Genomic DNA, 57,671 nt, shown 5'->3' with positions numbered 1-57,671 from the left:
CGCGGAGACGCTGGACGAGGTTCGCGCCAAGGTGGCCGCCGCGCTGGAGAAGTACCCGTCCGGCGTGCTGGTGGAGGAGTACATCTCCGGCCGCGACCTCGCCGTGCCGTTCCTGGAGTCGGTGGACAATGACTACGACGGCGTGCTCTCCCCGGTGGAGTACGTCATCGACCCGGCCGTCACGCAGGGCCGCAAGTACGCCATCTACGACTACGCGCTGAAGACGTCGCGGGAGGGCATGGTCAGCGTGCGCGCCCCGGCGCAGATTCCGCCTCGCACGGCGGAGGACGTCCGGCGGATGGCGCAGAAGGTGTACCGGGCGCTCGATTGCCGCGACCTGGGCCGCATCGACGTGCGCCTCAGTGACGCGGGCGTGCCGTACTTCCTGGAGATCAACGCGCTCCCCAGTCTGGAGCCGGGCGCGGGCATCTACGCGGCGGCGGAGCTGGACGGCCTGCACCTGGATGGGGTCATCAACTCCATCATCACCAGCGCGGCGAAGCGGTACAAAATCAAGGACTCGTCGCGTCGCCAGGGCAAGCCGGCGCGCAAGAGCGGTCCACTGCGCGTGGGCTTCAGCTTCAACGTGAAGCGCGTGAAGCCCACGGCCACGGCGGAGGCGGTGGAGGACAGCGAGGCCGAGTACGACTCGCCGAACACGCTCCAGGCCATCCGCGAGGCGATTGCGTCGTGGGGCCACGAGGTCATCGACCTGGAGGCCACGGCCGAGCTTCCCTCGGTGCTGTCGAGCACGCCGCTGGACGTGGTGTTCAACATCGCGGAGGGCTTCAAGGGCCGCAACCGAGAGAGCCAGGTCCCGGCGCTGCTGGAGCTGCTGGACATCCCGTACACGGGCTCGGACCCGGCCACGCTCTCCATCGCCCTGGACAAGGGCCTGGCGAAGAAGATTGTCCGGCAGGCAGGCATCCTCACGCCCAACTTCCAGCTCATGGCGACGGGCAAGGAGCGCCTCAACAAGGAGTTCACCAGCTTCCCGCTCATCGTGAAGCCGGTGGCGGAGGGCAGCTCCAAGGGCGTCGTCACCAAGAGCGTCTGCCACAGCGAGGCGGAGCTGCGCGAGGTGGTGCGCGAGATTGCCGGCAAGTACCAGCAGCCCGCGCTCATCGAGGAGTACATCCGCGGCCGTGAGTTCACCGTGGGCCTGCTGGGCGAGCGGCGTCCCCGCGTCCTGCCGCCCATGGAGATCGTCTTCCTGGACCGGGAGGAGAAGAACCCCGTCTACAGCTTCCAGCACAAGCTGGATTGGACGGACCGCATCCGCTACGACGCGCCAGCGAAGCTGGAGCCCGCGCTGCTGGAGCGGCTGCGCACGGCGGCGCGCAACTCGTTCATGGCGCTGGGATGCCGCGACGTCGCGCGCATCGACTTCCGCATGGATGACAAGGGGCGCATCTACTTCATCGAGTGCAACCCGCTGCCGGGCCTGACGCCGGGCTGGAGCGACCTGGTGCTCATCGCCCAGGGCGCTGGCATGGACTACCGGGGGCTCATCGGCGAAATCATGGCCCCCGCCATCCGCCGCTACAAGGAGCGCGAGGCGCGCCGCGCCGCCAGCGAGCACCCTGCTTCGGTGTTGCGCAAGAGCGTGCCCCTGGAGGAGGGGACTCCCGCCGCCGCGCACCCCGTCGCCGCGACGGCCCCCGCACCGGCGACCCCAGCGCCGGAGCCGGTTCCGCGCGTGGACGCGAAGGCCTGAGCCCCACGCGACGCCCTGGCCGCCCCGTCCCGTGCCTCCTCTTCGAGGGGGCGGGCGGGGCCGGCTGGAGTGGTTGACTGTGGGGAGTCGTCGGTTAGTGTCCCCCCTCTATGGTGCACATCCCCGAGGAGACTGGGCCGCGCGTCCGGGCCCGTGAGCTGGGCCTGCCGCTGGGGCGCTTCAAGCCCGGCAAGTTCAACGCCATCACCGACGTGGAGGGGGTGCTCGTCGGGCACAGCACGTTGATACGTGGCGAGGGCCCGCTTCGTCCCGGGCACGGTCCGGTGCGCACGGGGGTCACCGCCATCCTCCCCAACGAGGGGAACATCTTCATGGAGCGCATGACGGGGGGCGGCTTCGTGCTCAACGGCGCGGGCGAGGTCGCCGGCATGACGCAGCTCATGGAGTGGGGCCTCATCGAGACGCCCATCCTCCTCACCAACACCATGGCGGTGGGCGCGGTGTCGGACGGCGTGGCGCGTTACCTGGTGGACCGCTACCCCGGCATCGGTGACGAGCACGATGTCATCATCCCCGTGGTGGGGGAGTGTGACGATTCCTGGCTCAACGACATTTCCGGGCGCCACGTGCGCGAGGAGCATGTCTTCGAGGCCATCAACAACGCCTCCACCGGCCCCGTGGCCGAGGGGAACGTGGGTGGCGGCACCGGCATGGTGACGTGCGACTTCAAGGGCGGCATCGGCACGTCGTCCCGCAAGCTGCCGGAGGTGCTGGGCGGCTACACGCTGGGTGTGCTGGTGATGTCCAACTTCGGGAAGATGCACAACCTGCGGGTGGGCGGCCTTCCCGTGGGCGAGGTGCTGGCGGAGAAGTTCAAGGGCACGCCCAAGCGCGGCCAGACGTACGGCTCCATTATCGCGGTGGTGGCCACGGACGCGCCGCTGCTGAGCCATCAAATCAACCGCCTCTGCAAGCGCGTGGCGCTGGGCATTGGCCGCGTGGGCAGCTACGCGGCGCACGGCTCAGGGGAGATTGTCGTCGGCTTCTCCACGGCGAACATCATCCCCCGGCGCACCCAGAAGATGGTCTACAAGCTGAAGCTCCTCCTGGATCAGCGCCTGGACCCCCTCTATGAGGCGGTCATGGAGGCCACCGAGGAGGCCATCCTCAACGCCATGTGCATGGCCACGTCCATGACGGGCGCCAACGGCAACCACTGCCCGGCGCTCCCCCTGGACGAGGTCCGGCGCTTCCTGGACGCCTACAAGCCGATTTTCGCGTCCGTGAAGAAGCGCCCCCAGCAGTCGAGCGCCCCGGCGGCCAAGGAGCGGCCCAGCAACGAGGACCGGGAGGGGGACGTGAAGGTGTCCACCGCCCGGCCGACCCAGGTCCGGAGCGCCGAGGGAATCCCGTTTCCGACCCGTCCGGCACCGGACGACACCGGCGAGCCGGGGGGGCCCGAGGGTTCCTCTTCCGGGAGCCCGCCGGGTTCTGATAGTTAAGCCCCTCTTTTCACGTCTCCGTACGGAGCACAGGAGTCAAAGATGGCCCGCAGCAAGAGCAAGCACCGTCGCGTGCAGATGAAGATCAAGCAGGCCTGGAAGAAGCGGGCCAAGAAGAACAAGGCCGAGGCCAAGGCCGCCGCGGAGTCGAAGAAGAAGTAGTCGTTTCGACCGTGCTCGTGCGGCCCGTGGCTCAGTCCCGGGTCGCCGAGAACGGACTGCTGACGTTGCAGCGCTGTCCCCCCGTGTCGGACGCGCGCACGTAGCTGCCCGTGAGGACGCCGTTGATGGACGCCGTCCCGCCATCCGCCAGCGGCGCCAGGTAGCTGCCGGTGAGCGTCAGGGTGTCCGTCCGGTTCGCCGAGGGCACTCCCGTTCCCGTCATCAGGAAGGTCCCCTGGGAGGTGATGGTGCCCCGGACGGGGACGCCCGCCAGCCGGCTGGTGAGGTTTTCGCCCGAGCGGGTGATGTCCAGGACTTCACCCGTGGGAACCTCCACCCCCAGGAGCGCGCACTCTGGAGGCACGCCCGCGCTCGTGTCGAATTGCAGCCGGTAGCGGCCTTCGACCGCGGGGCAGTCCGTGCAGCGGGGCGCTTCTCCGCCACAGCCTCCGGTGGTGAGCAGGAGCAACCCGGCGAAGAAGGGGGCGAAACGTCCAGAAGTCATGACTTGGTTCTCCTTGAGACGGAAGCCGGACTTCCCGGTGGGACGGCCGGTTCCTACGTTGGGCAAGGGCGGCGTTCGGTGGCTGACTCGAGGCGGTGGTCCAATTTTGTATTCGCCGGGCTCTTTGCCCTGGCGCTGATTCTCTTCTCCAGGATTCTGCTGCCGTTCCTGATGCCGGTGTTGCTGGGCGGCTTCCTGGTGGTGCTGTTCATGCCGGTGCAGGACTCCCTGTGCCAGAAGCTGGGGGGCCGCAAGTCTCTCAGCGCCGGGGTGTCCACCGTCACCGTGTTCGTCCTCATCCTGGCGCCGCTGGCGCTGGTTGGGTGGATGGTGGCGCGGGAAGTGTTTCAGCTCGTGGGCCAGGCGCAGGTCCTGTTGGAGCAGCAACACCTGCGTCACCCGTTCCTCGCCAGCCTGCCGCTGGGCCTGGAGCGCTATCTCCGGCTGGACGTGGACAGCGCGGAGACGGAGCGGGCGCTCCTGGCCGCGATGACGGGCGGCGCGTCGTTGCTGCGCGACGTGGCGGCGGCGGGCACGGACCTGGTCATCAACCTGTTCCTGATGTCCGTGGCCATGTACTACTTCTTCCTCGACGGGCGCCGGCTGGTGGCCGAGGTCATGCGGCTCATCCCGCTGGACAGGCGCTACTTCGAGGCCTTCGCGCGCGAGTTCACCGACGTCGCCTACGCCATCATCTATGGCAACACCGTCACCGCGCTCATCCAGGGCGCCGTGGGCTTCGTCGGGCTGCTCATCGCGGGGGTGCCGCATGCCGGCGTGTGGGGCGCGGCCATGGTGCTGGTGGCGCTGGTGCCCGTGGGCGGCACGGCCCTGGTGTGGGGGCCCATTGGCGTGGTGCTCATCGCCGCCAACCAGGTGAGTGAGGGCGTGTTCCTCCTGGCCTGGGGCGCCTTCCTGGTGGGCAGCATCGACAACGTCATCCGGCCCCGGCTGTGTGGTTCGCGCATGGCGCTGCACCCGCTGCTCGTCTTCCTGTCCATGTTCGGCGGGTTGGCCGTGTTCGGGATGATGGGCTTGCTGGTGGGGCCGCTCATCGCCTCCATCTTCATGGCCATGGTCCGCATCTACCGCCGGGACTTCCTGGGCATCGGCCGCGCCGAGCACCTGTCGGCCCATGACGAGAACACGTCGGAGCCTCCCGTGTCCGAGCCCGCCTCCTCCCGCATGGCTCCCGCGGCGCCGGCGATGGGACCCGCCGCGACGCTCAACGCCTGAGCGGCGGGAGAACCGCCGAGCCTGGACTTCCCCGACGGGGTGGGTGAACCTCCCTGGGGAATGACGACCGCCCGACACTCGATGGTTCGCTGGGGGCTGTGGTGTGCCCTGGCGGTGGCACTGGCCTCGCCGCAGGCCCTGGCCGCCGCCGCGGAGCGGAAGGACTCGGGACCGGCGAAGCCGAGCGTCGTGGTGCGGGAGGTGGAGGGAGATGCGCGGCGGCGGCAGGCCCCATTCCTGGAGGTGGCGCTGGATTCGGGCTCTGGCGGCACGGTGGGAGACGCGCCGGCGCGCCCGCCCCTGGCGCGGCTGACGTTGGGGGGCACGACGACGTGGCGCAACGCCTGCGCGCGGCCCGGCGTGAAGTCCTGTGGCGAATATGACCGGCTCCCGGCGAACGAGCGCCTGGGGGACACGGTGAGCTATGCGTCGTCGGTGCCGTACCTGGGCATCGCCGCCGATCTGGAGTTGCTGCCGCTGGCGAACAGCGAATCCCTGCTGCGCGGCCTGGGCCTGTCGCTGGGTTACCGGCGTGGCTATTCCTCCACCAACGTGACGCTGGAGAGTGACGCCGGCCGGTCGACCACGCGCGAGGCGGTGGCCACCGACTCGGTGCTCACCGCGCAGGCGCTGTACCGCTACTTCTTCGGCATGGGGGAGGCGAACGCGTTGCTGGGCCATGCGGGGCTGCGCGCGGGCCTTCTCACCCGCGCCTTCGACGTGGACGCGTCCTCCAACAGCCCGCTCACCGGGACGCACCGCTTGTTCCCCGCCGTGGGGTTGGAGGTGTCGGTGCTGCTGCTGCGCTGGGTCCGGCTGGAGGGCGCGGGTCAGTTCTTCCTGAGCCCGAAGCCGGGAAAGGGCCTGGGTGCCGGCAGCGCGGCGTTGGACGCGGAGGTCAGCGACTACGGCACGTCGGTGTCCAGCTTCGGCTGGGAGGCGGAGCTGGGCGTCGGGGGCGACATCTGGGGGCCCTTCGGTTACTCGGTCCGCTTCCGTCTGTCCCGCTTCCAGGACACGTTCTCCGGCGCCGGCACGAAGCTGGGCTGGGATGAGGGCGGCGTGGCGGCGGAGACGTACTCCAGCCTGCACTGGGGCATCACCGCGTCCTACTGAGGCGCGTTGCCGGCTCCCACTCCGGCGCGGCGGAGGCGTAGGGTGCGGACATGTCCGAGCACGTGTCCCCCCAGGAGCTGCGCAGGAAGTGGAAGCTGGCGAACGCGGAGCCGCTGGAGGGCGGTCACCGGCTCGAGGCGTACCGCGCGCTGGCGCAGAGCTGTCCCGCGTTCGTTCCCAACCTCCTGTCGTTGAGCCGCACGTTGCTGGTTGGCCGGCACGAAGCGGCGGACCCGGAGGCCGCGGTGTCCGAGGCCGAGCAGGTGCTCCGCTCCGCGTCAGACGTCTCCGCGGGGGCCCCCGAGCCCCTGCTGGCGCTGGGACACTTCCTCGTCTCGGTGCGACAGGCGCCGGATGAGGCGGAGCGCGCCTTCTCCTCCGCGGCCAGCGCCGCGATGGCCTTGCTGGAGGAAGCGTGGGCGGGGTGGATTCACGCGCTGGGCGCGCAGGGACAACTGGAGGCGGCGCTGGAGGTGGAGGAACGGGCGCGGAGCCTCTTTCCCAGCTCCAAGGCGATTTCTCAGGCGGTGGCGTTCGCGCGAGCGCAGCCGGGGACGCGCTGACGCGGGTCCCACCACGTCAGGGCATCCGCTCCAGCGAACTCCGGCCGCCGGTTCGCACGGCCTGACGGTGCTGGGCAATCCGGTTGCGGGCCCACTCCGGGGCCAGCTCCAGCTCCTCCGGGAAGAAGAGGTCTTCGCCCAGCCCTTCGACGAGCACCTGGATGAGCGGGTCATCGGGGTACTGCGTGGCCGGGTCGTCGAACACCAGCCCCACGACGATTCCCGTCTGGCCCAGGAACCGCTGGCTGATGGTGCCATCCTCGGAGTGCGGCACGACCTTCACCTTCGCGCCAATGCGCACCGGTGCGCCGTCCACGTCATGGCAGATGATGAGTGAGGGGTCCTGGATCATGGCGCGTAGGAACGGGGCTTGAGCGACTTCGAGATGACCACCAGCACGACGGTGATGACGACCCATGCGAGCAGGTGGTGGGAGAGGACGTGCCGCCAGTCCTGCTCACAGGCGAGCTCTCCGAGCAGCGCGCCCGTCGAGCCCACCGACAGGCCCGCCACCACGGCGCGCAGCGGCTGGAAGAAGGTCCCGCGCAGCGCGAACAACGCCACCACCAGCGGCACCACGCCAATGGCCAGGTGACTGACGGTGCAGACCCAGCCCGGGAGCGATGGGGGACTGTGCGGCGTGCCCCGCGCGAGCACCAGGGCCGCCGCGCTGACCACCGCCAGCCCCACGCCCAGCCGGCGCATCCAGTGTCCCTTGGGAGACAGCGCGCCCCAGGCGCACACCGCGCTGGTTCCCACCAGCATCGCCAGCAGGGGCGCGCGTGCCAGGAGCAGGGAGCCGGTGACCGCGCCCACCGCGAGCATCACCCCGGCCGCCAGCAGGCCCAGTCCCGCCGACGCCGCCATCAACCCGACGGCCTGCGTGCGCCAGCGCCGCACAGGACGACGAAGCGCCAGTTCACCCCGGGCCGCGGCGAGCACGCGCTCCAGCGCGGCGCTGTCCTTCGCGGGCGTCTGGGTGAGCAACGAGTCCAGGTCCATCGGTGGCTTCATCGCGCCACCTCCAGCTCCAGCTCGCCCAGCAGCTCGCGCAGCTTTTCGTAGCCCCGGTGCGCCCGCAGCCGCGCGGCGCCAGGGCTGATGCCCCGCAGCGCGCCAATCTCCTCGAAGGACCAGCCCTCCACTTTGCTGAGCACCACGGCTTCACGGTGGTCCGGGTGGAGTTGTTGCAAGGCGTCCAGCAGGTGCCTGCGCAGCGACGGGTCGCTGTCATCCGGCGCCGGGGATGCGGGCGTCGCGGTGTCCTCCTGGGATGCATAGGCGTCGACGTGCCGCTGATGCCTCAGCGCGTCGCGCGCGGCGTTCGCGGCAATGGTCATCAGCCAGGGGGTGAAGCGGGTGCCGGGCTCGTAGCGGCCCCGCGAGCGGATGACGGACAAGAAGGTGGCCTGGAGCAAATCTTCCGCGAGCGCGCCATTGCGCACCATCCGGGCCAGGAAGCCTTGGACCCGCGGCGCGTGCCGCGCGAAGAGGTCCTCGAAGGCGTCCTGTGCTCCGTCGCGAAACCGTTCCATGAGTGCTTCGTCCGTTTGGCTCCGCATCACCCGACTCCTCTACGGGCCACCTGCGAAAGTGTTTCCGGCGGTCGTGATTCTCGAGGTTCGGTGGGGAAAGCTCTGGAAAGTCACGGGGTTGCGAACGGCGGCAACATCCTGTCCTGCCCCGGAGGGCGAGGCCGTTAGTGTTGGGCGCGGAGGCACCTCGGACGCGTGGACCATTGGAGCATCGAAGGCATGGGGGCGGGGTTGGTGGCAAGCCTGCTGGCGGGCACGGCGACGGGACTGGGCGCGCTGCCGGTGCTCGTCACCTCGGAGCTCAGCCGGAAGGCGCAGGACCGGATGTTGGGCTTCAGCGCGGGCGTGATGCTGGCGGCTACGTCCTTCTCACTGGTCATCCCCTCGATGGAATTGGTGAGAGGGCAGGGCCATGACGGGCCTTCGGCGGCCCTGCGCGTGGCGGCGGGTGTGTTGCTGGGTGGGCTGTTCCTGCGCGTGTGGCACGACCTGATGCCGCACGAACACGTGCTCAAGGGCCACGAGGGCCATGGCGGCGCGAAGTGGAACAGCGCGCTGCTGTTCGTGCTGGCCATGACGCTGCACAACTTCCCGGAAGGGCTGGCGGTGGGGGTGTCCTTCGCCGCGCCGCAGCCGGAGCTGGGTTTGTCGGTGGCGCTGGGCATCGGCGCGCAGAACATTCCCGAAGGCCTGGTGGTGGCGCTGGCGCTGCGGGCCACGGGGGCGTCCGCGTCGCGCGCCGCGTTCCTGGCGCTGCTCACCGGCCTGGTGGAACCGGTCGGAGCGCTGTTCGGCCTCCTGGCCCTGTCACTCAGCTCCGCGCTGCTGCCGTGGGGACTGGCCTTCGCGGGCGGGGCGATGCTCTATGTCATCAGCCACGAGATGATTCCGGAGAGCCACCGCGGCGGCTTCGAGCGCGAGGCCACCACCGGCCTCATGTGGGGCTTCGTGCTCGCGCTGGTGCTGGACATGTCGCTGGGCTGACGCGGCCCGGGGGACTACGCGGGCAGCAGCACCAGTCGGGCAATCTCCGGGGGCGCGCCCACGCGCATGGGTGGGCCCACGAAGCCACAACCCCGGCTGACGTAGATGAGTGAGTCGCCCGTGCGGCTCAGGCCCGCGTTGCGGTCTCCCCAGATGAGGTCGCCCATCAGGTTGCCCGGGAACATCTGTCCGCCGTGCGTGTGCCCTGAGACTTGGAGCCCCACGCCGCGCCGGGCCACCTCGTCGAAGTTGGACGGCTGGTGCGCCAGCAGCACGGAGGCGCGGTCGGGCCGCACGTCGCGCAGCGCCGCGTCCAGGTCATAGCCGCGCTCGCCCATGCGGTGCGCGCTCCAGTCGTCCACGCCCGCCAGTTGGAAGGAGGCCGCGCCGTCGCCAATGGACACGGAGCGGTTGCGCAGCGTGTGGATGCCCAGCCCCTCCAGGAAGGCGACCCACGAATCGGCGCCCGAGTAGTAGTCGTGGTTGCCGGTGACGAACCAGGTGCCGTACCGCGCGCTCAGCTTCCCCAGGCCGGCGGCGAAGACTCCCAGCGCATTCACGGAGCCGTCCACCAGGTCCCCGGTGATGGCGATGACGTCCGGCTTGAGTGCGTTGGTGCGGGACACCAGCTCATCGATGAAGCGGCGCTGAATCACCCCGCCGATGTGGATGTCGGTGAGTTGCACCAGCGTGAGGCCTTCCAGCTCGCGCGGCAGGTGGGGCAGCCGCACGGGGATGTCTCGCACATCGGGTGGGTGGTACGCGCGCCAGCCGCCGTAGGAGCTCATCGCCACGCCCGCGAGCCCCGCGCCCACCGCGAGCCCCTGACCCAGCAGCGCCCGGCGCTCCGGCGACGCGGGCGCGGTGGGGGCCGTCGTCTTCGCGCGTGCCTTGCGGCGCTCACGCCACGTGGCCAGGGCCCGTACCATGTCCACCGCCAGGGTGAACATGAGCAGGTAGAGGACCAGGCCAATCCACAGGAGGAAGACGATGCCCAGGCGACGGGCGCCCTCGGAGGGCAGCACGGAACCAATGGCCCGCGCGCTCAGGGCTCCGACGAAGCCCACGGCGAACAGCCCCTGGGCGGTGCGCCGCAGCCACTTGCGCTTCGTCACGTCACGGACGAGCCGGCGGTAGAGATAGACATGGCCCACCAACAGGACGGCGAGCACGGGAACGAAGAAGAGGAGCAGGCTGACCCAGCGTGGCATCGGGAATCCTGCATAACGAAAGCGTTCCCGCCGCGCTCCAGGATTCCAGGGGAGCAGGCGGGAAGGCGGCATGGGCACACCCCTGGCCCCTTTCCCACGCCGCCGCGCCGGGGCAGGCTTCGCCATCCCGCGAGGCCGATTCCCGGTTCACGCACCCCTTCGAGGTCGTCATGCTCCGCTCCCTGCTGGTTCCCATGCTCCTGGCTGTCTCGCTCCTCGGCTGTGGCGACGACGAAAGCGTCAACCCCGACTCGGGAGACCCGACCAAGGTGACGTACGCGGAGTCGCTCAATGTGAACCTGGCAGAGATGACCCGGCTGGAGAGCGGGCTCTACATCCAGGACACCTTCGTCGTGGAGGATGGCGCGCAGGCCGAGGCGGGCAAGCGCGTGCAGGTGCGCTACACGGGCTACCTGCCGGACGGCCGCAGCTTCGACGCCACCGGCAACGGGCCCGCCATCGGCTTCACCCTGGGCGTGGGGCAGGTCATCGCGGGCTGGGATGAAGGCATCGCCGGCATGCGCGTGGGGAGCCGTCGTCGCCTCATCATCCCGTCGTCCCTGGGGTATGGCGCCACCGGCTCGGGCAGACGGATTCCGCCGTACACGGTCCTCATCTTCGACACCGAGCTCGTGTCCGTCCGCTGACGGAGGCGAGGAACTCCGCTCGCCGTCGTGCTATAGGATTTCCTTGTCTTCCGGGAAGTTCGGGTCGGCGTGGACCGGCCTGGAGGTTCGTGGTGACCCGGAATTGGGGGAGGCGAGCGATGTCGCGGTCCGAGGCGGAGATGAGTTTGGAAGGCCCCCGAGCAGCAGTCCCGGGGGAGGGCGCGTTCCACGGGCTGCTCATGCAGCCGTCGTCCGAGGTGGCGGCGCAGCTCTACGAGGAGCTGGGGAGCTCCCAGCGCGAGCGGCTCCAGAAGGAGGCCGCGCAGGCCGCGGTGGCGGAGCGCCAGCGTCTGGCGGAAGTCCTGCGCCAGGCCCGCGACTTCTCGGGCGCCGCGCGCCTGCTGGATGGCTGTGGCGCCGCGGCCCTGGTGGCGGAGCTGTACGTCCAGGGCGGGCGTTACGTGGACGCGGCGGAGGCGTACCTGCGCGCGGGTGAGGTGGAGCGCGCCGCGGCCGCCTTCGAGCGGGGCGGCGCCATGGAGCGCGCGCTGGAGGCCTACCGCGGCCTGGGCGCGCGTGAGGCCATGGCGCACTGCCTGGTGCGCCTGGGGCGTCCGTACGAGGCGGCGCAGCTCTACCGCGAGCTGGGCCAGCCGCACGCGGAGGTGGAAGCGCTCGCGAGCGTTCCCTCCGGTGACCCGCGTCACCTGGAGTCCGTGCTGCGCATGTGCAAGCTGCTGGATGGCGAGGGCTTCACACGGCGTGCGCTGGCGCTCCTGGCCGACACGGTGCGCGGCACGGAGTCGGCACGGGGAGACCCGGCGCTGGCGGCGGAGAAGGCCCGGCTGTTGCGCCGCCTGGGCATGGACGCGGAGGCCGAGGCCGTCATCGCGCGTCTGCCCTCGAACGCGGCGGCGCCGGAGTCCAATGGCTACCACTACCTGAAGGCCATCCCCATCTTCGGAGAGCTGTCGCTCGAGGACATGAAGGACCTGTACCGCGTGGCGCGACAGGTGCTCATCCCGGCGGGCGCGGTGCTGCTGGAGAAGGGCTCGCCGGGCAGCGGCCTCTTCGTGCTCCTGGAGGGCGAGGTGGACGTGTTCAGCGGGCCGGAGACGGACGCGCGCCGGCTCAACACGCTGGGGCCTGGCGCCTACCTGGGAGAAATCTCCCTGGTGCAGGATGCCCCGGTGTCCGCCCAGGTCCGCGCGCGCACGGCGGTCCGCGCGCTGCGCGTCACCCGCGCGGGATTCCAGCACTACCTGGACACGCATGACGCGGCGGCGCTGCGCATCTTCCGCCTGTTCACGCACAACCTCGCGGCGCGCGTGCGGGCGCTCAGCACCTGACGGCGCGCATGTCTGTCATTCCGGGCTCGCGTGTTCGCACCCGCGCCCGGATTGACAACACGGTGTCTGTGCTTTATTTCAAACGCATCATGAGGCCCGTCTTCTTCAACGCCCTGCTGTGTGCGCGCACGTTCGCGCCGGCGGCGGACGTGTGCCTCGCCCCCCGTCACGAGGTTCTGCTCGACATTTGAGTTGGCGGACCGGTGTCTCCGGCGCGCGGGTTGGCTGGTTCCCGTTTGCCGTGAGCCCTGGCTCCGCCCTCTCTCTTGCCGCGTCTTCGTGCGTCCTCACGCGTCCCTGAGCGGGCCTGACGTGCCCCTCCGGCGAGTCGCGCGTGCGTGCCGCTGAGGCGTTCGCGGCGTCATCCCTTCATTTCAACCAGCGCCTCAATTCAACCCGCGAGCCTCGCTGCTCGACGGGAACGGGAGTCCTTCATGTCTCGCCACACACGCATCGAGCGGTACCGCAACATCGGCATCATGGCGCACATCGACGCGGGGAAGACGACGCTCACCGAGCGCGTCCTCTTCTTCACCGGTCGCATCCACTCCGTGGGCGAGGTGCACGACGGAGCCACGGAGATGGACTGGCTGCCGCAGGAGAAGCAGCGCGGCATCACCATCACCTCCGCGGCCACCACCGCGTTCTGGCAACCCCGGCAGGGGATGGGCGCGGGTGTGCCCCACCGCATCAACGTCCTGGACACCCCAGGGCACGTGGACTTCACCATCGAAGTGGAGCGCTCGCTGCGCGTGCTGGACGGCGCGGTCGCCGTCTTCGACGCGAGCCAGGGCGTGGAGCCTCAGTCGGAGGCGGTGTGGCGGCAGGCGGACCGGTACCACGTGCCGCGCATCGCCTTCATCAACAAGATGGACAAGGTGGGCGCGGACTTCGCCATGAGCGTCGCGTCCATCCAGGCGCGGCTGGGCGCGCGTCCGGTGGCCGTGCAGTGGCCCCTGGGCGAGGGCTCGGAGTTCCGCGGGCTGGTGGACCTGGTGCGGATGCGGGCCGTGATGTTCGACGGGGAGGACGGAAGCTTCGTCGACGGCCAGTCCGTGCCGGAGGCGGTGCGCGCGGAGGTGGAGGCGCAGCGACTGCGGCTCATCGAGGTGTGCGCGGACGAGGACGCCACCGTGCTGGAGAAGTTCGTGGACGGGCGGTTGGAGGACATCACCGCGGAGGACCTGGAGCGCGCGCTGCGCTCGGGCACCCTCGCGCGGACGCTGGTGCCGGTGCTGTGCGGGTCGGCCTTCAAGAAGAAGGGAGTGCAGATGTTGCTGGACGCCATCGTCAACTACCTCCCCGCGCCGTCGGACATGCCCGCCGTGGAGGGCTTTGTCCCGGGCAAGGAGGAGCGTGTGTCCCGGCCCGTATCCGATTCGGGGCCGCCTTGCGCCCTGGCCTTCAAGCTCATGAGCGACAAGGCCGTGGGCGGCATCGTGTTCCTCCGCGTCTATTCGGGCACGCTGCGCGCCGGCACCGTCCTGCTCAACCCCGCCACCGGGCGGCGTGAGCGGGTGGGGCGCTTGATGTTCATGCACGCCAACCGCCGCGAAGAAGTGGCGGAGGTCCATGCGGGAGACATCTGCGCGGCGCTGGGCCTGAAGGGCGTGCGCACGGGCGACACGTTGTGCGACCCGGCGGAGCCCCTGGTGCTGGAGTCGCTGGGCGTCATGGAGCCCGTGGTGCAGCTCGCCGTGGAGGCGCGCTCGCCCGCGGAGCTGACGAAGCTGGAGGACGGCCTGCACCGGCTGGCGGCGGAGGACCCGTCGCTGCGTGTGGGCGTGGACCCGGAGAGCGGCCAGGTGCTGCTGTCCGGCATGGGTGAGCTGCACCTGGAGGTAGTGGTGGACCGCTTGAGGACAGAGCACGGCGTGGAGGCCCGCGTGGGCCAGCCCAAGGTGGCCTGGCGCGACACGCTCCGGCGTCACGTGCGGCAGGAGTACCGCCACGTCCGCCAGTCGGGCGGGCCCGGACAGTACGCGTACGTGGTGCTGGACGTGGGGCCGGCGGCGCGTGGCGCGGGGCTCGTCTTCACGGACGACACGCGCGGGGGCACCATTCCCAAGGAGCTGGTGCCCGCCATCGAGAAGGGCGTGGCCGGGGCCATGGCCCGAGGCGTGCGGGACGGCGTGCCGCTGGTGGACGTGGAGGTGCGGCTCTTGGATGGGGACACGCACGTGCGTGACTCCACGCCCCAGGCCTTCGCCGTGGCCGGCTCCCTGGCGCTTCAGGCGGCGGCGCACAGGGCGGGCGTGCAGCAGTTGGAGCCGGTGATGGAGGTGGAGGTCACCACGCCCGAGGAGTACCTCGGCGAGGTGTTGGGAGACCTGGCGGCGCGGCGGGGGCGGGTGCTGGGCATGGAGGCGCGCGGCGTGGTGCGGCTCGTCTCCGCGCGGGTGCCCATGGCCAGCCTCTTCGGCTACGTCACCGGGCTGCGAGGCCGCACCCAGGGCCGGGCCCAGGCCAGCATGCGTCTGGGCGCGTACGAGCCGGTGCCAGAGGCACTCCAGGCCTCTTACGCGGCGGAGGCCCGGGCCTGAGGTGAAGGGCGGCCCCGGGAGCCAGGAGCGGCTCCCGGGGCCTGTAGGGCATTCCGGGTCTTTCGACTTGGAAGGATCTGGACCCTGTACAAATGTCCATCAGGGGCCACAAAACCGGAAAGCAAGCCGTTGATTTCACGGGACTTCCGGGACGGGAAAGTGCAGGGTCCCGCGCCGATTCTCCGGAATGGGTAGGGGAGACCCCCTGTTCCCATCCGTTCCCAAAGCGGTTCGGCCGGCCGGGCCCGACCGCGCACCGCCAGGCGCCCCGGACATGCGTCCGACTGGGCGCGCTGCGCGGGCTTCCTCCCCTGGGGAGGAGGCGGGCTCACTTCAACGTCAGGAACCCATGACTTTCGACGATCTTCAGCTTCACGACACCCTCCTGCGCGCCGTCAAGGCAGAGGGTTACACCACCCCCACGCCCATCCAGCAGAAGGCCATCCCCCACGCGCTGGCCGGGCGGGATGTGCTCGGCGTGGCCCAGACGGGCACGGGCAAGACGGCGGCCTTCGCGCTGCCCATCCTCCAGCGGCTGTCCGCCAAGGCGCCCGCGGGCGGGGCTCGCCCGGTGCGCTGCCTGGTCCTGACGCCCACGCGCGAACTGGCGGGGCAGGTGGGCGACAGCTTCGGGACCTACGGCAAGGGGCTCCCCCTGCGTCACGCCGTCATCTTTGGTGGCGTGGGCCAGAATCCGCAGGTCCAGATGCTGCGCAGTGGCGTGGATGTGCTGGTGGCCACGCCGGGCCGCCTGCTCGACCTGATGGAGCAGGGCTTCGTGTCGCTGCGCTCGCTCGAGGTGTTCGTGCTCGACGAGGCGGACCGCATGCTCGACATGGGCTTCATCCACGACGTGCGGCGCGTCATCAAGGCGCTGCCGCCCAAGCGGCAGACGCTGTTCTTCAGCGCCACGCTGCCCCCGGACATCGTGGACCTGGCGCGCAGCATCCTCACGGACCCCATCCGCGTGGAGGTGACGCCGGCGTCCAGCACCGCGGAGACGGTGAGCCAGCAGGTGTACTTCGTGGAGCGCGAGCAGAAGCGCGGACTGCTGACGCACCTGCTGAAGGAAGGCAACATCCACCGCGCGCTCGTCTTCACCCGCACCAAGCACGGCGCGAACCGGGTGGCGAAGCAGTTGGAGGGCGCGGGCGTCAGCTCGGCGGCCATCCACGGCAACAAGAGCCAGAATGCCCGTGAGCGCGCGCTCGACGAGTTCCGCTCCGGGACGCTCCGCGTGCTCGTGGCCACGGACATCGCCGCGCGCGGCATCGACATCGACGGGCTGAGCTACGTCGTCAACTACGACCTGCCCAACGTGCCGGAGCAGTACGTGCACCGCATTGGCCGCACGGGCCGCGCGGGGGCCAGTGGCACCGCGGTGTCCTTCTGCGACGCCGAGGAGCGCGCGTACCTGCGCGACATCGAGCGCACCATCCGCCGCAACGTGCCCGTGGTGGAGGACCATCCGTACCGGTCGGGCCAGCCCGCGCCGCGTCCCGTGAGTCATGCGTCCGGCGCCGCGCCGGAGGCCCGTCCTTCGGGCAACGGTGGGAGGCCCCAGGGCACGCCGCGTCCCGCGGGCAACGGTGGTGGAGGCGGACACTCCGCGGGGGCTTCGCGCCGCCGCCGGGGGGGCCGTGGTGGCGCTGGCGGCGGAGGCCGTGGACAGGGCCGTCCCGAGGGTGGCCGCTCGGCGCAGGGCTCGGGTGGCTCCGGTGGCAACGCCAGCCGGGGTGGCCAGGGCGGTTCCAGGGGTTCGGGTGGCGGCCGTCCCGCGGTGGCGCAGGCTCCGGCGAAGGCCCCCGAGGCCTCCCCGCTTCCCCCGCGTCGCCCGTCGCCCAAGTGGTTCTGAGCGGCTGAGGCCAGGCGGCGGCTCCGGCCCGCCGTGAAGTCCAGAAAGGGAGCTCGCGCCAATGGGGCGGGCTCCCTTTCGCGTGTCAGTGGAGGACCATCAGCGCCATGGAGCCGAAGGCGAGCGCCATGGCCAGGATGCCCCAGCGGAACCACTTCTGCGTGAGCAGCAGGTAGTCGTCGAACGAGGCCCCGGTGTCGCCGAGCGCCTCGGCCATGGCCAGCTGCCGCGCCTGGATGGGGCGCAGCGTGAGTTGCCAGACGATGCCGCACAGCATGAAGCAGACCTGTCCCGCGGCGAGCGCCGGGTTCGTCCACAGGGGGATGTCCTGGAGGTGCGCGCGCAGCATGCCGGTGGCGGCGAGCGCGAAGACGCTGGGCACCAGCAGGTACTTGTCGGTGAACTGCACCAGCCGCAGGGCATAGACAATCACCCGGGGCTCGCGCGTCCTGTCCGCGAGCAACCGCCACACGGCCGTCACGACGATGTCGCCCAGGAACACCACGACGGCGATGAGGTGCAGGAGCTTCAGGACGTTGTGGACGTTCATGGGGCGGGTGTCGGACTGGGAATGAGCGCGAGCAGGTGCTGGGCGAGCACCGCCGCGTGCGGATCGCGGAGCAGCGACAGGTGGGTGCCAGGGACGGGGTAGGCCGAGCAGGCCTGCTGCGTCAACTGGCTCCAGCCGAGCGTGCCGTCTTGCACGAGCGCGTCGAGCGCCGCCGTGCTGGGGCCACTGCGGTCCTCCGCGCGGAACACCGCCAGGGGAACCGGTTGTCCACGGCGGGGCCGGTAGTTCAGGGCGTCATGGGCCCGCGCCACGTTGAGGATGCCCTGCACGTGGACGGGCTGCGCGCCTTCGGGGAGGACCGCCGCGGCCTGGAGCCGTGCGACGAAGAACTGGAGCCGCTCGGCTTCGCCCATGGCGCGCACTTCAGGCAGGGCGAGGTCGATCTTCACGTTGAAGAACGCCTCCATGATGCCGGCGAGGTGGAGCATCCACTGCGCCGTGTCCCAGCCCTCGCCCTGCGGCCGGGTGACGTCGGGGAAGGGCGCCAGGGTATCCAGCATGGCGACGACGCCCACCTCGCGTCCGCGGGCCTTGAGCTCCTGGGCCAGCTCGTAGGCGATGTGTCCGCCCATGGAGTGTCCACCGACGGAGTAGGGGCCTTCGGGCTGCATGGCCAGGATGGCGTCCGCGTACCACGTGGCGATGGCCTCCACCGACTCGTGAGGTGGCACGTCGCCATCCAGGCCCTGCGGCTGGAGGCCGAACACGGCGACGCCTTCCAGGTGTCTGGCGAGGGACAACAGGTAGAACGGCGTCGAGCCTCCACCGGGCACCAGGTAGAGCACCGGCGTCCGGTTCGAGTTCGCGGCGCCGGCGGCCATGAGTGCGTGGGCCTCGGGGGTGAGCGGCACCAGCGGAGAGACGGCCGCGTTCTCGGTCCGGAGGACCGCCGTGAGCTGCGCGGGCGTCGGGTTCCTGAACAGGGATACCAGCGGAAGCGGGCGGCCCAGGCGCTTCTCCACCGCGAGCTTCATCTTGAGCGCCAACAGTGAGTGGCCGCCCAGGTCGAAGAAGCTGTCGTGGATGCCCACGGCGCGCACGCCAAGCACCTCCTCGAAGAGCCGGACCAGCTCCAGCTCCAGGGCATCACGCGGCAGGCCCTCCAGGGCGGTGACGCGCGCGTCGGCGAGCTCCATCGCGCTCAGCGCTCGCGTGTCCACCTTTCCGTTGGGCGCGAGCGGCAGCGCGTCCAGGAGGACGAACTGCCCAGGCACCATGTTCGCCGTGAGCTGCTGCTCGACGAAGCTCCGGAGCTCGGTGGGCTCGGGGCGCTGCGCGGACGCATGGGGCACCACGAAGGCCACCAGCCGGGAGTCTCCACCCGTGCCGCGCACCAGCGCGACGGCTTCACGCACCGCCGGGTGCCGGGCAATGGCGGCTTCGACCTCGCCCAGCTCGATGCGATGCCCGCGCAGCTTCACCTGCCGGTCGGCGCGGCCCACGAACAGGAACGTGCCATCCGCAAGCCGGCGGACCACGTCACCCGTCTTGTACATGCGCAGCGTCGGGCCTCCAGGGAAGGCATGTTCGATGAAGCGCGACTGCGTCAGCTCCGGGCGGTTGAGGTAGCCGCGCGCCAGGCCGGGCCCCGCGAGATAGAGCTCTCCGGGGACACCCTCCGGGACAGGGCGAAGCCTGCCATCCAGGATGAGCGCTTCCATCCGGTGGATGGGCAGGCCAATGGGCTCGGTCGGGCCGTGCGCGCCCACCTGTCCGGGCAGGCACCGGTGCGCCAGCGAATCGATGGTCGCCTCTGTCGGTCCGTAGAGGTTCCACACCTCCGCCTTCGAACGGCTGAAGAGCGTGGCGACGGTCGCGGAGGGCAGGGGCTCTCCACCCACGCAGACGCGCCGGAGCGCCGGGAGGTTCGCGAAGCCGGGCTCCTCCACCAGCGCCGTCAGCAGCGAGGGCACCAGTTGGAGCACGGAGACGTCGCGCTCGCGCAGCACGCGGGCCAGGTGCTCCGTATCCGCGCCAAGGCCGTGCGGCGCCAGCACCAGCCGGGCACCCACCATCAGCGGGGCGAACAGCTCCCAGACCGATGCGTCGAAGCTGAGCGACGTGCGCTGGAGCACCCGGTCCTCGTGAGCCAGCGGCATGGCGTCGTCCATCCACGCCATGTGGTTGGCCAGGGCGGAGTGCTCAATCAGCACGCCCTTGGGCTGTCCCGTCGAGCCGGAGGTGAACAGGCAGTACGCCAGTGCGCCGCTCCGTGGCTCGAACGACTCCAGGGTGTCGTCCCCGAGCACCACCACGTCGGTTCCCGGGAACCGCGAGGAGAGGTGCGCTTGCGTGACGACCACCCGCGCGCCGCTGTCTTCGAGCATGAACGTCAGCCGCTCGCGGGGGTAGGCCGGGTCGAGCGGGACGTAGGCCGCGCCCGCCTTGAGGATGCCGAGCAGCCCCGCCATCATCCCCACGGAGCGTTCCACGGCGAGGGCCACCAGTGTTCCCGGCGTGACGCCGCGCTGGACCAGCGCCTGGGCAACGGCGTTCGCGCGAGCCTCCAAGGCCGCGTAGGTGAGCGTGCCGTCCTCGGCGTCGACGGCGATGGCCGTTGGCGTCTTCGCGGCCTGGGTCGCGATGACCTCGTGCACGGGGGGAAGGGACGGTGTCGCCTCCGGTGCGCGAGGCGTGAGCCGGGCACGCTCCTCGGCGCCCAGCAGGTCGACATCCACGACCTTCGACCGCGGTTCGGCGGCCAGCCGCGTGATGAAGCCCGTCAACTGGCGCACCATCGCCTGGATGCGCCAGGCGTCGAAGAGGTCGCGGTCGTATTCCAGCACGCCTTCGAACCCCTGGGCCGTCTCGGACAGCGTCAGGGTGAGGTCGAACTTGGCGGCGCCGCTGGGGATGGTCACCGGGGTGACCTCCAGGTCCGGCAGCGCCATCTTCGCGGTGTGCGTCTGCTGGTACGCGAGCATCACCTGGAAGAGCGGACTGGTTCCGAGCACGCGCTCCGGCTTGAGCACCTCGACCAGCTTTTCGAAAGGGACGTCCTGGTGCTCATGGGCGTCGAGCACCTGGCGTCGGACGCGCTGGAGGAGCTCGAGGAACGTGGGCTCGCCGCCCAGGTCGATGCGCAGGGGCAGCGAGTTCACGAAGAACCCGATGAGCGGCTCCGTCTCCGCGATGCGGCGGCCGGCGAATGGTGAGCCGATGACCACGTCGTCCTGCCCACTCACCCGGCCCAGGTAGGCGCCAAAGGCGGCGAGCAATGCCATGTAGGCCGTCACCCCTTGCTCACGGCAGAGCGAGGTGAGGGCCTGGGCCACGTCGGGCGCCAACGCCAGCGGCTCGGTGGCACCCCGGTGACTCCGGACCGCGGGCCGGGGCCTGTCAGTCGGCAGGTCCAGCACGGCGGGCGCACCCGCGAGCGCCTTGCGCCAATGGCCGAGCTGATGCTCCCGGGCCTGGCCGTCGAGCCAGCTCCGCTGCCACGCCGCGTAGTCCGTGTACTGGATGGGAAGGGCCGGAAGCGCCAGCGGCTCGCCCCGGACCTCCGCGGCGTAGAACGCGGAGAACTCACGCATCATCACGCCGAAGGACCAGCCGTCGGACACGATGTGGTGCATGGCCACGAGGAGCACGTGTTCATCGTCCGCGCGCTTGAACAGGTGCACGCGCACCACGGGGCCCACGTCCAGCGCGAAGGGCCGGGCGGACTCCTCGGCCAGCCGCTGGTCGAGGCTTGCCGCGCCAGCGTGGCGGAGGTCCTCTGTGGTCAGCGTGAGCACCGCGTCGGCCACCCGGGCCACCGGCAGACCGTCGACGAGCGGGAAGTTCGTCCGGAGGACCTCATGGCGCTCCAGCACGCGCTGGAGGCTTCGTCGCAACGCGGCCTCGTCCAGCGAGCCGCGCAACGTGAACGCGATGGGGATGTTGTAGGCCGCGCTCTCTCCTTCGAGCTCGGCGAGGAATCGCAGCCGCTCCTGCGCGAATGAAAGGGGCCGGTCCCCGGGACTCGTCAGCCGGACCAGCGGCGGAAGCTGGGGTGCGGCCTCCTTGGCGGCAATCACCGCCGCCAGTGCCGTCAGCGTCGGCTGCTCGAAGATGGCGGAGAGGGGCACGTCGACACCGAACGTCCTCCGCACGCGGCTCATGACCTGCGCGGCCAGAAGCGAGTGCCCGCCCAAGTCGAAGAAGTTGTCCTCCGCGCCAATCGGACGGCGCTCCAGGAGCGACTCCCACAGCGAGGCCAGCGTCTGCTCGGTGGGCGTACGCGGGGGCACGAAGCGCGTCTCGCTCGCGGACGCCTCGAAGCGCGGCGGCGGTAGACGTCGCTTGTCCACCTTGCCGCTGGACGACAACGGCAGCTCCTCCAGGTGGATGAACTGCGCGGGCACCATGAACTCCGGGAGCTTCTTCCGGGCGTACTCGCGGAGCGCGTGCACCTCCACGGGCTGGGCCGAGACGACGTAGGCAATCAGGGCCTTCACGCCCCCCTGGGCACCCGCGGAATGAACGTTGGCCACGGCCTTCGCCACACCGGGGTAGGAGGCCAGCACCGCTTCGATTTCACCCAGTTCGATGCGATAGCCACGGAGCTTGACCTGATGGTCGATGCGCCCGAGGTACTCGAGGTTGCCATCCTTGCGCCAGCGGACCAGGTCTCCGCTCCGGTACAGCCGTGCGTCGGGCTTGAACGGATGCGGGATGAACTTCTCGCGCGTGAGCTCCTCACGGTTCAGGTAACCGCGGGCGACACCGACGCCTCCGATGTGCAGCTCGCCCGGGACGCCAATGGGCAGCAGTGCGCCGTGGCGGTCCAGGACGTACCCCTCCAGGTTGAGGGCGGGGCGCCCGATGGGCGGAGCACCCGGGTCGTCCTGTCGGCAGTGGCCGAGCGTGCTGATGATGGACACCTCGGTGGGGCCATAGGCGTTGACGAACTGGACGCCGGGCCGCGCCCACGTGTGGACGACCTCAGGCGGAAGGGCCTCTCCCGCGGACGTCAGCATGCGAAGCGCGGGGTACTCGCGGTCGGTGGGGAGCGCCGCATAGGACGTCGGGGGCAGCACCATGTGCGTGACGCCGTGAGCCAGCAGCACCTTGGCCAGTTCGTCGCCCGCGAGCAGCGTGTCCGCGGGGGCCACCACGAGCCGGCCCCCGTTGGTCAGGGCCATGACGATTTCCCAGACCGAGACGTCGAAGGAGATGGAGGAGAACTGGAGCATGACGCAGCCCGCGTCGGCGCCCAGCTCGTGCCGCTGCATCTCGATGACGTTCGCGAGCCCCCGGTGCTCCAGAATCACGCCCTTGGGTCTGCCCGTGGAGCCCGAGGTGTAGATGACGTAGGCGGCGTTCTCCATGCGAACGCCACTGTCGGGATTGCCGGTGGGCGCGGCATCCGCGGGCTCGTCCAGCCAGAGCGTGCGCACCTGCGGCGCGCGCCACTTCTGCTCCGCCGCATGGGTGCTCACCATGAGCGCGGCGCCCGAGTCCTCCAGGATGCCGTCGAGCCGATCCTTCGGATACGAGAGGTCGAGCGGGACGTAGGCCGCCCCCGCCTTCCAGATGGCGAGCAGGCCGATGAGCATCTCGAACGACCGAGGCACGGCCAGGGCCACCAGCTTCTCCGGGCCGGCGCCCATCGCGATGAGTTGGTGCGCGGCGCGGTTGGCCCGGCGGTTCAGCTCGCCATACGTGAGCCGCTCTTGCCCCAGTTCGAGCGCGATGGCATCCGGCGTTCGCTCCGCGTGTTCCTCCACGAGCCGGTGGGCCGGGACGTGGCGCGTGGGCGCCACCACGCGCCCCTGGGTGAACGCGGCGACGACGCCGCGCTCCTGCTCGGGGAGGAGCGCGAGCTCTGACAACCGCTTCTCCGGATGCGCCACCGCGTCGGCGAAGAGCACCTGGAGGTGGGCGACCATCCGCTCGACGCGGTCCGCGTCGAAGAGGTCCGTGCTGTACTCGATGACGCCGGACAGCCCTTCGCGTGTGGGCTCGAAGCTCAAGGTGAGGTCGAACTTCGCGCTCTCGATCTCCAGGTCGATGGGCTCCAGCGCCAGCCCCGGAAGGCTCAGGTGGCCCTCCGGGGTGTTCTGCAGCATCAACATCACCTGGAACAGCGGGGCGTGGCTCAGGTTCCGCTCGACCCCGAGCGCCTCGACAATCTTCTCCAGGGGAACGTCCTGGTACGCGTAGGCCTCCAGCGCGGAGGCACGGACGCGCGCGACGAGCTCCTCGAAGGTCGGATTAGCGGACAGGTCGATGCGCAGTGGCAGGGTCCCGACGAAGAAGCCAATCAGGGACTCGAGCTCCGCGCGGTCGCGGTTGGCCACGGGCGTGCCGATGACGATGTCATCCTGCCCGGTGATGCGCGCCAGGTAGGCCGCGAAGCCGCCCATGAGGACCATGAAGCTGGTTCCACCCGTGCGCAGGCTCAAGGCCTCGATGGCCTCGCTCAGCGCCTTGCCCAGGGCGATGCGCTCGGTGGCGCCGCGCATGCTCGTCCGGGGAGGACGAGGCCGGTCCATGGGCAGGTCCAGGGCCGACGGCGCGCCATGAAGCTTCTTCCGCCAGTGGTCGAGCCGCTGCTCCAGCACCTCGCCCTGGAGGTGCCGCCGCTGCTGGTACGCGAAGTCCCGGTAGTCGACGGGGAGCTCCGGCAGCGTCACCGGCTGGCCGGAGACACGCCCGGCATAGAGCTGGGAGAGCTCACGCACGAGCACGCTGATGGACCAGCCGTCACCGACGGTGTGATGCATCGTCGCGACGACGACGTGTGCCGCCTCGTCGAGCCGGAACAGCTTCGCGCGGAACAGCGGGCCGTTCGTCAGGTCGAACGGTCGCGTGGCCTCCTCCGCGATGAGCAGGCGAAGCGCCTCGGGGGATGTCTCTCCCAGGGTGACCAGCTCGAACGGAACGCCCTGGTTCGCCCGCGGCTCTTGCCACACGCGGCCATCTCGCTCGACGAAGCGCATCCCGAGCACGGGGTGCCGCTGGACGATGTCGGACAGGCTTTCCTGGAAGGCGCTGACGTCCAATGTTCCCGTCAGCCGCAGCGCCATGGGCAGGTTGTAGGCCGCGGTGCCGGGGTAGAGCTGATCCAGGAACCAGAGCCGCTCCTGGGAGAATGACAGCGGAATGGCGGCGCCCTCGGGCGCCGGTTCAATCCGGGCAAGCGTCAGTGTCTGGCTTCCCCGGCGGGCATCGAGCACCCGGCTCAAGGAGGCGATGGTCGGATTCTCGAAGAGGTCTGAGACGCGGAATGCAGCGTCCACGTCGCCGCGAATCCGCGCGACGACCTGCATCGCGAGCAGCGAGTGCCCGCCCAGTTGGAAGAAGTCTTGCTCCCGCCCGACAACGCCGCGTCCCAGGACCTGTTCAAAGGCCCGTGCCACGGTCGCCTCCGTGGGCGTGCGAGGCGGCTCGGACGGGCTCTCGGCCTGCACTGGCGCGACGGGGGCGGGGAGCGCACGGCGCGCGACCTTGCCACTGGGCGTCCGGGGCAGCTCGGGCATCGGCACGAACAGCGCGGGAACCATGTACTCGGGCAGGTCCCTGGCGAGGAAGTCGGGCAGCTCGGCCAACCGCACCGTCTCCGGGACGACGTAGGCCACCAGCCGCTTCTCGCGCGTGGCATCACCGTCGACGATGACCGCCGCATCGCGGACATCGGGGTGGGCACACAGGGCGCGCTCAATCTCGCCGGGCTCCACACGGAAGCCGCGAATCTTGACCTGGTCGTCCGCGCGGCCGAGGAACTCGATGCTCCCGTCCACCGTCAACCGGCCAAGGTCCCCGGTCCGGTACGCCCGCACGGGGGGAGACAGGGGCAGGTCGACGAAGCGCTCGGCGGTGAGGTCCGGCCGTGACAGGTAGCCGTCGGCGAGGCACGTGCCCGCCAGATAGAGCTCTCCGGGCACGCCCACCGGGACGGGACGCTGGTTCGCGTCGAGCAGGTGGACCGCCGCGTTGGCGATGGGCCGCCCGATGGACGGCAGCCCAGGCCAATGCCGCGGGTCGCCCTCCAACTCGAGCGCCGTCACCACATGCGATTCGGTGGGGCCGTAGTGGTTGTGAAGGCGCTTGCCACCTTCCTGGAACCAGCGGCGGATGGGGTCGGTGATGCGGAGTTGGTCTCCCGCGGTGATGACTTCCGTGAGCCCCGGAACGCGACGCTCGGTGCGCAGCGCGGCCTGTGCCAGATGGTGGAGCGCCACGGCCGGCAGGAAGAGGCGTTGGACGCGCGCCACATCGAGGAAGTCGGCCAACGCGTCTGGGTCGCGTCGCGTGCCTTCATCGATGAGGACCAACGTGCCACCCGAGCACCAGGTGGAGAAGGTCTCCTGGAACGACACATCGAAGTTGAGCGGCGCGAACTGGAGCGTGCGCAGGGGGCGGGCGTGTTCGGTCTGCCACTCGATGAGGTTGACCAGTGCCCGGTGCGGCATGGCCACGCCCTTGGGCTTGCCCGTCGAGCCCGACGTGTAGAGGACATAGGCCAGATGATGCGGCTCCGCCCGGGGCCGCGGTGTCTTCGTGGCAGGCGCCACCGTGTCATCCAGCAGGACCTGCGTCAGGCCCTGAGACGGGAGCAGCTCGCTGTACTTCTTCTCCGTGAGCAGGACGCGCGGCCTGGCGTCCTCCAGCATGTAGCGAAGGCGCTCAGGCGGGTACGTTGGATCGAGCGGCACATAGGCGCCCCCGGCCTTGAGGACCGCGAGGAGGGCGACCTGCGCATGGATGGAGCGGTCCAGACAGATGGAAACCCGGACCTCTGGGCCCACGCCCAATGCGCCCAGCCGGTCGGCCAGGGCTTCCGCGGCCTCATGGAGCTGGCGGTAGGTCCGCGTCACGCCCTGGTGCTCCAGCGCGACCACGTCAGGCGTCTTCTGGGCCTGACGCTCGAACAGCTCGGGGAGGGTGCGGCCGGTGTACCTGCGCTCGGTGCGGTTGAGGTCGGCGTACAGACGCCGCTCCTCGTTGGACAAGAGCGGGAGCTCTGAGGTGTGGAGCTCGGGCTCCTCGGCGATGGCCTGGAGCAGCCGGCCGAGGTGCGCGGCCATCCGGTCAATCCGGTCCGCGTCGAAGAGGTCCGTGTCGTACTCGATGCTGCAGGCGAGCGCGCCCTCACGCGGCTCCACGAAGAAGGTGAGGTCGAACTTCGACGTCGAGCTCACCGGCGCTTGAATCTCGGCGCGAACATCGGGGAGCTGGAGCTCGCCACCGCTCTGGCCCTGGAGGACGAACATCACCTGGAACAGCGGGTTGTGCGCAAGTCCACGCGGCAGCTCGAGTGCGGCCACCAGCTTCTCGAAGGGCACGTCCTGATGCGCGTAGGCATCGAGCGCCGTCTTGCGGACGCGCAGCAACAGCTCGGAGAACGTCGGGTCTCCAGACAGGTCGACGCGGAGCGCGAGCGTGTTGAGGAAGTACCCGACCACTCCCTCCGTTTCGTGCCGGTCGCGGTTGGCGACAGGCGAGCCAATCACCACGTCCTCCTGGCCACTGATGCGCCCGAGGTACGCGGCGAAGGCGCCAAGCAGGGTCATGAACAGTGAGGCGCCCGAGCTCCGGGAGAGCGCTTCGAGCCGCTGGCCCAGCGGCGCTTCGAGCACGAAGCCATGGGTCTTCCCATGGAACCGCTGCCGTTCCGGTCGCGGACGGTCGGTGGGAAGCGGAAGGACGGGCGGGGCGTCCTTCAAGGCTTCACGCCAGAAGGCAACGCTCTCGTCCAGGCGTCCTGATTCCAGCCGCTGCCGCTGCCATGCGGCCCAGTCCGCGTAGCGAACGGGCAACGCGGGCAGGTCCGGCTCCGTGCCGCTCACCAGCGAGGCGTACACGATGCAGAACTCGCGCAGCAGGACTCCGACGGACCAGGCGTCCGCGATGATGTGGTGCTGGTTGAGGACCAGGACGTGGCTGTCGGGTGCGAGCCGGAAGTGCCGCGCGCGGAAGAGCGGGCCGTCCGTCAGGGAGAACGGCGCGGCGACTTCTTCGGCGATGCGTGCGTCGAGGAGGGCAGGGGAGACGTCCTCGCTCACGAGCACGGAGGCGGCAGGTGCCTGGACTCGCAGGACAGGCGTGCCTCCACGGTCGTGGAAGGTGCTCCGGAGCGCCTCATGGCGTTCAACCAGGAGCTGGAGCGTCCTTGCGAGCGCGCTGCCATCGAGCGTCCCCTGGAGCCGGAGCACCAACGGGACGTTGTACGCCGCGCTGTCCCCTCCGAGCGCGTCGATGAACCACAGGCTCTCCTGGCCCGGTGCGACGGGCGTGTCTCCCGTCAGCTCCACATGCGGGATGGGCTCGACCGCCGTGCCCTGTCCAGAGAGCGTCTCCGCGAGCTGCGCGATGGTCCGGCGCTCGAAGATGGCTCGGACGGGAATGTCGACGCCGAAGGCCTCGCGGGTGCGCGCGATGACCTGCGTCGCCTTCAGTGAATGCCCACCGAGGTCGAAGAAGTCATCGTGGATGCCCACGCGCTCCTGGCCGAGCACCGCGCTCCAGATGCCGGCGAGGATCTCCTCATGCGGCGTCCGGGGCGCGGCCGAAGCCACCTGGGGCTGGGCCTCCAGGGCACGTGCTTCGAGCGCCGCGGTGTCGACCTTCCCGTTGGGCGTCAACGGAAGCCGGTCGATGACGATGACCCGGCTGGGAAGGATGGCCGTGGGGAGCTTCGTCGCCAGATACTGCGTGAGCACGGCCGCGTCGGGCTGAGGCACCACGTCGCTGGCCGCGAACGCAATCAGCCGAACGTCACCGTTCTGCCGCTGCGCCTCGCTCACCACTGCCGCCGCGGTCACGTCGGGGTGGGCCGCCAGCGCGGCCTCGATTTCGCCAAGCTCCACCCGCACGCCGCGAATCTGGACCTGACGGTCCGCCCGGCCGTGGAACGCGATGGTTCCATCTGGGAGGAACCGGGCGAAGTCGCCACTCGCGTACATGCGCGCTTCAGGCACGCCCGCGAACGGGTCGGGAACGAAGCGCTCCGCGTTCAGGTCCGGCCGGTTCAGGTAGCCCCGGGTGACGCCCGCGCCGCCGATGTACAGCTCTCCGATGACACCCGGAAGGACGGGACGCCGCTGGCGGTCGAGGATGTAGATGCGGGCATTGGCGACCGGCCGACCGATGGAGGGCAGCCCTTGTCTGCCATCCGGCGCAACGGTTCCGGATGTTGCCACCACCGTCGTCTCAGTGGGGCCGTAGTTGTTGACGAGCTGGAACGGGAGTCCCGCGGGCGGTGTGGCGTGGAGCCGGTCGCCGCCCGTGAGCACGAAGCGCAGCGCGCACGGCGAAGGCCACGGCAAGGCCAGCACGGACTCTGCGACCACCGTCGGCAGGAAGCTGATGGAGATCTGCTGTGCCACCAGCCAGTTCGCCAGGTCGGAGGGGGCACTGGACAGCTCGGGTGGGACGAGGTGCAGCGTGGCGCCCGCAGCGAGCGTCGGCCAGATTTCCCAGACGGCGGCGTCGAACGCGGTGCTGGCGAGCTGGGTCGTCCGGTCCTTCGCCGTGAGGCCGAAGGTCTCCGTGTGCCAGGACACCAGGTTCATCAGGTTCCGGTGTGTGACCAGGACGCCCTTGGGCGCGCCGGTCGAACCCGAGGTGTAGATGACGTAGGCCAGGTCATCCAGCCGCACCGGTTCCTTCGCGGGGACGTCGGGCGTGTCCGTCGCGTTCAGGACTCGGGAGACGTCGAGCCGGGGAACGCGCGTGTCCGCGATGGGGTCCGCACCCGTGTTGAGGATGGCGACCGGCGCCGCATCGCCCACGATGTAGGCCAACCGCTCAGCGGGATAGTTGGGGTCCAGGGGCAGGTAGGCCGCTCCCGCCTTGAGCACGCCCAGGAGCGCCACCACCATCTCCACGGACCTGCCAATGCACACGCCGACGATGCGCTCCCGACCGGCGCCCAACTGACGGAGATGCCGCGCCACGCGCTCGGCACGGCGGTCGAGTTCGCGGTAGCTGATGGATTGGCCGTCGGGGCCCACCACTGCGGTCGCGTCGTGCGCGGCCCCGTCCAGCAGGTCCGTCACAGGGCGGGCGACGTCGTAGGCACGGGGATGTTGGCCCCACTCCGCCAGCACGCGCCGGGCGGCCTCGTCCATCAAATCGATATCGCCGACCGTCTTCGCGCCCGGCAGCGACTCGAGCGCGGCTACCAGCAACCGCGCGATGCGCTCGGCCATCGGACGGGAGAACGCGTCCGCCGCGTACATGACGCGCAGCTCCAGCGACTCGCCCGGGATGGCGACCAGCGCCAGCGGGTAGCTGATGCGGTCGTGTGTGTTGACCGAGCTGATGGTGAGGCCACTGCGAGGCAGGAGCGTCGAGGCGTCGAGCGGATAGTTCTCGAACACCAGGATGCTCTCGAAGAGCGGTCGGTCCTTCGGCGCGTCCGACCAGTGCTGGATGTCCGCCAGCGAGGCGTAGCTGTACGGCTCGACCGCGCCTTGCTCAGTCTGAAGCCCCGACAGGAACGTGGCGACCTGCGCCGTGCCGTCCAGCCGCGCTCGCAGAGGCAGGGTGTTGATGAAGAGTCCGACGATGGACTCGGAACCGGCAAGGTCGGCGGGACGGCCAGAGACCGTCACGCCGAAGATGACGTCGTCCGTGCCTGTCGCTCTCGCCAGGACCAGCGCCCATGCGCCCTGGACCAGCGTGTTGAGCGTCAGCCGATGCGCCTTCGCGAAGCCCGTGAGCCGCGCGGTCAGCTCTGGCGACAGCCGCTTTGTGACTTCCGGCTGCGTATCGCCCGCCGGGCCGCTGGTGTCCTGTCGCTCGGTGAAGGGCAGTGGCGTGGGTTGCTTGAAGCCCTGGAGCCGCTCGCGCCAGAAGGACTCCGCGCGGGAAGGGTCCTGCTCCTGGAGCCAGGCGATGTAGTCGCGGTAGGGGCGTGCGGCTGGCGGCAGCGCTGCGACGCCCTCCTCGAAGGCACCGAGCACCTCGCGGAGGACGATGGAGAAGCACCACCCGTCCAGCAGCAGGTGGTGGTAGGTCCACACGAACAGGTGGCGCGCGTCGTCGAGCCGGATCAGCGCGCAACGAATCAGGGGCGGCGCGCCCAGGTCGAAGCCCTGGAGCCGGTCCTCGCGCAGGAAGTCGTCAATCCACCGCTGCTGCGCGTCCGCCGGTACGTACCGGATGTCCTTGATGCGCCAGGGGACTTCGGCCTCCACCGCGACGACCTGGAGCGGCTTCTCCAGACCTTCCCAGAGGAAGCCCGAGCGCAGGATGGGGTGCCGGGCGAGGACGTGCTGCCAGGCCTCCTTCCAACGGGCAATGGGCAGGTCCCCCCGGACCTCGCAGCTCAGTTGCTCCACGTACATGCCCGCGCCGGGCTCCATCAGCGCGTGGAAGAGCATGCCGTGCTGCATGGGGGCGAGCTCGTAGATGTCCTCGATCGACTCTTCTGACGTCATGGCGCTGTCCTGCCCCTCACCTTCCACCTGGCTCATCGCGACTTCTTGGTCAGCGTGAGCACGCGCTTCAAATCCTTGGCACTCAGACGCGCCGCCGGGAAGTCAGACGCCACCCGGACCGCCGCGGCAGGCTCCGCGCGCTCGCGAATCATCGCTCGCACGTTGGCGTGGAACTCCGCGTTCAGCCGCTCGATGGTCTCCTTGTGGAAGACCTTGGCGCCGAAGGTCCAGTCGAGGCGGAGACGCTGACCCGCTTCGACCACGGCGTTGAGCTCGATGCGGTGGGGCCGGGTGGCGCCAGGCGCGTGCAGCAGGCCCAGTCCCTCCTTGGCGCGGCCTCGCACCACGCCCTGCGTCGGCACGGCGCCCATCTGTCCCAGGTAGTTGAAGACGATGCCCGCGTTCGGAATCGCGCCGAGCCTCGAACGAATCGACGCATCCGGCGACAGCGCACGGAGCACGCCGTAGCCGATGCCGCCCCGAGGCGTCCGGCGCAGCGTGTCCTTCGCGCGGGCCAGCGTCTCACGCACGCCTTCCCGGGCACCCACGTGCAGGCGGAGCGGGAAGAGCGCGGTGAACCAGCCCACCGTGCGGCTCAGGTCCACGTCGTCGAACAGGAACTCGCGTCCATGGCCTTCCAGGTCGATTCGGACCGTGCTGTTGCCGGACCAGCCCGTGAGCGTCCGGGCGAGCGCGGCAATCAGGGCCTCGTTGACCTTGACGTCGTACGCCGTCGGGACCTCGTTCAGCAGCAACTGGGTCTCCTCCGCCTCCAGCCACGTCACGAGCGTGCCCGCGTCGCTGACCGTGTCCGGGGCGTGGGGGTCGTTCAGCGGCAGGTCCTGCGAGTCATCCCGCTGCGCCGTTGCGAGCCAGGCGTCGAGCTCTGCCCGGGCGTTGGGCGTCGCCGCATACGCTTCGAGCCGCTTCGCCCAGTGCTGGAAGGACGTCGTCTTCGGCGGGAGGCCGACCTCCTGGCCATTCGACAACTGGCTGTACGCCGTCAGCAGGTCCTCGATGATGATTCCCCACGACACGGCGTCCACCACCAGGTGGTGGGCCACCAGCGCGAGCCGCGCGGAGTCCCCACCCAGCCGCAGCAGGGCGGCGCGCATGAGCGGGCCCTGCTCCAGGTCCAGGGACTCGTGGAGGTCGGCGAGCGCCTCTTCCACGTGCTCGCTCCCGTCCACGTCCAGCGTGTCCAGGGGAATGCCAGTCAGCGCCTCCTCTTCCGCGTGGAACTGGGTCCAGCCGTCACCGTCCTTGCGGTAGCGGAATCGGAGCCCGTCGTGGTGGCGCTCCACTGCTTCGAGCGCGCCGCGAAGCGCGGCCAGGTCGATTCCCGGCTCCACGTCGAGCATCACCGCCATGTTGAAGTGCTGCAGCCCGGCGCGGTTCTGGTCGAAGAACCAATGCTGGATGGGGGTGAGGGGCGCGCTGCCCGTCACGAGCCCCTGCTCGGCGTTGATGACCTGGGTGCTGGAGGCCACGCGCGCCAGGTCGGCGATGGTCTGGTGCTCGAACAACTGGCGCGGTCGCAGCCGCAGGCCCTGCTGGGTGGCGCGGGAGATGATCTGCAGCCCGAGGATGGAGTCACCGCCGAGCGCGAAGAAGTTGTCGTGGATGCCCACGGACTCCTTCTTCAAGACGGTGGCCCAGATGCTGGACAGGATCTGCTCCTCCCGCGTCCGCGCATCGGCGAAGGCGGCGGGCGCCTGGGCCTGCACGGGGTCCGGCAGCTTCTTGCGGTCCACCTTGCCGCTGGGCGTCAGCGGGAAGGTTTCCAGCACGACGAAGTGCGCCGGCACCATGTAGTTCGGAAGCAGGCCCATGGCATGGTCGCGCAGGGACTGAATCGTCAGCGACGTGCCCGGACGGCCCACGGCATAGGCCGCGAGCTGCCCCTGGTGGACCGTGATGACCGACCGCTGGACCGCGGGGTGACTGTCGACGACGGTCTCCACCTCACCCAGTTCGATGCGGTAGCCACGCAGCTTCACCTGGTCGTCGATGCGGCCCAGGAAGTCGATGCTGCCGTCAGCGCTCCAGCGCGTGAGATCGCCGGTCCGGTAGAGCCGGGCGTTCGGAGCGTCGGAGTAGGGGTCCGGGATGAAGCGCGTCCGGGTGAGCTCGTCGAGTCCGTGGTACCCGCGCGCGAGCGCCACACCGCCCACGTACAGCTCGCCGGGAACCCCGATGGGGACCTGCCGCTGGTCGGCGTCGAGGATGCGCGCCACGAGCCCTGGCAGGGGCCGGCCGATAGACGGAACGCCCGTGTCGCCCTGCTTGAGCTCGGCGACCGTCGCGATGACCGTCGTCTCCGTCGGACCATACGCGTTGATGAAGCGACGGGTGTCCGTCACCCACTTCTTCACGAGCTCCGCGGGGAGCGCTTCTCCGGCCGTGATGAGCACGCGGAGATCGGGATAGGCCCCCTCCGGCAGCGTCGCGAGCGCGGAGGGTGACAGCACCACCTGGGTGATGTGCTTCTCCGTGAGCACCGTGGCCAGGGCCTCGCCCACGCGCGCGGTCTCATCCGTGGGCAGCACCAGCCGGGCACCGCTGGCGAACGCCATCACGATGTCCCAGACGGATACGTCGAAGGACAGCGACGCCGCCTGGAGGATCCGACTGTCCGGTCCGAGACCGAAGAGCGGGACCGAGGCCACGGCGAGGTTCGCCACGCCCCGGTGCTCCAGCACCGCGCCCTTCGGCTTCCCGGTGGAACCCGAGGTGTAGATGACGTAGGCGGCGGAATCCGCGTCGGGGAACGGGAGGGTGGACGGCTCGGCGTGCTCCGGCAGGGGCTCATCCATCCACAGCGTCTGGCCCTGGAAGCCCGGCCGCTCGCCCAGGGCGCGCTCCGTGAGCAGCACCTCCGCGCCCGAGTCGTCCAGCATGTGGCCCAGGCGCGCCTGGGGGTACTCCGGGTCGAGCGGGACATACGCGCCGCCGGCCTTCCACACGCCCAGGATGCAGGTGATGAAGTCCACCGACTTCGGCAGGCAGATGGCGGCCCGCTTCTCCCGTCCGAAGCCCAATGAAACCAGATGCCGGGCAAGGCGCGTCGCCCGCCGGTCGAGCTCGCCATAGCTCAGGCGGACGTCGCGATGCTCCAGGGCAATGGCCTCAGGTGCGCGCGCGACTTGCGCCTGGAACAACTCCACCACCGAGCCGGGCGCGGACGGGGCACTGGGGCCTTGCTCCCACTTCGCCACTTGGCTGGCTTCGCTCGCACCCAGTAGCGCGAACTCGGGCACCCGGCGCTCTGGAGCCTGCACCGCTTCGCGGAGCATGACGACGAGGTGCTCGGCCATCCGCTCGATGCGCTCGCGGTCGAACAGGTCCGAGCTGAACTCGAGCAGGCCGGAGAGGCCATCCGCGGATTCCTGCATGGACAGCGTCAGGTCAAACTTGGCGGTGACGCTGTCCAGGTCGAGCAACTGCACGTCGAGCCCATCCAGCGCGGGCGGTGAGAACGGCGCGTTCTGGAGCGCGAACATCACCTGGACCAGGGGCTGGCGGCTGAGGCTCCGCTCGGGCGCGACCACCTCCACCAGCTTCTCGAAGGGCACGTCCTGGTCCGCGTAGGCGTCCAAGGCCGTGCGCCGGACGCGCGACAGCAGTTCCAGGAAGCTGGGGTCGCCGGACAGGTCCATCCGGAGCGCGAGCGTGTTGACGAAGAAGCCAATCAGCGGCTCCGCCGCCGCGCGATTCCGGTTCGCCACCGGCGAGCCGATGATGAGGTCCTTCTGGCCGCTCAGCCGTGACAGGTAGGCGGTGAAGGCCGCCAGCAGCGTCATGTACAGCGTGGCGCCTTCCCTGCGGCTCAGTTCCTTCAGGCGCGCCGTGAGGGAACGGTCCACGTCGAAGCGGACCACGCCACCCCTGTACGTCGGCGTCTCCGGCCGGGGCCGGTCGCTGGGGAGGTTGAGGGACGTGGGCGCCCCCGCCAGGCGCTGCTTGTGCGCTTCGATGGACTCCGCGAGCGCACCGTCCCGCAGGAGCTGCCGCTGCCACAGCGCGAAGTCCGCGTACTGGACCTGGAGCGGCGGCAAGGCCAGCTCACGCTGCGAGCGCAGCGCGTTGTAACCGGCCGCGAGCTCACGCGCGAGGATGCCCACGGACCAGCCGTCGGAGACGACGTGGTGCATGGTCAGGACCAGCACATGGTCCGACTCCGAGATGCGGAAGAGGCGCATCCGCAGCAGCGGGCCCCGCCCGAGGTCGAACGGCCGGGAGACCTCCAAGCCCGCCTGGACCTGGATGAGCCCGAGCAGCTCCGCCTCCGAAGCGCCGGCCGGGTGGACCAGCTCCTCCGTGGGCGGAAGCTCGGCCGTGACGTTCGGGGAGATGACCTGGAAGGGCTGCGCGCCTTCCGCCGGGAAGCACGTGCGGAGCACTTCGTGCCGCTGGACGATGGCGTCCAGGCTCTGCCGCAGGGCTTCGTGGTGGAGGGGGCCTCGGAGCCGGAGCACCAGCGGGATGACGTAGATGGGGGCCCGCGTCTCCTCGATGCGGTCCACGATCCACAGCCGCTCCTGGGAGGAAGACAGTGGAATGCGCTCCGGGCGCTCCATGGGCCCGGTGAAGTCGACCGCGGCCACTCCGGGGCGCTGGCGCTGCTGTTGGACGGCCGTCACGAGCCCCGCGACGGTGGGGCTCGCGAAGAACGTGCGCAGCGGAATCTCCACGCCCAGCACTGCGCGAATCCTGGACACGACCTGCGTGGCCAGCAGCGAGTGTCCGCCCAGGTCGAAGAAGCTGTCGTGCACGCCCACGCGCTCCGCGCCGAGCAGCTCGGCGAAGATGCTGGCCAGGATCTCCTCCTCGCCGTTGCGCGGCTCGACGTAGGCCGTCTCCAGGCCCTGTGAGACGGATGGAACGGGCAGGGCGCGCCGGTCGACCTTGCCGTTCTCGGTCAGGGGAATCCGGTCGACGACCATGATGCTCGCGGGCACCATGTACTCGGGAAGGCTCGCCTGCGTCCGCTTGCGCAGCTCGCTCTCCAGGCGGCGATCCACCCGGCTCCGGAGCGGGTCATTGGCGCGGCGTGCCCCCGCGACGATTTCCGGTGCACTGCCGAAGAGGGCCACGGGCCCATGCGCCGACTTCGCGGCCGGGGTGAAGACCGCGTCGAAGGAACCATCCACGCCGCCGCGCGACCAGTCGAGGGCGACGTTGAGGGACAGGGCCTCCGCGAGCTGGTGGAGAGACTCGGGGTCGATGCCAGGCTCCGGATCACTCGCGGGCGTCGTGGCGTCGCGGTCCAGCACACGCCGACGGAGCTTCTCGAAGGAACCGGGCCGCGAGGCCGCTCCATCTGTCACGCTCGCCAGGGCGTCCAAGGACGCCTCGATTCGCGCGTTCCGGATGCCGCGCAGGCCGACACGCCGGGTGCCGTCCTGGGTCAGCCGGGCGCGGAGCTCGGGCAGGCTCCCGTTGCCCGGGCCCCAGGCCACGTCGGGGGCGGGGCTGGGCGGGGTGTCCAGGTGGATGAGCACGTCGTAGCGGAAGCGCGTCAGCTCGTTCAGGCACGCGCCCCGCTTCGGGCGAATCTCCACGTGGGTGAGGCGGGGGATGCGCTGCTTGAGGGCCCAGAAGAAGTCCGGGGCGAGCACCAGCTCCTCTTCCGCCGCCATGCGCTGCGCCACGCGGGTCTTGAGCACCTGTGGGTCGAGCGTGCCGGACGCCTGCGCCAGGACGATGGACGCGTGGAAGGCCTCCAGCAGGCGGAAGTTCCGCACGTCACCCACGAAGATGACGCCGCCCGTGTCCAGCCGCTGTGAAGCCTTCTCCAGGGCCTGGGCGAGGTACTCCGCGCTCGGGAAGTACTGGACCACCGAGTTCAGCATCACCGCGTCGAAGCGCATGTCGCCGAAGTCGATGCCGTCCAACTGGTCCGCCGCGCAGTGGAAGAGCTTCGCATGCTCGAGCCCGGCCGACTTCGCCGTGTTGCTCCGGAGCATGTTGACGACGACACCCGAGACGTCCGTGGCCCAGTAGGCCTCCGTGGACGGCGCAATCCGCGTGAGGAGCAGACCGGTGCCACAGCCGATCTCGAGCACGCGGCGGGGCTTCCGCACGAGAATCTGGTGGACCGTGTGGTCGACCCACTCCTTCATCGCCTCGGCGCTGAGCGGTGCGCCGGTGTAGCTGCTGTCCCAGCCCGCGATGTTGAAGCTGGGGTCCAGCTGCGGCTCGCTGGCGGAGCGTGCGTAGAGGTCGTCGTAGAGCGCCTTCCACTCGCCCACGTGTGTGTCGCCGACGCCGCCGTCCGCATCCGAGGACAGGAGCATCTCCGCGGCGTTGTCCCTGGGCACGACGTAGGCGGCGATGCGGCGGTCGTCCGCGCTCCGCTCGTGCGTGGTGACATAGGCATCAACGACCGCCGGATGCGTGGCGAGCACCGACTGGATTTCACCCAGCTCGATGCGGAACCCGCGAATCTTCACCTGGTCGTCGATGCGCCCCAGGTACGTGAAGCCGCCCTCCGGAAGGCGGATGGCGAGGTCGCCCGAGCGGTAGAGCCGCTTGCCCGGCGAAGACGGGTCCTCGACGAAGCGCTGTGCGGTGAGCTCGGGGCGCTTCAGGTAGCCGCGCGCAACACCAGCGCCGCCGACGTACATCTCCCCCGGAACGCCGGCCGGTACGGGCTGGCCGTGCTCGTCGAGCAGGTGCAGCTCGAGGTCCGGGAGCGGGCGTCCGATGGGGCTCGCGGCGGAGGTGAGGTCGGCCTCGGTCACCCGGTAGTACGTGACGTGCACCGTGGTCTCGGTGATGCCGTACATGTTGATGAGCTGCGTGCCGGCGTCCCCGTACCGCTCGAACCAGGGGCGCACGGTCGCCGCGTCCAGCGCCTCACCACCGAAGATGATCCACTTGAGGCCGCGGCCGCCCTTGCCATCCGCGATGGACGGCGCGCGCGTCAGCGCTCGGAACGCGGACGGCGTCTGGTTGAGGACCGTCACGCCCTCACGTGCAATCAGCTCACCGAAGGCCTCGGGCGCGCGCGTCATCCAGTGGGGCACGACGACCAGGCGCCCGCCGTACAGCAGCGGCCCCCAGAGCTCCCAAACAGAGAAGTCGAACGCCGCGGAGTGGAACAGCGTCCAGACGTCATCCGGCCCGAAGCCGTAGAGCGGCTCCGACGTGGTGAACAGCCGGGTGGCGTTGGCATGGGTGACGATGACGCCCTTGGGGCGCCCCGTCGAACCAGAGGTGTAGATGACGTAGGCGGCGTTGTCCGGCGTGATGGCCGGCTCGGGATTCGGCGTGCGCCGGCCGCCCTGCCAGTCGAGCGCGTCCACGAAGACGGTGGGCACACGCTGGGTGGGAAGCTCGCCGGTGCGGCTGGACTCAGTCACCAGCGCGGTGACCTCCGCGTCCTCCAGAATCAACGCGAGCCGGTCCTTCGGGCTTGCGGGGTCCAGCGGCACATAGGCGCCGCCGGCCTTGAGCACGCCGAGGATGGAAACGACCAGCTCCGCGCTGCGGTCGACGCAGATGCCCACCAGTGACTCGGGGCCCACGCCGTGGTCGCGCAGCGCATGCGCCAGGACATTCGCCCGGGCGTTGAGCTCGGCGTAGCTGAGGTGCGTCTCGCCAAACGTCAGCGCGGTGGCATTCGGGCTGCGCTCGGCCTGGGCCTCGAACCAGCCGGTGAGGGTCTGCGCGGTGGTGACGGCCGGGGCGCTTTCAACGCGCGCCTCGTGCACGGGGGACGGGGCCTTGACCGCCAGGGACAGCCGGGCCACCGGCTCATCCGGCGCGCGGACCATCTCTTCGACGAGCTTCTCGAAGTAGCCGCGCCACAGGGCGACGGTGTCGTCGTTGAAGAGGGCGCGGTTGAAGCGGAGCACGCCGGAGAAGGCGCCCCGCGTCTCCCACATCTCCAGCGTGAGGTCGAACTGCGACTCCTGGTCGCTGATGGGGAAGGGCTCGAGCTGCAGGTTGCCCCAATGGACGCGGGCGTCCTCGTCGGGCGACGCCCACAGCGCCATGGCGCCGCCGCCCTCGCGCGAGGCGTGGAGCGAGATGGACGCCTGGAAGAGGGGAGACACGCCAGGACGGCGCTCGATGTTCAGTCGCTCCACGAGCGATGCGAACGGGAGGTCCTGGTGCGCGAGCGCCTCGTGGACGACGGTGCGCATCCGGCCAAGCAGGGTCCGGGTGGAGGGCGCGCCGGAGAGGTCCGCGCGCAGCGCCACCGCGTTGGCGAAGTAGCCCACCACGTCATGGAAGGCGGAGCCGGGCCGGCCCGCCGTGGGCGAGCCAATCAGGATGTCCTCCTGCCGCGCCAGACGCCCCAGCAGGGCGGCATAGGCGGACACGAGCACGACGAAGGGCGTGGACTCGGCGCTCTGCGCGAGCGCCTTGATGCGGGCCGTCAGCTCCGCGGAGAGACGGAACGGGCTCGCACCACTCCGGTTCGCTGCGACGGCCGACCGGCTGCGGTCGGCGGGCAGCGACAGGATGGGGAGCTCACCATCGAGCTTCTTCTGCCAGTAGTCCCAGTGGGCCCGCCCCGCGGCACCCGACATCGTCTCCGCCTGCTGCGCGACGAAGGCTGCGTAGCTGCCCGTGACGGGCGGCAAGGACGGCTGCTCGCCTCGCGCGATGGCCTGATAGAGCTGGTTGAACTCCTGCTGGAGGATGCCCGCGGACCACCCGTCGTAGACGATGTGGTGGACGGTCATCAGGAGGACGTGGTCCTCGGCCCCCAGGGAGAAGAGGTTCCCCCGGAGCAGCGGACCCCGCTCCAGGGAGAACGGCTGACGGTAGGCGCGGGCCACCTCGGCCTGGAGCTGCTCGGCGCTCCAGCCCTGCGCGTCCACGTGGGTGAAGCTCGGCTCGAGGGTCGGGTGGCACGTCTGGACGAGCTGCCCTTCCGCGGTGGACGAGAACGTGGTGCGCAGGGACGCGTGGCGCTCGGCCAGCATTCCGAAGGCGCGCTTGAGCGACGCCACATCCATTTGCGAGCGGATGCGCAGCGCGAAGGGCGTGTTGTAGGCCGCGCTCTCCGGGTCCTGCTGGTGCAGGAGCCACAGTGCCTTCTGGCCGGACGCGAGCGGGGAGAGGCGGGGGGCCGCCTTCCCGGACTTCGCCATGAGCTCCGCGAGCAGCTTGCGCTTCGCCTCGAGTGAGAGGCCCTTCATGTTGTCAGCCGGGGTGCTCATGCCGTCTCCCTCTCCTGCGCCGTCTGCGCGGCGAGCATGGCCTGGAGGATCGTGTCCAGCTCACCCTCCGACATGCTGTTCACCTGCTGCTCGATTTCGGCTTCCTCCGTCACCGGTTCCGGCGCGGGCGCAGCGGCGGCGGCAGCGGGCCCGTCGAACTTCGATGACAGGTTGGTGGCGACCTCCACCAGGCTCCCGGCGCGCAGCAGCTCCAGCGCGGGAATCTCGATGCCGAGCGCCTCGCGGATGGTCCGCTGGACCTGCATCGACAGCAGCGAGTCCACGCCCAGCAGGGACAGGGGCTTCTGCGGCTCCACCCGATCCATGGGAATCTGGAGAATGCTGGCGAGCCGTTCGACGAGGAACTTCTCCAGCTCCGGCTGCCGGGCCTCGGGGGGCAGCCCCGACAGATGGCCGCGCAGCTGCTCCGCTTCGCTCTGTGCGCCACCCTGGGCACTGCCCAGCAGGTGTGACGTCCTGGCGGACTTGCCCAGGTGTGGGGCGGCGCGGCCCAGCTTGGACCACTGCACGTCGAAGAGGCCCAACTGCGGCGTGCGCAGGCGCAGCACCCGCTTGAGCGCGGTCAACACGGTGGCGGGCGCCATCGGGTTGAGGCCGAGCGATTCGAGGTAGGTTCGCACCGCTTCGTCCTGGGCCATGCCGAACTCACCCAGCACGCCCCAGTGGATGCTGATGGCCGCCAGCCCTCGCGCGGCCCGGTGCTCCGCGAGCGCGTCGAGGAAGCTGTTCGCCGCGACGTAGTTGCCCTGACGCGGGTTGCCAATCAGCGCGGCGACGGACGAGAACAGGACGAAGAGGTCCAGCGGCCGGTCCTGCGTCAGCTCGTGAAGAATCCACGCGCCGCCCGCCTTGGGAGACATGACGCGCTGGATGCGCTCGAGGTTCAGGTCGGGCATCGGCGCGTCGTCCAGCACGGCCGCCGTGTGCAGCACGCCCTTGAGCGGCGGGTGCGTGGCATCGATGCGCGCGAACAGCGCCCGCATGTCGTCCATGCTGCTGACGTCCGCGGCGGCCGCGGTGACGCGAGCGCCGGCCGCCTCCAGGTCCTGGACCAACTGTCTGGCTTCCGGTGTGGAGGCACCCTTGCGGCCAGTGAGCACGAGGTTCCGCGCCCCCTCCGCGACCATCCAACGGGCGAGCGCGAGGCCGAACCCGCCGAAGCCGCCGGTGACGAGGTACGTGGCGTTCGCATCGAAGAGCGGCTCGTCCGCCGCCGGCGCGAGCGCGAGCGGCTCACCATCGGTGAACGTCAGCGTGAGCCGGGCCAGCCCCTGGTCCTGTGAATGTTCCGCCAACCACGCCGGTGCCTCCTCGGCGCGGGTGACGGGCCAGGACTCGGACGGCAGCGCCGGTAGCGTCTGGAACCGGCCGATGACGGACTGGAGCCGCGCGGCGACTTCCTGGGGACGCTGGCGCAGCATGGCCGCGACGTCCACGCGTGCGCAGGCCGCGCCACGGGGCCAGGCGGTGGCGAACAGGCCCTCCGCCGGAGCGAGCGGGCCCGCATCGACGAAGCGGCCGAAGGCCCCGAGCACACTGGTGAGGGTGGGCTCCGCGTCGCAGGACGCGTTCACCAGCAGGTCCACGCCCGCGCCGTCCGTCCACTCCAGGATGTCTTCCGGGAGGGAAGGCGAGCGCCGGTCGAAGACGCGAACGCCCTCTGGCACCTGCCGCGTGTCGCCGTCCAGGATGATGGCCGTCCGGGCTCCCGCGGCGCGGCCGAGCTCGACCACGGCGGTCCCCACGCCACCGGCGTCCCCGATGACGAGGAGCCGTTCGGAGGTCTGGATGTGGCCATGCACATGAAGCGCGTACTCCGCGCTTAGGAAGGGCAGCAGCCGTCCCTGGGACGTGCCGGCGCTGACGAAGTCCCGGTCCAGGCGCAGCACCACGTGCGTGCCCACCACGGGCGCTTCTTGTGCGACCAGCGCCTGCACCACCTGGCCGGACGTGAAGCCCGGGGTGGCCTCGCCCACCGCGACGACCACGCCGCCCACCTCCAGCGGCCAGTGCGTGTCGGACGCACGCCGGCCTTGCACGGCCGCAGCGCGGGTCAGCGTCACGTGGGTGACCTTGATTTCGACCTCTCCGCGCGCGGGTTGCTTGCGCGTGGCGCGACGCGGCCGGCGCTCGGCGCCGTCGAGGGCGATTTCGAACACCTGCTCCACACCGGCCGGCGCGGGCGTGCCCTTCGTCTGGGCCTCCCACTCCGGAAGGGGCTTCGCGCTGAGGCGGCGGACGAAGCGGCGGGTGTCGCGCAGCGCGACCTCCTCCTCCTGCGTCTCCGCCAGCAGCTCGCGCGCAAGCCGCTCGATCAGCTCCGGCTGCGATGCCGAGGCGCCCTTCGGCAGGTCGATGGAGCGGGTCCGCAAGTGTGGGAACTCCGCGGGGACAACGCGCGCGAAGCCAATCAGCGGCGTGGCGGACAGCGCGCCCAGGCCGTCACCCGGGGCCGCGCGCTGTGCGTCGCGGGTGACGATGCGCAGCGACGCGCCATCGCCCGGCGCCAGGGCCAGCACCACGTCGAGCAGCGCCTGCACGTCGTTCGACTCGACTCCCGGACGCGCGTCCAGGCCGGCGAGGTAGGCAACGTGCTGGATGCGGACACGGCCCACGGCCTCCACGAGGGAACGGACGTCCTCCGCGTTCCCGGGCCGAACCTGGAAGCGGTGGTTCGACTCGCGGACGAACGTCTCGCCCCGCGTCACCAGGACCAGGTCCTGGATGCCGGTCCGCTGGAGTTCACGCGTGAGCTCGGCGCCGATTCCGCCCTGGTCCGCGAAGACGAGCCAGGTGCCCTGGCTCTTCGCGGGCAGCTCCTCGGCGGTGGCCTCGAAGGCGTGCGTGTACGTCCAGTCGTAGAACGCCGGCCTGGGCACGGACTCCTCACGGTCCGCGAGCGCGGCGCACTCGACGCCCGTCAGCTTCGCGGACACCCGTCCCTCGCCGTCCAGCAGCGTGATGTCACATTCGAGCTTGTGGGCCGTGCGCGCGCGAATCCGGGCATGGCACCACAGCGGCGCGTGGGCCACGGGAGGGGTGGAGAGCTGGATGCTCCGGCAGCCCATGGGCAGGTAGAGCCGCGCGTCGTCCTCGGGAAGCCAGGACACCATGGCTTGGAGGCACGGGTCCAACCACACGGGGTCGAGCAGCATCTGCGAATCCGCGGTGATGCGCGCCACTTCCGCTTCGGGAAGGACAATCTCGGCCAGCAGTTCCTTCTCGTTGCGGCGCAGCGTGCGGATGCCGCGCAGGCTGGGGCCATACTCGAGCCCGCGCGTCGCCAGCATCCGGTACAGCGCCTCGGTGTCGAGCGGCGCCTCGGCGTGGATGCCGAGCTCGCTTACCCGGGCCTGTGTCTCCGGTGGCGTGTGGACGTTCCGGCGGATGCGCGCGGTGGCGTGACGGGTCCACGCCGTGCGGTTGTCGCGCGGCCGGCTGTAGATGGTCACCGTCTGCGCCGCCTCGTCGTACGTGGTCCGGACGACGGGCTCGTCATGGCCAGTGACGACGAGCGCGTTCTCGAACCGCACCTCTTCCAGTGCATGCGGCTCGGAGAGGCCCATGGCGCGGCGAACGGCGAGCGCCAGCTCGACGTAGGTGGCGCCAGGGACGACGAGCGAGCCCCGGACGCGGTGGTCCTGGAGGCACGGCAGGAAGCGCGCGTTCAGCCCGCGCTCCCAGGTGGGCAGCGGCGCGGAGACGCGGGGGCCGAGCAGCGAATGCTCGTCCGAACCCCGACGGTCCGTGAGGGCCTCCTCCGACTCGTGCCAGTGCTTCTCACGCTGCCAGGGGTAGGTGGGGAGCGGGGTGTAGCGCGAGCCCTGCGGATAGAGGCCGCTCCAGTCGATGGGAATGCCCGCGACGTAGAGCTCGGCCACGGCCTTGGTGAACGTCTTGTGCTCGGGCTCCTGTCGCCGGAGGGAGGTGAGGACGCGGCCCTCGACGCGGGCCTCCGCGCAGCACTCCTTGATGGACGCCAGCAGCACGGGGTGGGGCCCCAGCTCGATGAAGAGCCGGTAGCCGTCCTTCAGCATCTGCCCCGCGGCCTTCGCGAAGAGCGTGGGCTCGCGGATGTTGTCGCACCAGTATTCCGCGTCGTAGGCAATGCCTTCGATGCGCCCGCCCGTGACGGTGGAGTAGGTGGGCAGGTGCCCGGCGGAGGGCTTCAGCGCGGCCAGGCAGCGGCGCAGCTCTGGCTTCAGGCTCTCCATGGCGGGGCTGTGGTACGGCACCTCGACCTTCAGGATGCGCTGGAACACGCCGCGCGCCTCCAGCTCCGCGGCGATCTCCTCGATGGCCTCCGCGTCACCCGACAGCGTCACCGCGTTGGGGCCGTTGATGGCGGCGATGGACACCAGGTCCTCACGCCCCCGGATGGCGGCGCGCGCGCCTTCCTCGGAGAGGCCCACGGCGGCCATCTTTCCCTGGCCCGCGGCCTTGGCCTGGATGCGGCTGCGCTCGTAGATGACGAGCATGGCCTGCTCCAGCGTGAAGCGGCCAGCGGCATAGGCCGACGCGACCTCACCCGCGCTGTGGCCAATCACCGCCGCGGGCGTGATGCCCGCGCGCCGCCACATCTCCAGCAAGCCAATCTGGAGGAACGTGTTCGCGGGCTGCGCGATGTCCGTCCGCGCCATGTTGGAGGACTGCTCGTCCGCGAGCATCTGCTCCAGCAGCGACCAGCCCGCCAGCCGCTGGAAGAGGGCGTCGCAGCGGTCCAGGGTGGCGCGGAACAGCGCGTCCTGCGCGTAGAGCTCCCGGCCCATGGCCCACCACTGGGGCCCCATGCCGGTGAACACGAAGACGGGCCGGGCATCCGCGGCCTGGAGCGTCCGGCCAGAAGCGCCCAGCTCGGCGGGGTTGCCCGAGGCGAAGGACTCCAGGCGCGCCGTCAGGTCGGCCACGTCCTCCGTCGCCAGCAGCGCCAGCCGGTGCTCATGGTGGGCGCGCCGCGTGGCCGCGGAGAAGCAGATGTCCGACAGCGAGGCCGACGCCGGCGCGGCGAGCATCTCCGAGTAGGACTGCGCCAGGGCGCGCAGCGCCTCGGGGCTGCGGGCGGAGAGGGGGAGGAGCAGCGGCGCCGGGGTCGCGTCGGCGCGGGCCTGCGACACGGCGGACGGGGCCTGCTCGATGACGCAGTGGGCGTTGGTGCCGCCGTAGCCGAAGGAGTTGACGCCCATCCGCAGCGGCTCGTCCTTCCGGGGGGCGAGCGTTTCGAGCGCGCGCGGGATGCGGATGCCCAGCGTGTCGAAGGGGATGGCGGGGTTGAGGTTGCGCAGGTTGGCCTGTGGGGGCAACTGCCGGTGCTGCAGGCACAGGCTCGCCTTGATGAGACCGGCCACGCCGGCCGCGGCCTCCAGGTGCCCGATGTTGGCCTTGAGCGAGCCGACCCACGGTCCCTGGCCGTCCTCGCGCTTGGAGACGGCGCCCAGGCCACCCAGCTCCGCCGGGTCACCCACGGCGGTGCCCGTGCCATGGGCCTCGAAGGCATGGATTTCGGTGGGGTCCAACGCGGCGCTGGCGCAGACGCGGCGAATCAGCGCTTCCTGCGCGCGAGAGCTCGGCGCCGTCATGGACTCGCTGTGGCCGTCCTGGTTGACGCCCGTTCCTCGAATGACGGCGTAGACGCGGTCCTGGTCTCGGACCGCGTCGGAGAGCCGCTTGAGCACCACGATGCCGGCGCCCTCGCCGCGGCCGTAGCCGTCCGCGCGGGTATCAAAGCTCTTGGAGTACCCGTCCGCCGACAGGAACTTGCCCTTGCTCATGGCCACGAAGATCTCGGGCCGGAACATGACGTTGACGCCACCCGCCAGCGCCAGTGACGTGGTGCCGCTGCGCAGGTCCTGGCACGCCAGGTGGACGGCGACCATCGACGAGGAGCACGCCGTGTCCAGGGAGATGCTCGGCCCCTGGAAGTCGAACATGTACGACAGGCGGTTGGAGAGCACCGTCATCGTGGAGCCCACCGCCGTGTGCGGTCCGATGAGCTCGCGGTTCATCGGCCCCATGTGCGTGAGCATGCTGTCGAGCATGAAGCCGCCGACGTAGACCCCCGTGGGGCTGCCCGCGAGCTTGTCCGCCGGAAGGCCCGCGTCCTCCAGGCTCTCCCACGCCACCTCCGCGAGCAGACGCTGCTGCGGATCGAGCGTCGCCGCCTCCCGGGGCGAAATGGAGAAGAAGGCCGCGTCGAACGTGTCGATGGCCTCCTGCAGGAAGCCTCCCGCCCGCACGTACGTCTTGCCTGGCTTGTCTGGGTTCGGGTCGTAGTACCGGCGGTGGTCCCAGCGCTCCTTCGGGACTTCTACGATGGCGCAGCGGCCCTGGGTGAGCAGCTCCCAGAGGTGGCGTGGTGACTTCGCGCCCCCTGGAAAGCGGCAGCCGATGCCAATGATTGCAATGGGGTCGTGCTCAATATTGGACACTGCGCTCATGTCTAAAACCTACGCCAATAGCGGATTGCTCGTAAAGCCAAGGTTGTATTCTTAACTCTCGAGATTGGTTGTGTATGAATGGGTTACAGCATGTGTCACAGCCGTGTGCCCTCTGAGACACGACGTCTCAAGTTGGTGAGAAACGGCCGAGGCCAGGTTTCTTCACCCAATTCCTGTTACGGATGTCGCGCGGGGATCCCCCTCTGGCATTGGCGCCTGGGGACATCCTCTCAGGCCTGTCTGACACTTGTGAGGCTCCGCCGTGTCCCTTGCTCCTGGGCCAGTGCGCGTCTTCCGTCATGAATCGGAATACGGCCGCTGGGGGCGACTTCGGGCTGTTGCTCCGGATTCTCGACGCACGAGACGCTTGTGTCGCCGCATGTCACAAGGACCGCTTCGTCGCCGGATGGGATGAATCATTCTCACTCACTGAGACGCCGGGCGTGATGTGAGGCATCCATGTCTACTTCACGCCCGTGGAGTGGGGGATGCCGCCCAAGCTGCTGGCCCGGCTCCAACCGCCAGACCACGGCGGCCTTCGCGGCGACTGAGCGCGGACGTTGACGAGTCAAACACCGCCGGAGCATCCGCTTTCCCGCACCGCTTGACTCCCCTAGGGTGCCGCGCCACCGATGCCAGCCGAAGTCACTGTTCAATCAACGTTGTTCGAATCCCTGGTCCGCCTGGCGCAACCCGACGCGAAGCTCCAGGCCGAGTTCCTGGCCGCGGGCTTCGACATGGACAAGCCCCGCGCCACCTATCCGGCGGCCGTGTTCGTGGGGTGTCAGGACGCGACGGTGCGCTACCGCTACCAGGGCATGGACCGTCAGTCGGCCTACCGGACCCTGGGGCAGGAGCTGGTGCGCAGCTACTTCGACACCCTGGTGGGCAAGGTGGTGGGCATTGCCCTCAAGGTGGCCGGGCCCGAGCGCGCCATGAAGCGCGTGTCGCTGAGCTTCAGCTCCGTCTTCTCCCCAGTGGACATCCAGGTGGAGTCCCTGGGGCCGGCGGACTGGCGCGTCCGCTTCCGGGGCTACCCCTTCCCGGCGGAGGCCGCCGCGGGCACCTGTGAAGGTGCGCTGCGGCAGGCCGGCGCCACCGAGCCCCAGGCGAACGTGGAGCGCTACGAGCCGCCCGACGGCTTCGACCTGCGCATTCGCTGGAGCTGACCCGTCAGGGCGTGGACGGGCGCCCCAGCGCTACCGCGGACGTGACGGAGGGCTCCGTCACGTTGTCGGTGGACGTGCGGTCGATGAGCACGTTGAGCGGGTCGATGCCCACCTGGACGGGCTTCACGGGAACGGTGAAGGTGAACTCCGATTCGCCCTTCGTCACCCGGCGCTTCTCCAGGAAGATGGCCTCGCCGCGCTCGTCGAGCGCGCCCACGTCCATCCAGTCGTTGAAGTCCACCTCCGTCTGTTCGCCCTTCTCATCGGCGCGGTACTTCTTCGACTTCACCTTGAGGGTGACGTCCCAGGTGCCCTGGTCGTTCTGCCGCACCTGCGCGGAGACGGCGCGGTTGTCGTAGAGGGTGATGTTCTCGAACAGGTCCTTGATGAGGTACTGGTACTCCGGCGGCGTCTCCTCCCGGAGGAAGCTCAGTAGCTCGGAGGAGCCGGTGTACGGCGGGCCCTGGAAGCGGACCTTCTCCACGTAGCGGCGCAGGGCGCGGTTCACCCGCTCCTCGCCGATGAAGTCCTGCAGCGCGTACATGACGAGGCTGCCCTTCTGGTAGTGGATGTACATCTGCTGTTCCACCCGTGCCAGCGGCACCTCCTTCTTCGATTCGAACGCGCGGGCAGCGAGGTAGCGGTCCAGCTCGAACTTGAGGAAGCGCTTCATCTTCTTCGGCCCGAAGCGGTGCTTCATCACCATCAGCGCGGCGTACTGCGACATCGTCTCCGACGTCATCGTGGCGCCCTGCGCGCGCGCGCCCACCACCTGGTGCGCCCACCACTGGTGGGCAATCTCGTGCGCGGTGACGTAGTACGGGTAGTCCACGTCGTCGGCGCGTCCGTCCTCCACGCGGGCGATGAAGCCCAGCGCCTCCGAATACGGAATCGTATTGGGGAAGGACTGGGCGAAGCTCGCGTAGCGGGGGAACTCCAGGATGCGGGCCTGCCGGTGCTGATACGGCCCGAAGTTCTCGCTGCAGTACTCCAGCGTGTCCTTCATGCCGCGCATCATCCGGTCCAGCGCGAAGGTGTGCGTGGGGTGGTGGTAGATTTCCAGCTTCACGTCGCGCCACGTGTCGCGCATCACCTCGTAGCGCGCGGACAGGACGGAGAAGAAGTTGAGGATGGGTTTGTCCATCCGGTAGTGGAAGAAGCGGCGGTTGCCCTCGGTCCACTCCTTCTCCAGGTAACCCGGGGCAATGGCAATCTGGTCCTTCGCCGTGCTCACCGTGGCCTCGAAGGCGATGAAGTCCGAGTCCTGGCGGATGTAGTTGTCCTGCTTCGCCTTCGGGTCGTCGCGGTCCGGGAGGCGCTCGCGAGGCGGCAGGCCGTAGTCCTTGCGGTCCCGGTCGTCCTCCAGCTCGGCGCCCTTCTGGTAGCCCAGCACCGGCAGGTTCATGTTGTCGAAGAAGGTGCCGTTGCCCACGATGTCCGTGCGCGCCCCGCCGTGCTTGAAGCCCTTCGTGCCGAACTCCAGGTCGAACACGATGGCGGAGTCGGCGCCGGGCGCCAGCGGCGTGGGCAGCTCGTAGATGAAGATGCCGAGCTCGGCGTCATGCATGGCGGGCTTCGTCACGCCCGCCAGGGACAGGCCGCGCACCCGGGCGTCGTCCGGCAGGGTGAGCATCACCTTGGAGATGGGCGCGTCGGTCTTGTTGCGGATGCGGTAGCTGCCCAGGGCCTCCAGGCGCAGCGCTTCCGGGTGGATGTGGAAGGTGACCTTCGCGGCGGTGATGCGTGGGTGGGGCAGGGCGGCGTAGGACGCGTACTCTTTTTCGTAGCGGGCCTGCTGCCGCTCCCGGTCCTTCCGCGTGATGTATGGGTTGAGGATGTGGGTGTTGTAATAGATGAACGCGCCCGCCCCGATGAAGACGCAGAGCGACAGCGCCGCGGCCGCCGTCCACGCGCCCGTGCGCCGAGCCTTGGCTGCCGCCCAGCGCTGCTTCCAGCGCGTCTCCAGGCCCCGGACCGTGAGCAGGTAGCCCACCGCTACGAGCAGCGCCGCCAGCCCGTACCAGTAGACGCGGTACCAGACGAGCGCGGGGATGATGCTGCCGAAGCGGTTCAGGTCGGAGTAGCGGAGTGTGGGCTCGGAGCCGTAGCGGACCAGCAAGTCTTCCACGCCCATCAGGCCCAGCGCGGCCTGGAGGACGAAGTAGAGCACCATCACCAGGTACGCCAGGTACTTCTGATGGATGAGCACCTGCGCGAAGAAGGCCAGCACGCACAACAGCGCGTCATGCGGGAAGTCCAGCAGGAAGAGCTGCGTGGCGTAGAGGTTCCACTCGATGTCCACGTAGCCGCGAAGCACCTGGGAGAGCAGCGCGGACAGCAGCGCCACGACCTTCAGCGAGAAGGCCACGAGCAGCAGCGCCCCCAGCTTCGCGCCATAGGTGACCCAGGACGGCACGCGCGTGGCGTCCACGATGTCAGCCAGCCCCGCGTCGCGCTCCTTCCACACCAGCTCACCTGCATAGAAGGTGATGGTGATGAGCAGGAAGGGCTGGAACGTTCGCGTGGCCGTCTCCAGCACCTGCCACGTCACCGGCCAGGTGGCGGTGCCGTATATCTGCTTCGAGATGGAGATGCCCATGGTGCCCATGGCCAGCCCCGCCACGACGAAGGACCAGAACACCGGGGAGCGGAGGATGTCGCGGTAGGCCAGCCAGGAGGTGGCGAAGGCCGTGCGCAGCCAACTGCCCGTCGTGGGCGCCGCCAGGGTGGTGGGGATGGCGACCGGGGCGGAGGCCTCCTGCTCCTTGTGCGTGCCGCGTCCCCGCTGCTCCTCCACGGTGGTGCGGAAGCGCAGGACGGCCAGCCCCAGGAGCGCGGCGCCCACGACGCTCCACAGCAACCGGTTGGCGAGCAGCAGCCCGGCGAAGGGGACGTGGTCCTGGTTGCGCTCGGCCGCCGTCCAGTAGCGGGTCGCGTTCTCGAAGGTGAGGAAGCCGAACGGGTCCAGCAGGGACGCCAGGTCTTGGTGCTGCACGTCGGACATGGCGGCGCTGAGCGTCAGGTACCCCATCACCAGCACCACGACGCCCACGTACACGGGGGCCATGCGCCGCGTCAGAGCGGCCAGCGCGAAGAAGACGGCGCCGGCGAAGAAGAGCGTGGGCCAGACGCCGATGACGTAGGGCCAGAGGTAGGACGTGAGCTGGAACGGAGCGAGCCGCTCGGCATCCACCAGCCACACGCCCGCGGCGCCCACCATCAGCCCGGGGATGATGGCCAGCATCAGCACCGCGCTGAAGAGGTACGCGCCCAGGAACCGGCCGAGCAGGTACGGGCCCTTCTTCACGTTCTTCGTGAAGATGAGCATCCACGTGTTGTGGCCGAAGTCCTGGTAGGCGGCCTGGCCGAAGACGGCGGCCACCATGAAGAGGCCGAAGTAGGCCAGGCTGATGGTGAAGCTGAAGACGGTGTGCGGGCTGTTGACGCGGACCAGCTCCGGGCCCGACGCCACCGAGAACCCCTTGAACACGGCGCCAATCGCCAGCGTCATCAGCGCGGCGGCGGCGGCCAGCACCAGGGCGTAGACCCAGGTGGAGATCATCTTCACCCGGCGCCGCAATTCGAAGGTCAGGAGGGCGGTGAACATGGCGGGCCCTCAGGGCTGCTTGGATGCCCGGGCGAGCGCGTGGAAGTACACGTCCTCCAGGTCGGGGCTGGCGGGCTCGAAGCCCTCTGGCGGGGACTCCGCGTAGACGTGGACCAGTCGCTGACCGGCCACGCGCCGCACGGCGATGACCTCCAACTGTTTCATGAGCGCGTCCAGCTCCTCCTGGTGGGTGACGAAGCGCTTCCACACGCGCTGGTGCAGGGACTCCACCAGCTTCAGTGGGTGGCCGCTGGCCACGACGTTCCCCTGGGCGAGGATGGCCATGTTCTGACAGAGGTCCGCCACGTCGGAGACGATGTGCGTGGACAGCAGCACCACCACATCGGTGCTGATCTCCGCCAGCAGGTTGTGGAAGCGGAAGCGCTCGGCGGGGTCGAGCCCGGCGGTGGGCTCGTCCACGATGAGCAGCTTGGGATTGCCGAGCAGGGCCTGGGCGATGCCGAAGCGCTGCTTCATGCCGCCGGAGAATCCACCGAGCCGCCGGTCGCGATGCTCCCAGAGGTTCGTCTTCTGGAGGAGCGCCTTCACCGTGTCATGGCGCGGGCCGCGCTGGGCCAGGCCCTTGAGCTGGGCCAGATGGTCCAGCATGTCCCAGGCCGTCACCTTGGGGTACACGCCGAAGTCCTGTGGGAGGTAACCCAGCACCTCGCGCAGCCGGTCCTTGTCCCGGCGCAGGTCGATGCCGTCGAAGGTCATGGTGCCCGCGTCCACGTCCTGCAGCGTCGCGATGCTCCGCATCAGCGTGGATTTGCCGGCGCCGTTGGGCCCGAGCAGCCCAAACATTCCGCGCGGAATCGTGAGGTTGACACCCTGCAACGCACGGGTGCCGTTGGGGTACGTCTTCGACACGCCTTCCAGTCTGAGCTCCATGGCGGCGAACCTAGCCCAGTCCTCAGGACCGATGCGTGGAGCGCGTGGCGTCGTTACCATGTAGGCATGCCCTTTTCTCGCCGGACCTCCACCGCCTCCGCGGCCGTCGCCTTCCTCCTGGGGGCCTGCGGAGAGGGGGACCCGGTCATGCTGGAGGCGGTGGCCGCGAGCTGCTCGGGCGCTCCGCCGCAACACCTGGACCGGTTGCCGTCCGGCGCCATGGTGCTCAATGCCTACTTCCTGCAGGAAGAGGCCACCCGGGACGCGCGGCGGGGGGCGGCAGAGTCCCCGGTGCTGGAAGAGGTGCTCGCCAAGGCCTCCGCGCTGGGCGTGCGCGCGCTGCGCACCAACGGACACAACGACGCGCTGTCGAAGGTGGGGGACACCGCCATCCAGGTGGCGCCGCTGGAGTATGACGAGGTGGCCCTGGTCGGCCTGGATTGGGTGCTCACCCGCGCCCGCTTCCATGGCGTTCGCCTGGTGCTGACGCTGGGGAACTACTGGGATGCATACGGGGGCGCGCGCCAGTACGTTGCGTGGGCGGGACTCCCCCGGCCCGTGGAAGGGGATGCTCGGTTCTTCACCGACCCGGTGGTGGTGGCGCACTTCAAGGCGCATGTGGCGCGGTTGCTCAACCGGGTGAACACGGTGGACGGCATCCGCTATGGCGACCACCCGGCCGTCCTGGCCTGGGAGCTGCTCAACGAGCCGCGGGGACGGGGGCTGGACAAGGAAGGGGCGCGGCTGCGCGCGTGGATTGATGACGTGGCGCGCGAGGTGAAGAAGCACGCGCCTGGCCACCTGGTGGGGACAGGGGAGGAGGGCTTCGAGCCGTCTCCCGACGGGTACGACCCTGGCTTCTGGTCCCGCTCCGGGTCGCCGGTGCTTCGCACGCCGGGGGCCAGCTTCACGCGCAACACGGCGTCCCCGTACATCGACTTCGCGTCGGTGCACTTCTATCCGGAGTCCTGGGGCCTGGGCGGCATCGACACGGCCGAGGCCGGCGCCCGGTGGATTCGGGAGCACGCCGCCATCGCCCGGAACCTGGGCAAGCCCTTGTTCGTGGGCGAGCTGGGGCTGCGCAACGAGGGCACGTTCGACGTGTCGCAGCGGCGCGCGCTCTATCGCGGCTGGCTGGAGTGCATGCGGAAGGAAGGCGTCGGCGCGGGGGCGCTGTGGATGTTCTCCAACGACGCCCGGCCGGAGGCCTGGGACGACTACACCTTCTATTACCGGGACGGCACGCAGCCGGGAGATCCGGTCAACCAGTACGCGGACCTGGTCATGGAGGCCGCCGCCGCGGAGCGTCCGGGCGCGGCGGTCTCCACGGGGCGCTGAGCGCGGGCGCTCCGGATCAGACGGAGATGAGGCCCTTGCGGATGCCTTCGGTGACGGCCTCCACGCGGTTGGTGACCTCCAGCTTCCGGTAGATGTGCTCCAGGTGCGTGCGGATGGTGGCCTTGCTGAGGTCGAGCAGGCGCGCCGCCTCGCTGTTGGACACGCCCTTGGCGATGAGCTGGAGGATTTCGCGCTCGCGGTCCGACAGCGGCTTGAGCAGGGGCTCCTGGGGCAGGTCGCTGGCTGACGGCTCCGGCGCGGTGGGCGGCGAGACCAGGGGGCTGGCGTCGGGCTCCACGCGGAAGTGACGGAGCAGCCGGCGGGCCAGGTTGGGCTGGATGACGGTGCCGCCCGCGCGGACCTCCTTGATGGCCTCGATGATCTTGTCCACCGGGGCGCCCTTGAGCAGGTAGCCGGAGGCGCCCGCCTTCACGGCCTCCAGCACTTTGTCCTCCTCGTCGAAGATGGTGAAGATGAGGATTTCAATCTTCGGGAAGCGCGCCTTCACCTCGCGCGTCACGTCGATGCCGCTCATGCGGGGCAGGCCCAGGTCGAGCAGCAGCACGTCCGGCATCAGCTTGGGCACTTCCTCCAGCGCGGCTTCACCGGAGAGCGCGGTGCCGATGATGTCCATCTCCGGGTGGTTCTCGAAGAGGCGGAGCTGGTTCTTGAGGATCTTCGTTTGATCCTCGACCACGAAGACGCGAATGGGAGGCGAATCAGGAGGCTGCGGGGCGTCCACGGGAGCTCCGGTCATGACGGGCGACAGGGAAGGGAGAATGCCACCTGGGCGCCAGCGCCGGGTGACGAGTCCACGATGAGCTGGCCACCGAGCTTCATGGCGCGCTCACGCATGTTCAACAGGCCGTAGTGGCCGCGCGGCGTCCGGGAAGGGTCGAAGCCCTTGCCGTCGTCGCGTACGACGAGGTTGACACGGTCCTCGCTGAAGTCGAGCCGCACCTGGACGCCCTTGGCCTCCGCGTGCTTCACCGCGTTGGACAGCGACTCCTGGAGGATGCGGAACAGCGCCAGCTGCGCGTCCGGGTCCAGCTTGCGCTGGAGCCCGGTGCGCTCGAAGCGGATGTCCAGGCCGGTGCGCTCGCGGAACGTCTTCGCGTAGTCCTCCAGGCCCTGCGCCAGCTCGAAGTCCTCGCGCATCATCCGCAGGCTGCGCCGCAGCTCCTCGATGGACTCCTCCGCGGTGAGCTTCAGCTCGCGGATCTCCTCGCGCAGGGCCTCCTCGCGCGCGAGGTTCAGGATGTATTCGGACTGGATGATCATCGACGACAGGGACGCGCCCAGGCCGTCGTGGATCTCCCGGGCCATCCGGTTGCGCTCCTCCACCACCGCCAGCTCCTTGAGGTCTCCCTGGAGCGACACGACCTCGCGGTGCGCGGCGGCCTCGCGCTCGTTCAGGTACACGAGCACGTAGACGATGATGAAGTTGAGCGCCAGGTACCAGAGCAGGGTCAGCAGCTCCACCGCCGTCACGGAGCGGTTGAGGAGCAGGTCCAGCCGGGTGGTGATGGGCAGCGCCAGCAGCGGTGGGAGGATCGCCAGCGGCTTGGGAAAGAGGATGGCGAAGAGCGTGGTGAAGAGCAGCTGCGTGGCCAGCAGCGGGCTCTGGAGACCGCCGCCGACGTGCGGCTTGGCGATGAGCACCACGCTGATGGTCACGTCCAGGCAGAGGGTGATGTACGTCACCCAGCGGCCGGCCTTGGGGTGGTCGATGACCAGGAGATTGGCGACGCTGTAGAGCAGCATCGCGAAGTAGCCCACGAAGGAGAAGGGCCCGGTGAGGCCGAAGTAGCCGCTCCAGGCCGGCACCGCGAGGATGAGCAGGCCCAGCGTGAGGAACATCATCCGCGCGTAGAAGAGCGCGCGGGCCCGGGCCACGAAGCGGTCCTGCTCCCACGAGGCGGCGGCCTGCTCCGCCGACACGCTGTCCGTCAGCTTGCGGCGCTCCAGGACCTTCCGCACCCGGGCGCGCAGGTCGTTGGCAGGCGTTTCCTCGCTCAATGCGAGTTGGGAATCCATTCGCCCGGCAGTCTACGGGAGCAACCGGGGGGCCGGGAATCCCGGAGGTGGCCCGCCCCGCTTTCTGGGGGGCGAGGGGGCAGGCCCCACGCCGGGCGGAAGCACCGCGTTACTCCGCGGAAGCGTCACCCGCGCACGCCTGGCGGACCTCGGGCTTGTTCTTGAAGATGAAGTCCAGCCGGTCGATCTGCTCGCCCGTGCGCTCGTTGAAGAGGGGCGTGCCGCCCGCGTACATGCTGCCCTCCGGGTTGCCGTACGCGTCCAGCCCCTGCTTCTGGAGCCACGAGTCCACGCAGGCCTCCTGGGCCGCGCGCGCCGTGCTGCCGGAGCCCGCGTCCTCGGCGCGCAGGGCCCCCTTGCTGGCGCCGGTGCGCGCGGCTTCGTCCGTCGCGGCGGAGGCGTCGGTGGGCCCCGGGGCCTCGCCCGACTTGCGGGTGCAGCCAGGAGCCAGGAAGAGGACAGCGGAAAAGACGAGCACGCCGGTCAGGTTTTTCATATGTCCTGGCAGGTGGGGGCCGCGCGGACGCGGGACGGTGAAGAGACACCTGCGCCCTTCTGCATGGTGGTACGCAGGCGGCCCCACCATATTCGTTTCCGACCGCGTGGAGCAGTCATCCGATGCATGGCCACGGTACAGACCATCACCCCCGAATCCCCCATGCGTCCCGGCTGGAGCGCGCGCGCGTACTGCTGGTGGGGGCTGGCGGACTTGGATGCCCGGCGTCGTTGGCGCTGGCCCAGGCCGGTGTCGGGCACCTGACGCTGGCGGATCCGGACCGCGTGGACGTGACGAACCTGCCGCGCCAGCTCTGGCACCGGGGCGAAGACGTGGGCCGGAACAAGGCGGAGTCCGCGACGGCGGGCCTGGCGCGGGCCTTTCCCGGCCTGAGCACGGAGGCCATCCCCGAGCGCGTGGACGCGAGCAACGCGGAGGGGCTGTTCCGCGCGCACGACGCCGTCATCGACGCCACGGATGGCGTGGCCACCAAGTTCTTCCTGTCGGACGTGGCGGTGCTGACGGGCGTGCCGCTCATCTATGGCGGTGTGCTGCGCATGCAGGGCCAGGCGATGCGCGTGGACCCGGGGGGGCCGTGTCTGCGCTGCCTCTATGAAGCGCCGCCTCCGCCGGACGCCGTGCCCACGTGTGCCCAGGCGGGGGTGCTCGGCTCGCTGGCGGGGCTGGTGGGCGCGGTGCAGGCCCTGCTGGCGCTGGAGCTGCTGTCGGGCGCCGCGCGAGGCGGGCAGGGCGAGGCCACGCTGCACGTGTTGGATGCGGTGTCGATCCTGGGCCGGCGGACGCGCGTGGCGCGGGCCCCGGACTGCGAGGGCTGTCGCGTCACGGCCATCCCCGCGTACCCTGAGTCTCCGGAGGCGTGCGCGACATGACGGCGAGGCTGGACATCACCCGCGAGGTCTGTCCGATGACCTACGTGCGGACGAAGCTGAAGTTGGAATCACTGGAGCCGGGCACGTTGCTGGAGGTGCTCCTTCGGGGCACCGAGCCGCTGAAGAACGTGCCTCGCAACGCGCGCGACGAGGGCCACGAGGTCGTGTCCCTGGACGCGCTCCCGGACGGGACGCACCGGCTGGTGCTCCGCAAGCAAGGCAGGTGAGTGAGTCATGGCGACCCTTCGTATTCCTACTCCGATGCGGGGCTTCACCGGCAACCAGGCGGAAGTCGCAGCCCCCGGCGCCACCGTGCGTGAGGTGCTGAAGAACCTGGACGCGCGCCACCCGGGCATTGGCGGCCGGGTGTTCGACGAGCGCGGCGCGGTGCGGCGCTACGTCAACGTGTTCCTCAACGACGAGGACATCCGCGCGCTGAACGGGTTGGACACGCCGGTGAAGGACGCTGACCGCATCACCCTCATCCCCGCCATGGCGGGGGGCTGACGGCCATGGCGCTGCGCGAAGATCAGATCCTGCGCTACTCCCGGCAGATCCTCCTGCGAGAGGTGGGCGGACGTGGCCAGGAGTCCCTGCTCGCGGGCACGGCGCGGTTGGATGGCATTGGCGCGTCGGGGCTGACGGCGGCGGCGTACCTGGCGGGAGGTGGCACGCCGGTGACGGGAGCGGGCTCGCTGACGCTGGGGCCCTGGGCGCCGGGCTTCCTGATGGGGCCTTCCGACGTGGGCCTGCCCGTGACGGAGGCGCTGGCCCGCGAGGTGCCCGCGCTGAACCCGGACGCGGGCGCGGTGGGGCAG

General features: G+C 70.0%; 30 protein-coding genes and 1 pseudogene (1 of these 31 running past the window's edge). 17 read left to right on the top strand and 14 right to left on the bottom strand.

Features of this window, described 5'->3' with window-relative positions:
- From FL344_RS17925 to FL344_RS17915, 3 genes are all read left to right on the top strand, one after another.
- Positions 1 to 1,717, top strand: the 3' portion of a protein-coding gene (locus FL344_RS17925) for an ATP-grasp domain-containing protein (RefSeq protein WP_141619382.1). The gene continues 473 nt to the left of window position 1, outside the view; the window shows 1,717 of its 2,190 coding nt (coding positions 474–2,190); the start codon falls outside the window, past its left edge; its stop codon occupies positions 1,715 to 1,717.
- A 110-nt stretch (positions 1,718 to 1,827) separates the two neighbouring features.
- Complete coding sequence (locus FL344_RS17920) at positions 1,828 to 3,180, top strand: P1 family peptidase (protein WP_090490548.1); 1,353 nt, start codon at positions 1,828 to 1,830, stop codon at positions 3,178 to 3,180.
- A gap of 42 nt (positions 3,181 to 3,222) precedes the next feature.
- Entirely contained in the window at positions 3,223 to 3,342 is a 120-nt protein-coding gene (locus FL344_RS17915) for a hypothetical protein (protein WP_002636551.1), read from the top strand.
- Between the two features lie 31 nt (positions 3,343 to 3,373).
- Here the strand turns inward: FL344_RS17915 and FL344_RS17910 are convergent, their stop codons facing one another.
- Positions 3,374 to 3,847 carry a hypothetical protein gene (locus FL344_RS17910; protein ID WP_141592842.1) on the bottom strand — a complete coding sequence of 158 codons (474 nt, stop codon included), beginning with the start codon at positions 3,845 to 3,847 and terminating at the stop codon, positions 3,374 to 3,376.
- Positions 3,848 to 3,925: 78 nt separating this feature from the next.
- Here FL344_RS17910 and FL344_RS17905 point away from each other — a divergent pair, with 78 nt between their 5' ends.
- From FL344_RS17905 to FL344_RS17895, 3 genes are read left to right on the top strand one after another with little or no spacing between them, the layout of a single operon-like run.
- Positions 3,926 to 5,083: an AI-2E family transporter gene (locus FL344_RS17905; RefSeq protein ID WP_141592672.1), complete on the top strand. Its 1,158-nt coding sequence runs from the start codon at positions 3,926 to 3,928 to the stop codon at positions 5,081 to 5,083.
- 60 nt (positions 5,084 to 5,143) lie between these two features.
- Positions 5,144 to 6,199 carry a hypothetical protein gene (locus FL344_RS17900; RefSeq protein WP_228565148.1) on the top strand — a complete coding sequence of 352 codons (1,056 nt, stop codon included), beginning with the start codon at positions 5,144 to 5,146 and terminating at the stop codon, positions 6,197 to 6,199.
- Positions 6,200 to 6,249: 50 nt separating this feature from the next.
- Positions 6,250 to 6,762, top strand: coding sequence for a hypothetical protein (locus FL344_RS17895; RefSeq protein WP_141619380.1), 513 nt, complete (start codon positions 6,250 to 6,252; stop codon positions 6,760 to 6,762).
- A 16-nt stretch (positions 6,763 to 6,778) separates the two neighbouring features.
- Here FL344_RS17895 and FL344_RS17890 read toward each other — a convergent pair whose 3' ends face one another.
- Genes FL344_RS17890 through FL344_RS17880 form a run of 3 tightly spaced genes read right to left on the bottom strand, consistent with a single transcriptional unit; the run spans position 6,779 to position 8,324 of the window.
- Positions 6,779 to 7,114: a Carotenogenesis protein CarS gene (locus FL344_RS17890; RefSeq protein WP_141619379.1), complete on the bottom strand. Its 336-nt coding sequence runs from the start codon at positions 7,112 to 7,114 to the stop codon at positions 6,779 to 6,781.
- Positions 7,111 to 7,776 carry a DUF1109 domain-containing protein gene (locus FL344_RS17885; protein ID WP_141619378.1) on the bottom strand — a complete coding sequence of 222 codons (666 nt, stop codon included), beginning with the start codon at positions 7,774 to 7,776 and terminating at the stop codon, positions 7,111 to 7,113. Before FL344_RS17885 ends, FL344_RS17890 begins: the two co-directional genes overlap by 4 nt.
- On the bottom strand, positions 7,773 to 8,324 hold the full coding sequence (locus FL344_RS17880; RefSeq protein WP_141619377.1) for an RNA polymerase sigma factor: 552 nt from the start codon (positions 8,322 to 8,324) through the stop codon (positions 7,773 to 7,775). Before FL344_RS17880 ends, FL344_RS17885 begins: the two co-directional genes overlap by 4 nt.
- A 192-nt stretch (positions 8,325 to 8,516) precedes the next feature.
- On the opposite strand from FL344_RS17880, the gene FL344_RS17875 reads away from it, so the two are divergent.
- Positions 8,517 to 9,281 carry a ZIP family metal transporter gene (locus FL344_RS17875; protein WP_194863148.1) on the top strand — a complete coding sequence of 255 codons (765 nt, stop codon included), beginning with the start codon at positions 8,517 to 8,519 and terminating at the stop codon, positions 9,279 to 9,281.
- A gap of 14 nt (positions 9,282 to 9,295) precedes the next feature.
- Here the strand turns inward: FL344_RS17875 and FL344_RS17870 are convergent, their stop codons facing one another.
- Positions 9,296 to 10,492 (bottom strand): metallophosphoesterase, encoded by a 1,197-nt coding sequence (locus tag FL344_RS17870; protein WP_141619375.1) that lies wholly within the window; start codon positions 10,490 to 10,492, stop codon positions 9,296 to 9,298.
- 170 nt (positions 10,493 to 10,662) lie between these two features.
- On the opposite strand from FL344_RS17870, the gene FL344_RS17865 reads away from it, so the two are divergent.
- From FL344_RS17865 to FL344_RS17850, 4 genes are all read left to right on the top strand, one after another.
- Positions 10,663 to 11,139 (top strand): FKBP-type peptidyl-prolyl cis-trans isomerase, encoded by a 477-nt coding sequence (locus FL344_RS17865; protein WP_228565147.1) that lies wholly within the window; start codon positions 10,663 to 10,665, stop codon positions 11,137 to 11,139.
- Between the two features lie 119 nt (positions 11,140 to 11,258).
- Complete coding sequence (locus tag FL344_RS17860; RefSeq protein ID WP_141619373.1) at positions 11,259 to 12,449, top strand: cyclic nucleotide-binding domain-containing protein; 1,191 nt, start codon at positions 11,259 to 11,261, stop codon at positions 12,447 to 12,449.
- Positions 12,450 to 12,883: 434 nt separating this feature from the next.
- Positions 12,884 to 14,992, top strand: a complete 2,109-nt coding sequence (gene fusA / locus FL344_RS17855; protein ID WP_141619372.1) for an elongation factor G — start codon at positions 12,884 to 12,886, stop codon at positions 14,990 to 14,992.
- Between the two features lie 349 nt (positions 14,993 to 15,341).
- Positions 15,342 to 16,847, top strand: coding sequence for a DEAD/DEAH box helicase (locus FL344_RS17850; RefSeq protein ID WP_141592660.1), 1,506 nt, complete (start codon positions 15,342 to 15,344; stop codon positions 16,845 to 16,847).
- An 85-nt stretch (positions 16,848 to 16,932) separates the two neighbouring features.
- Here the strand turns inward: FL344_RS17850 and FL344_RS17845 are convergent, their stop codons facing one another.
- The 4 genes from FL344_RS17845 to FL344_RS17830 are packed head-to-tail and all read right to left on the bottom strand — an operon-like array spanning position 16,933 to position 46,425.
- Positions 16,933 to 17,397, bottom strand: a complete 465-nt coding sequence (locus tag FL344_RS17845) for a DUF2269 domain-containing protein (RefSeq protein WP_141592659.1) — start codon at positions 17,395 to 17,397, stop codon at positions 16,933 to 16,935.
- Positions 17,394 to 30,827, bottom strand: coding sequence for a non-ribosomal peptide synthetase (locus tag FL344_RS17840; RefSeq protein WP_141619371.1), 13,434 nt, complete (start codon positions 30,825 to 30,827; stop codon positions 17,394 to 17,396). Before FL344_RS17840 ends, FL344_RS17845 begins: the two co-directional genes overlap by 4 nt.
- On the bottom strand, positions 30,824 to 39,970 hold the full coding sequence (locus FL344_RS17835) for a non-ribosomal peptide synthetase (protein WP_141619370.1): 9,147 nt from the start codon (positions 39,968 to 39,970) through the stop codon (positions 30,824 to 30,826). The genes FL344_RS17840 and FL344_RS17835 overlap by 4 nt, the downstream gene beginning before the upstream one ends.
- Complete coding sequence (locus FL344_RS17830) at positions 39,967 to 46,425, bottom strand: type I polyketide synthase (protein WP_194863145.1); 6,459 nt, start codon at positions 46,423 to 46,425, stop codon at positions 39,967 to 39,969. The genes FL344_RS17835 and FL344_RS17830 overlap by 4 nt, the downstream gene beginning before the upstream one ends.
- Before the next feature lie 632 nt (positions 46,426 to 47,057).
- Here FL344_RS17830 and FL344_RS17825 point away from each other — a divergent pair.
- Positions 47,058 to 47,594, top strand: a complete 537-nt coding sequence (locus FL344_RS17825; RefSeq protein WP_141619369.1) for a DUF2378 family protein — start codon at positions 47,058 to 47,060, stop codon at positions 47,592 to 47,594.
- A 4-nt stretch (positions 47,595 to 47,598) separates the two neighbouring features.
- Here the strand turns inward: FL344_RS17825 and FL344_RS17820 are convergent, their stop codons facing one another.
- Both FL344_RS17820 and FL344_RS17815 read right to left on the bottom strand, forming a co-directional pair.
- Entirely contained in the window at positions 47,599 to 51,201 is a 3,603-nt protein-coding gene (locus FL344_RS17820) for a M1 family aminopeptidase (RefSeq protein ID WP_141619368.1), read from the bottom strand.
- 9 nt (positions 51,202 to 51,210) lie between these two features.
- Entirely contained in the window at positions 51,211 to 52,092 is an 882-nt protein-coding gene (locus FL344_RS17815) for an ABC transporter ATP-binding protein (RefSeq protein ID WP_011554081.1), read from the bottom strand.
- Positions 52,093 to 52,158: 66 nt separating this feature from the next.
- Between FL344_RS17815 and FL344_RS17810 the strand changes: the two genes are divergently transcribed.
- Positions 52,159 to 53,430: a cellulase family glycosylhydrolase gene (locus tag FL344_RS17810; protein WP_141619367.1), complete on the top strand. Its 1,272-nt coding sequence runs from the start codon at positions 52,159 to 52,161 to the stop codon at positions 53,428 to 53,430.
- Between the two features lie 16 nt (positions 53,431 to 53,446).
- Here FL344_RS17810 and FL344_RS17805 read toward each other — a convergent pair whose 3' ends face one another.
- The 3 genes from FL344_RS17805 to FL344_RS17795 all read right to left on the bottom strand — a co-directional run bounded on the left by FL344_RS17805 (position 53,447) and on the right by FL344_RS17795 (position 55,963).
- A complete protein-coding gene (locus FL344_RS17805) occupies positions 53,447 to 54,187 on the bottom strand; it encodes a response regulator transcription factor (RefSeq protein ID WP_141592653.1) in 741 nt (246 codons plus the stop codon).
- Positions 54,184 to 55,467 (bottom strand): sensor histidine kinase, encoded by a 1,284-nt coding sequence (locus FL344_RS17800; protein ID WP_090490527.1) that lies wholly within the window; start codon positions 55,465 to 55,467, stop codon positions 54,184 to 54,186. Before FL344_RS17800 ends, FL344_RS17805 begins: the two co-directional genes overlap by 4 nt.
- Positions 55,468 to 55,576: 109 nt before the next feature.
- Positions 55,577 to 55,963: a hypothetical protein gene (locus FL344_RS17795; protein ID WP_228565146.1), complete on the bottom strand. Its 387-nt coding sequence runs from the start codon at positions 55,961 to 55,963 to the stop codon at positions 55,577 to 55,579.
- 122 nt (positions 55,964 to 56,085) lie between these two features.
- Between FL344_RS17795 and FL344_RS17790 the strand changes: the two genes are divergently transcribed.
- The 4 genes and pseudogenes from FL344_RS17790 to FL344_RS17775 form a co-directional block, all read left to right on the top strand.
- A complete protein-coding gene (locus tag FL344_RS17790; protein WP_141619365.1) occupies positions 56,086 to 56,853 on the top strand; it encodes a HesA/MoeB/ThiF family protein in 768 nt (255 codons plus the stop codon).
- Positions 56,841 to 57,080, top strand: a complete 240-nt coding sequence (locus FL344_RS17785) for a sulfurtransferase TusA family protein (RefSeq protein WP_011554075.1) — start codon at positions 56,841 to 56,843, stop codon at positions 57,078 to 57,080. Before FL344_RS17790 ends, FL344_RS17785 begins: the two co-directional genes overlap by 13 nt.
- A 7-nt stretch (positions 57,081 to 57,087) precedes the next feature.
- A complete protein-coding gene (locus FL344_RS17780) occupies positions 57,088 to 57,360 on the top strand; it encodes a ubiquitin-like small modifier protein 1 (RefSeq protein WP_141619364.1) in 273 nt (90 codons plus the stop codon).
- A gap of 5 nt (positions 57,361 to 57,365) precedes the next feature.
- A pseudogene (locus tag FL344_RS17775) lies at positions 57,366 to 57,671 on the top strand (ThiF family adenylyltransferase); the annotation flags it as partial.

The organism is Myxococcus sp. AB036A (assembly GCF_006547355.1).
GTDB lineage: Bacteria > Myxococcota > Myxococcia > Myxococcales > Myxococcaceae > Myxococcus > Myxococcus virescens.
The sequence above is the reverse complement of the archived record's forward strand: the minus strand, read 5'-3'. Positions and strand labels throughout refer to the sequence as shown.

Coding starts and splice junctions, on each gene's coding strand:
- FL344_RS17920 (WP_090490548.1), top strand. CDS start 1,828: ATGGTGCACATCCCCGAGGAGACTGGGCCGCGCGTCCGGGCCCGTGAG.
- FL344_RS17915 (WP_002636551.1), top strand. CDS start 3,223: ATGGCCCGCAGCAAGAGCAAGCACCGTCGCGTGCAGATGAAGATCAAG.
- FL344_RS17910 (WP_141592842.1), bottom strand. CDS start 3,847: ATGACTTCTGGACGTTTCGCCCCCTTCTTCGCCGGGTTGCTCCTGCTC.
- FL344_RS17900 (WP_228565148.1), top strand. CDS start 5,144: ATGACGACCGCCCGACACTCGATGGTTCGCTGGGGGCTGTGGTGTGCC.
- FL344_RS17895 (WP_141619380.1), top strand. CDS start 6,250: ATGTCCGAGCACGTGTCCCCCCAGGAGCTGCGCAGGAAGTGGAAGCTG.
- FL344_RS17890 (WP_141619379.1), bottom strand. CDS start 7,114: ATGATCCAGGACCCCTCACTCATCATCTGCCATGACGTGGACGGCGCA.
- FL344_RS17885 (WP_141619378.1), bottom strand. CDS start 7,776: ATGAAGCCACCGATGGACCTGGACTCGTTGCTCACCCAGACGCCCGCG.
- FL344_RS17880 (WP_141619377.1), bottom strand. CDS start 8,324: ATGCGGAGCCAAACGGACGAAGCACTCATGGAACGGTTTCGCGACGGA.
- FL344_RS17875 (WP_194863148.1), top strand. CDS start 8,517: ATGGGGGCGGGGTTGGTGGCAAGCCTGCTGGCGGGCACGGCGACGGGA.
- FL344_RS17870 (WP_141619375.1), bottom strand. CDS start 10,492: ATGCCACGCTGGGTCAGCCTGCTCCTCTTCTTCGTTCCCGTGCTCGCC.
- FL344_RS17865 (WP_228565147.1), top strand. CDS start 10,663: ATGCTCCGCTCCCTGCTGGTTCCCATGCTCCTGGCTGTCTCGCTCCTC.
- FL344_RS17860 (WP_141619373.1), top strand. CDS start 11,259: ATGTCGCGGTCCGAGGCGGAGATGAGTTTGGAAGGCCCCCGAGCAGCA.
- fusA (WP_141619372.1), top strand. CDS start 12,884: ATGTCTCGCCACACACGCATCGAGCGGTACCGCAACATCGGCATCATG.
- FL344_RS17850 (WP_141592660.1), top strand. CDS start 15,342: ATGACTTTCGACGATCTTCAGCTTCACGACACCCTCCTGCGCGCCGTC.
- FL344_RS17845 (WP_141592659.1), bottom strand. CDS start 17,397: ATGAACGTCCACAACGTCCTGAAGCTCCTGCACCTCATCGCCGTCGTG.
- FL344_RS17840 (WP_141619371.1), bottom strand. CDS start 30,827: ATGAGCCAGGTGGAAGGTGAGGGGCAGGACAGCGCCATGACGTCAGAA.
- FL344_RS17835 (WP_141619370.1), bottom strand. CDS start 39,970: ATGAGCACCCCGGCTGACAACATGAAGGGCCTCTCACTCGAGGCGAAG.
- FL344_RS17830 (WP_194863145.1), bottom strand. CDS start 46,425: ATGAGCGCAGTGTCCAATATTGAGCACGACCCCATTGCAATCATTGGC.
- FL344_RS17825 (WP_141619369.1), top strand. CDS start 47,058: ATGCCAGCCGAAGTCACTGTTCAATCAACGTTGTTCGAATCCCTGGTC.
- FL344_RS17820 (WP_141619368.1), bottom strand. CDS start 51,201: ATGTTCACCGCCCTCCTGACCTTCGAATTGCGGCGCCGGGTGAAGATG.
- FL344_RS17815 (WP_011554081.1), bottom strand. CDS start 52,092: ATGGAGCTCAGACTGGAAGGCGTGTCGAAGACGTACCCCAACGGCACC.
- FL344_RS17810 (WP_141619367.1), top strand. CDS start 52,159: ATGCCCTTTTCTCGCCGGACCTCCACCGCCTCCGCGGCCGTCGCCTTC.
- FL344_RS17805 (WP_141592653.1), bottom strand. CDS start 54,187: ATGACCGGAGCTCCCGTGGACGCCCCGCAGCCTCCTGATTCGCCTCCC.
- FL344_RS17800 (WP_090490527.1), bottom strand. CDS start 55,467: ATGGATTCCCAACTCGCATTGAGCGAGGAAACGCCTGCCAACGACCTG.
- FL344_RS17795 (WP_228565146.1), bottom strand. CDS start 55,963: ATGAAAAACCTGACCGGCGTGCTCGTCTTTTCCGCTGTCCTCTTCCTG.
- FL344_RS17790 (WP_141619365.1), top strand. CDS start 56,086: ATGCATGGCCACGGTACAGACCATCACCCCCGAATCCCCCATGCGTCC.
- FL344_RS17780 (WP_141619364.1), top strand. CDS start 57,088: ATGGCGACCCTTCGTATTCCTACTCCGATGCGGGGCTTCACCGGCAAC.